General features: G+C 43.0%; 50 protein-coding genes and 1 other annotated feature (2 of these 51 cut by a window edge). Of the genes, 39 read left to right on the top strand and 11 right to left on the bottom strand.

Features of this window, described 5'->3' with window-relative positions:
- Positions 1-78 carry the start of a hypothetical protein gene (locus LDK34_RS10110; protein WP_017261656.1) on the bottom strand. The gene continues 243 nt to the left of window position 1, outside the view, so the window shows 78 of its 321 coding nt (coding positions 1-78); it begins with the start codon at positions 76-78; its stop codon lies off the left edge, out of view.
- Positions 71-1,384: a Y-family DNA polymerase gene (locus LDK34_RS10115; protein WP_236941810.1), complete on the bottom strand. Its 1,314-nt coding sequence runs from the start codon at positions 1,382-1,384 to the stop codon at positions 71-73. Before LDK34_RS10115 ends, LDK34_RS10110 begins: the two co-directional genes overlap by 8 nt.
- Before the next feature lie 314 nt (positions 1,385-1,698).
- Here LDK34_RS10115 and LDK34_RS10120 point away from each other — a divergent pair, with 314 nt between their 5' ends.
- From LDK34_RS10120 to LDK34_RS10180, 13 genes are all read left to right on the top strand, one after another.
- Positions 1,699-3,102, top strand: a complete 1,404-nt coding sequence (locus LDK34_RS10120; protein WP_178942669.1) for an NAD-dependent succinate-semialdehyde dehydrogenase — start codon at positions 1,699-1,701, stop codon at positions 3,100-3,102.
- A 292-nt stretch (positions 3,103-3,394) separates the two neighbouring features.
- Positions 3,395-4,132, top strand: a complete 738-nt coding sequence (locus tag LDK34_RS10125; RefSeq protein ID WP_178942668.1) for a VIT1/CCC1 transporter family protein — start codon at positions 3,395-3,397, stop codon at positions 4,130-4,132.
- A 52-nt stretch (positions 4,133-4,184) separates the two neighbouring features.
- Entirely contained in the window at positions 4,185-4,886 is a 702-nt protein-coding gene (locus tag LDK34_RS10130; protein ID WP_178942667.1) for a VIT1/CCC1 transporter family protein, read from the top strand.
- A gap of 680 nt (positions 4,887-5,566) precedes the next feature.
- Positions 5,567-6,097 carry an isochorismatase family protein gene (locus LDK34_RS10135; protein WP_178942666.1) on the top strand — a complete coding sequence of 177 codons (531 nt, stop codon included), beginning with the start codon at positions 5,567-5,569 and terminating at the stop codon, positions 6,095-6,097.
- Positions 6,097-6,639 (top strand): P-loop NTPase family protein, encoded by a 543-nt coding sequence (locus LDK34_RS10140; protein ID WP_178942665.1) that lies wholly within the window; start codon positions 6,097-6,099, stop codon positions 6,637-6,639. Before LDK34_RS10135 ends, LDK34_RS10140 begins: the two co-directional genes overlap by 1 nt.
- Positions 6,620-7,066 carry a GNAT family N-acetyltransferase gene (locus LDK34_RS10145; RefSeq protein ID WP_225439096.1) on the top strand — a complete coding sequence of 149 codons (447 nt, stop codon included), beginning with the start codon at positions 6,620-6,622 and terminating at the stop codon, positions 7,064-7,066. The genes LDK34_RS10140 and LDK34_RS10145 overlap by 20 nt, the downstream gene beginning before the upstream one ends.
- A gap of 342 nt (positions 7,067-7,408) precedes the next feature.
- Entirely contained in the window at positions 7,409-9,100 is a 1,692-nt protein-coding gene (gene argS / locus LDK34_RS10150) for an arginine--tRNA ligase (RefSeq protein WP_178942663.1), read from the top strand.
- A 14-nt stretch (positions 9,101-9,114) separates the two neighbouring features.
- Complete coding sequence (locus LDK34_RS10155) at positions 9,115-9,567, top strand: arginine repressor (protein WP_178942662.1); 453 nt, start codon at positions 9,115-9,117, stop codon at positions 9,565-9,567.
- A 298-nt stretch (positions 9,568-9,865) separates the two neighbouring features.
- Positions 9,866-11,998 (top strand): PBP1A family penicillin-binding protein, encoded by a 2,133-nt coding sequence (locus LDK34_RS10160; protein ID WP_420871576.1) that lies wholly within the window; start codon positions 9,866-9,868, stop codon positions 11,996-11,998.
- A gap of 115 nt (positions 11,999-12,113) precedes the next feature.
- Entirely contained in the window at positions 12,114-12,458 is a 345-nt protein-coding gene (locus LDK34_RS10165; protein ID WP_017261667.1) for a YlbF family regulator, read from the top strand.
- A 120-nt stretch (positions 12,459-12,578) separates the two neighbouring features.
- On the top strand, positions 12,579-13,817 hold the full coding sequence (locus tag LDK34_RS10170; RefSeq protein WP_178942660.1) for a metallophosphoesterase family protein: 1,239 nt from the start codon (positions 12,579-12,581) through the stop codon (positions 13,815-13,817).
- A gap of 3 nt (positions 13,818-13,820) precedes the next feature.
- Positions 13,821-16,331, top strand: a complete 2,511-nt coding sequence (locus LDK34_RS10175; protein ID WP_178942659.1) for an ATP-binding protein — start codon at positions 13,821-13,823, stop codon at positions 16,329-16,331.
- A gap of 59 nt (positions 16,332-16,390) precedes the next feature.
- Entirely contained in the window at positions 16,391-17,365 is a 975-nt protein-coding gene (locus LDK34_RS10180) for a 3'-5' exoribonuclease YhaM family protein (RefSeq protein ID WP_236941811.1), read from the top strand.
- A 139-nt stretch (positions 17,366-17,504) separates the two neighbouring features.
- On the opposite strand, the gene LDK34_RS10185 is transcribed toward LDK34_RS10180, so the two are convergent.
- From LDK34_RS10185 to LDK34_RS10195, 3 genes are all read right to left on the bottom strand, one after another.
- Positions 17,505-18,416 (bottom strand): peptidylprolyl isomerase, encoded by a 912-nt coding sequence (locus LDK34_RS10185; RefSeq protein ID WP_178942657.1) that lies wholly within the window; start codon positions 18,414-18,416, stop codon positions 17,505-17,507.
- Between the two features lie 205 nt (positions 18,417-18,621).
- Positions 18,622-18,882, bottom strand: a complete 261-nt coding sequence (locus LDK34_RS10190; protein WP_017261672.1) for a hypothetical protein — start codon at positions 18,880-18,882, stop codon at positions 18,622-18,624.
- A 3-nt stretch (positions 18,883-18,885) separates the two neighbouring features.
- Entirely contained in the window at positions 18,886-19,320 is a 435-nt protein-coding gene (locus tag LDK34_RS10195; RefSeq protein ID WP_178942656.1) for an HIT family protein, read from the bottom strand.
- Between the two features lie 363 nt (positions 19,321-19,683).
- Between LDK34_RS10195 and LDK34_RS10200 the strand changes: the two genes are divergently transcribed.
- The 5 genes from LDK34_RS10200 to LDK34_RS10220 all read left to right on the top strand — a co-directional run bounded on the left by LDK34_RS10200 (position 19,684) and on the right by LDK34_RS10220 (position 25,049).
- Entirely contained in the window at positions 19,684-20,421 is a 738-nt protein-coding gene (locus tag LDK34_RS10200; protein WP_161003320.1) for an ABC transporter ATP-binding protein, read from the top strand.
- Positions 20,414-21,634, top strand: coding sequence for an ABC transporter permease (locus LDK34_RS10205; protein ID WP_178942655.1), 1,221 nt, complete (start codon positions 20,414-20,416; stop codon positions 21,632-21,634). The genes LDK34_RS10200 and LDK34_RS10205 overlap by 8 nt, the downstream gene beginning before the upstream one ends.
- Positions 21,635-21,778: 144 nt before the next feature.
- The gene (gene trmB, locus LDK34_RS10210) at positions 21,779-22,444 is read left to right on the top strand and encodes a tRNA (guanosine(46)-N7)-methyltransferase TrmB (RefSeq protein ID WP_178942654.1); all 666 of its coding nucleotides are present in this window, start codon (positions 21,779-21,781) and stop codon (positions 22,442-22,444) included.
- 279 nt (positions 22,445-22,723) lie between these two features.
- The gene (locus LDK34_RS10215) at positions 22,724-24,076 is read left to right on the top strand and encodes a PTS sugar transporter subunit IIC (RefSeq protein ID WP_178942653.1); all 1,353 of its coding nucleotides are present in this window, start codon (positions 22,724-22,726) and stop codon (positions 24,074-24,076) included.
- Positions 24,066-25,049 carry an alpha/beta hydrolase gene (locus tag LDK34_RS10220; RefSeq protein WP_236941812.1) on the top strand — a complete coding sequence of 328 codons (984 nt, stop codon included), beginning with the start codon at positions 24,066-24,068 and terminating at the stop codon, positions 25,047-25,049. Before LDK34_RS10215 ends, LDK34_RS10220 begins: the two co-directional genes overlap by 11 nt.
- Positions 25,050-25,189: 140 nt before the next feature.
- Here the strand turns inward: LDK34_RS10220 and LDK34_RS10225 are convergent, their stop codons facing one another.
- Positions 25,190-25,531, bottom strand: a complete 342-nt coding sequence (locus LDK34_RS10225) for a hypothetical protein (protein WP_017261679.1) — start codon at positions 25,529-25,531, stop codon at positions 25,190-25,192.
- A 142-nt stretch (positions 25,532-25,673) separates the two neighbouring features.
- Between LDK34_RS10225 and ytpR the strand changes: the two genes are divergently transcribed.
- From ytpR to murC, 3 genes are all read left to right on the top strand, one after another.
- The gene (gene ytpR, locus LDK34_RS10230) at positions 25,674-26,315 is read left to right on the top strand and encodes a YtpR family tRNA-binding protein (protein ID WP_178942651.1); all 642 of its coding nucleotides are present in this window, start codon (positions 25,674-25,676) and stop codon (positions 26,313-26,315) included.
- A 242-nt stretch (positions 26,316-26,557) separates the two neighbouring features.
- Entirely contained in the window at positions 26,558-29,023 is a 2,466-nt protein-coding gene (locus LDK34_RS10235) for a DNA translocase FtsK (RefSeq protein ID WP_178942650.1), read from the top strand.
- A 104-nt stretch (positions 29,024-29,127) separates the two neighbouring features.
- Positions 29,128-30,462, top strand: coding sequence for a UDP-N-acetylmuramate--L-alanine ligase (gene murC, locus LDK34_RS10240; RefSeq protein ID WP_017261682.1), 1,335 nt, complete (start codon positions 29,128-29,130; stop codon positions 30,460-30,462).
- An 87-nt stretch (positions 30,463-30,549) separates the two neighbouring features.
- On the opposite strand, the gene LDK34_RS10245 is transcribed toward murC, so the two are convergent.
- A complete protein-coding gene (locus LDK34_RS10245) occupies positions 30,550-31,746 on the bottom strand; it encodes a multidrug effflux MFS transporter (RefSeq protein ID WP_236941813.1) in 1,197 nt (398 codons plus the stop codon).
- Positions 31,747-31,979: 233 nt separating this feature from the next.
- Here LDK34_RS10245 and LDK34_RS10250 point away from each other — a divergent pair, with 233 nt between their 5' ends.
- The 16 genes from LDK34_RS10250 to guaA all read left to right on the top strand — a co-directional run bounded on the left by LDK34_RS10250 (position 31,980) and on the right by guaA (position 52,035).
- Positions 31,980-32,699: a Bax inhibitor-1/YccA family protein gene (locus LDK34_RS10250; protein WP_178942648.1), complete on the top strand. Its 720-nt coding sequence runs from the start codon at positions 31,980-31,982 to the stop codon at positions 32,697-32,699.
- 290 nt (positions 32,700-32,989) lie between these two features.
- Positions 32,990-35,692 (top strand): DNA polymerase I, encoded by a 2,703-nt coding sequence (polA, locus tag LDK34_RS10255; RefSeq protein WP_178942647.1) that lies wholly within the window; start codon positions 32,990-32,992, stop codon positions 35,690-35,692.
- Positions 35,693-35,734: 42 nt separating this feature from the next.
- A complete protein-coding gene (mutM, locus tag LDK34_RS10260; RefSeq protein ID WP_178943471.1) occupies positions 35,735-36,619 on the top strand; it encodes a DNA-formamidopyrimidine glycosylase in 885 nt (294 codons plus the stop codon).
- Positions 36,616-37,221 carry a dephospho-CoA kinase gene (gene coaE / locus LDK34_RS10265; RefSeq protein ID WP_178942646.1) on the top strand — a complete coding sequence of 202 codons (606 nt, stop codon included), beginning with the start codon at positions 36,616-36,618 and terminating at the stop codon, positions 37,219-37,221. The genes mutM and coaE overlap by 4 nt, the downstream gene beginning before the upstream one ends.
- 37 nt (positions 37,222-37,258) lie before the next feature.
- Entirely contained in the window at positions 37,259-37,732 is a 474-nt protein-coding gene (gene nrdR, locus LDK34_RS10270) for a transcriptional regulator NrdR (RefSeq protein WP_017261688.1), read from the top strand.
- A 29-nt stretch (positions 37,733-37,761) separates the two neighbouring features.
- Entirely contained in the window at positions 37,762-39,141 is a 1,380-nt protein-coding gene (locus tag LDK34_RS10275) for a DnaD domain protein (protein WP_178942645.1), read from the top strand.
- A 2-nt stretch (positions 39,142-39,143) separates the two neighbouring features.
- Positions 39,144-40,079: a primosomal protein DnaI gene (dnaI, locus tag LDK34_RS10280; protein WP_178942644.1), complete on the top strand. Its 936-nt coding sequence runs from the start codon at positions 39,144-39,146 to the stop codon at positions 40,077-40,079.
- Between the two features lie 475 nt (positions 40,080-40,554).
- Positions 40,555-41,844, top strand: a complete 1,290-nt coding sequence (locus tag LDK34_RS10285; protein WP_284144517.1) for an NCS2 family permease — start codon at positions 40,555-40,557, stop codon at positions 41,842-41,844.
- A gap of 375 nt (positions 41,845-42,219) precedes the next feature.
- Complete coding sequence (gene thrS, locus LDK34_RS10290) at positions 42,220-44,169, top strand: threonine--tRNA ligase (protein WP_017261692.1); 1,950 nt, start codon at positions 42,220-42,222, stop codon at positions 44,167-44,169.
- A 357-nt stretch (positions 44,170-44,526) separates the two neighbouring features.
- Positions 44,527-46,176 carry an ABC transporter transmembrane domain-containing protein gene (locus LDK34_RS10295; protein WP_178942643.1) on the top strand — a complete coding sequence of 550 codons (1,650 nt, stop codon included), beginning with the start codon at positions 44,527-44,529 and terminating at the stop codon, positions 46,174-46,176.
- A 247-nt stretch (positions 46,177-46,423) separates the two neighbouring features.
- Positions 46,424-47,731 carry a uracil-xanthine permease family protein gene (locus tag LDK34_RS10300; protein ID WP_178942642.1) on the top strand — a complete coding sequence of 436 codons (1,308 nt, stop codon included), beginning with the start codon at positions 46,424-46,426 and terminating at the stop codon, positions 47,729-47,731.
- A gap of 22 nt (positions 47,732-47,753) precedes the next feature.
- Positions 47,754-47,877: a sequence feature (ribosomal protein L20 leader region), on the top strand.
- Between the two features lie 32 nt (positions 47,878-47,909).
- Entirely contained in the window at positions 47,910-48,440 is a 531-nt protein-coding gene (infC, locus tag LDK34_RS10305) for a translation initiation factor IF-3 (protein ID WP_081495841.1), read from the top strand.
- A gap of 26 nt (positions 48,441-48,466) precedes the next feature.
- A complete protein-coding gene (gene rpmI, locus LDK34_RS10310; RefSeq protein WP_017261696.1) occupies positions 48,467-48,664 on the top strand; it encodes a 50S ribosomal protein L35 in 198 nt (65 codons plus the stop codon).
- A 51-nt stretch (positions 48,665-48,715) separates the two neighbouring features.
- Complete coding sequence (rplT, locus tag LDK34_RS10315) at positions 48,716-49,069, top strand: 50S ribosomal protein L20 (protein ID WP_017261697.1); 354 nt, start codon at positions 48,716-48,718, stop codon at positions 49,067-49,069.
- A 226-nt stretch (positions 49,070-49,295) separates the two neighbouring features.
- On the top strand, positions 49,296-50,444 hold the full coding sequence (guaB, locus tag LDK34_RS10320; RefSeq protein ID WP_178942641.1) for an IMP dehydrogenase: 1,149 nt from the start codon (positions 49,296-49,298) through the stop codon (positions 50,442-50,444).
- Positions 50,445-50,475: 31 nt separating this feature from the next.
- Positions 50,476-52,035 carry a glutamine-hydrolyzing GMP synthase gene (gene guaA, locus LDK34_RS10325; RefSeq protein ID WP_236941814.1) on the top strand — a complete coding sequence of 520 codons (1,560 nt, stop codon included), beginning with the start codon at positions 50,476-50,478 and terminating at the stop codon, positions 52,033-52,035.
- A gap of 454 nt (positions 52,036-52,489) precedes the next feature.
- Here the strand turns inward: guaA and LDK34_RS10330 are convergent, their stop codons facing one another.
- Entirely contained in the window at positions 52,490-52,669 is a 180-nt protein-coding gene (locus LDK34_RS10330; protein WP_404825466.1) for a hypothetical protein, read from the bottom strand.
- 253 nt (positions 52,670-52,922) lie between these two features.
- Here LDK34_RS10330 and LDK34_RS10335 point away from each other — a divergent pair, with 253 nt between their 5' ends.
- Positions 52,923-53,399: a nucleoside 2-deoxyribosyltransferase gene (locus LDK34_RS10335; protein WP_178942639.1), complete on the top strand. Its 477-nt coding sequence runs from the start codon at positions 52,923-52,925 to the stop codon at positions 53,397-53,399.
- 226 nt (positions 53,400-53,625) lie between these two features.
- Here LDK34_RS10335 and LDK34_RS10340 read toward each other — a convergent pair whose 3' ends face one another.
- Positions 53,626-54,309 carry a YoaK family protein gene (locus tag LDK34_RS10340; RefSeq protein WP_178942638.1) on the bottom strand — a complete coding sequence of 228 codons (684 nt, stop codon included), beginning with the start codon at positions 54,307-54,309 and terminating at the stop codon, positions 53,626-53,628.
- Between the two features lie 263 nt (positions 54,310-54,572).
- Here LDK34_RS10340 and LDK34_RS10345 point away from each other — a divergent pair, with 263 nt between their 5' ends.
- Positions 54,573-54,794: a DUF5960 family protein gene (locus tag LDK34_RS10345; protein ID WP_017261707.1), complete on the top strand. Its 222-nt coding sequence runs from the start codon at positions 54,573-54,575 to the stop codon at positions 54,792-54,794.
- A 91-nt stretch (positions 54,795-54,885) separates the two neighbouring features.
- Here LDK34_RS10345 and LDK34_RS10350 read toward each other — a convergent pair whose 3' ends face one another.
- A complete protein-coding gene (locus LDK34_RS10350; RefSeq protein WP_236446177.1) occupies positions 54,886-57,474 on the bottom strand; it encodes a YfhO family protein in 2,589 nt (862 codons plus the stop codon).
- Positions 57,475-57,523: 49 nt separating this feature from the next.
- On the bottom strand, positions 57,524-57,671 hold the end of the coding sequence (locus tag LDK34_RS10355) for a glycosyltransferase family 2 protein (RefSeq protein ID WP_178942636.1). Its footprint extends 800 nt past the window's final position; 148 of the gene's 948 nt are visible here — the last part of the coding sequence; the start codon falls outside the window, past its right edge; its stop codon occupies positions 57,524-57,526.

The raw sequence follows: 57,671 nt of genomic DNA on the forward strand, positions 1-57,671 counted from the left end.
CAGCCAATAGCGGGTATTATACTGCCGTAGAAATAGCTCATCGATGCGTTGGCAAATTAAATCTAAATCTTTATTCATAGGCATTTCCTCCGTTATGTCCTCCCACCAGTGAGGCACGGTTAATAGCTGTGCCGCCGTGAATAATACTTCGAGCAAAGACGATGGCACGAAAACCGTAACGGTCACGAATAGCGTCAACAATGGCCTCAAAGCGGGCGTTCTTAATTTGTCGTTGAAGGTCTGAAAATAAATCAAGTTGCTGACCAGTATTAGGGGATAACCGTGATGTATAAACAGCAATGTTACGAATGGTTTGACCCTGCCACTGGTTGCGAAACATATTGGTTAGGTGGCTCACAATGATTTTGTTGCTGTCAGTTGGATCAATGCGGATCGATTGATGAAAACCGCCGCGGCCATCTTGTTCGCCAGCAGCATAGGAAAAACCAATGGAGAGAGAAAGACAGCCAGCTAGTTTGTGATGGTGACGCAAACGAGCTGTAACCTGTTCGCCAATCTCTTTAATAACTGTTTCAATTTCAAATTGATCATTATAATCACGTGGTAATACTTGTGAATTTCCTAGACTAGCTTCACGAACTTTGACACGTTTACGTATTTGACTACGATCAATACCCCATGCTAAAGCAAATAATTGGGCACCAATAATCCCCATTTCAGCGGTCAAATCGTAGGGATTATGGTGGGCCAAATCGTTCATCGTGTGAATTCCCATTCGTTCTAAATGAGCAGCTGTTCGATGACCGATGCTCCAAACAGAGTCCAGCTGAGAAATCGTCCAGATTTGACTTGGAACAGTATCGTAGCGGATTTCACCGATTAAATCTGGGGCGTGTTTAGCGTATACGTCCAAAGCGATTTTAGCTTGCACAGGATTTTCACCGATACCAATTGTGACGTACAGGCCTAACTCTCTACGAATTGTGTGTTGAATGAGCTTGGCAACTTCTTGTGGTTGTTGTCCAAATAATTTATAAGAATGAGTCATGTCTAAGATGGATTCATCAATTGAATAGGGCCATAAATCTTCATCTGCAACAAAACGGCGAAAAATATCGTTAATTTGCAAGTTTTTCTTAATGTATAAATTCATTCGTGGCGGCACAACAATGAGTTTTTCGTCTTGGGGCAAGTCACGCTGGCGAGACACATTAGCTGTGAGATGGTACTTCTTCTTAGCATCAGGTGAAGTCGCCAGAATGAGACCACCATTGGTGTTTTTTTGTTCACTCATAACAACCAGTAATTCTTTTAGGGGATTGAGACCGCGTTGGACTGCCTCGACACTGGCATAGAAGGACTTGTTATCAATAAGAAAGTAAACGCCGTGTGGTTCCTTTGAAGCATCGTAATCATAGGGCATTAAGATCACCTCGAACATCCGTTTGCTATGAATAAATGATACAAACAAACGTTCGTAACGTCAAGCGAAACTTTATGCTTTTTTAGCGTGATTGTGTACTAAGGCACACTCTTATTAAATTGTAATTAAACCCATTACAGTTTAGACTCTGACAATCCCATTTTTAAGGGAGATTAAGCTTATAAAGAGGAATGTGAAAATAAATGTTTGTGAAAATCCGTCGCCATTAATTGCTAAGAAAGCCTTTTAAAAACTATAATGAAAGCGAATTCAAAGATGGTGAATAATCATTAATCCGCTTGGAGGTAAATAGTATGGCATATCAAACAGTTAATCCGTATACAAACGAAGTTGTTAAAACATATCCTGATGCCACCAGTGATCAAATTGAATCTGCGTTGGCAAGTGGCGATAAACTTTATCATGAATGGCGACACACCGATATTCAGTCCCGTGCAGAGACCTTACATCGGATTGCAGCTTTAATGCGTAAGCACGAAGACAGCTTAGCTAAAACAATGGTTATTGATATGGGAAAGCTCTTAAGGGAAGCTAAGGGTGAAGTTGAGTTATGTGCGATTATCGCGGATTACTTTGCTGATCATGGTGCTGACATGCTCAAGCCAACCCCAATTAAATCTGGCGCTGGTGATGCGTGGGTAGAAAAACACGCGACTGGGGTTGTCTTGATGGTTGAACCATGGAACTTTCCTTACTATCAAATTATGCGTGTCTTTGCGCCAAACTTTATCGTGGGTAACCCGATGATTTTAAAGCATGCCGCTAACACACCCGGGTCAGCAGTGGCATTTGAACAGCTTGTTAAAGAAGCGGGAGCACCTGAGGGTAGTTTGATCAACCTATTCTTGAATTATGATCAAGTTGGCACTGTGATTGCAGATCCTCGTGTCCAAGGTGTTGCGTTGACTGGTTCTGAGCGCGGTGGTCGCGCTGTTGCAGCCGCGGCCGGTGAAAACTTGAAGAAATCGACGATGGAACTTGGTGGGATGGATTCATTCATCGTATTACCAGATGCCAACATGGACGAGGTCATGAAAGTTACCCGTCAGGTTCGTTTGTACAATGCAGGGCAGGTTTGTACCTCATCTAAGCGATTCATTGTTGCAGAAAATTTGTACGACGAATTTTTGAAACGATTGGGGCAGGAGTTTGCCAGCGTAAAGCCTGGTGATCCGCTTGACGATGCTACGACATTGGCACCAATGTCATCTGCTAAAGCTAAACACAAATTGCAACAGCAAGTCGATGAAGCAATTGAAAATGGGGCAAACTTGTATCAAGGTAATCAACCAATCGATTTACCTGGGCAATTCTTTGAACCGACGATCTTGACAGATATTAAACCAGACAATCCAGCTTATTCTACGGAAATGTTTGGGCCAGTAGCACAAGTTTACAAAGTGGCTACTGAACAAGAGGCGATTGATTTGGCTAACGATTCACAGTTTGGACTTGGCGGTATTGTGTTTGCTGGCAGCAAAGAGCATGGCGCTAAGGTGGCTAGTCAAGTTGAAACGGGGATGGAATTTGTCAATACATTCATGTACACATTGCCTGAATTGCCATTTGGTGGTGTGAAGAAGTCCGGTTATGGACGCGAAATGAGTACGTTAGGCCTCGAAGCATTTGTTAATGAAGAATTGATTGTAGCTAAAGATCATCCTGAACTGGATAATTTAGCCGGTGCCTTATTCTAAAAATTGAATTGATTAATGAAACAGGTCCGTTTGAGACAGGTGATTGCCTGAATCAAACGAACCTGTTTTAAGTTGCATGGGTTAAGAAAATGAATCTTTAAAGTTAGGGTACCCATATAAAAATATGAAAAGTGTTGAAAAAACATCAAAATAGCCTATTGTTAAAGGTGATTGAAAAAAGATGAAAAAAGGCACACTGATTACTTGCAGATTCTAATCAGTGTGCTAATATATAAATGCATGTTAGAATGATTCTAAATAGAGAGAACGTACCAATCGTCATTTATTATAAATGGTGATTCTGGTATTGAAAAGGGGCAATCACGTGGAAACGACACAACCGCAAAAAAGTAAAAAAGGTGCATCGCTTGCCCAGCGGATAAACATCATGCGGGCGAGCGTCATGGGTGCCAACGATGGTATTTTGTCCGTTGCCGGTATCGTTATTGGGGTGGCTGGTGCAACCAATAGTCCTCGGGCAATTTTCCTAGCAGGGATTGCTGGTATGCTGGCTGGTACAATCTCAATGGCAATGGGGGAATGGGTCTCCGTTAGTACGCAACGTGATTCTGAAAAGCGTGCGATTCAACGTGAGACAAGTGCAGTTGACAATCACGTGGATACAGAAATTGATTTTATTAAAGATAAGTATATGGCACAGGGTATTTCGGAACAGTTATCCAATCGCGCTGCTCATGAAATGATGTCTGGCGATCCGCTATATACTGGTGTACGTGAACGTTATGGGTTTGATCCAAAGGTTAAAACTAGTGCCATTGGCGCAGCGATTGCTTCTATGATTTCATTTCCGACAGGATCAATTTTACCGCTGGTCGCCATTACGTTCTTTCCAGCACGAATTCGGGTGCTGGCAACCGTGATTTCCGTGATTATTGCATTATCGGTAACGGGTTACATCGCTGCCTCATTGGGACACGCCAACCGTGGCAAAGCAACCATGAGAAACGTCATTTCAGGCTTATTAACCATGGCGGTTACATACGCCATCGGGTTGTTATTTGCCCATTAGTCATGTGTTGAAGAATGACATTTGAAGAGATAGAGAAAAGGGGTAGTGTTTCATGCAAGCAAGTCCAACTAAACCAAAGAAACGAACTAAAATGACCATGGCTGAGCGTTTAAATACGTTACGTGCCGGTGTTTTGGGATCTAACGATGGTATTTTAACCGTTGTCGGGGTGTTATTTTCTGTCGCCGTCGCAACGACAAATCAATTTACAATTTTTATTGCCGGATTGTCCGATTTATTAGCTTGTGCTTTTTCTATGGCATCTGGCGAATATGCCTCAGTTAGTTCACAAAAAGATACTGAGCGGGCTGCGGTTGCACAGGAAAGTGAATTGTTAAAGACGCAACCTGATCAAGAAGCTGCGATTGTCCGTGATTATTACGTTAGTCGGGGTGTCACCCAACAAACGGCGCAGGAAATCACTGACGAGTTGATGACAAAAAATCCGCTGGGAACGCTGGCGCGAATTAAGTATGACCTTGAATTAGGTCACTACATGAATCCATGGAACGCCGCTTTTTCCTCACTGATTGCGGCATCGACAGGTGGCATTTTCCCATTATTTGCCATGACATTCTCACCGGTCAGTATCCAGTGGCCAATGACCATCTTGGCCGTTACACTATCGGTTGCTTTGACTGGTTATTTGAGTGCCAAACTAGGGGATGGTTTGACTAAAACGGCGATTATTAGAAACGTGATTGTCGGTTTGATTACGATGTTTATTCACTACCGTGTTGGGTTACTGCTCTAATTGAATTAGTTAGATCCCGAAAACTGTTATGGTTTTCGGGATTTTTTTATGAGTGCAAACTGAAAGGTAGCGCATTTTTGAATGGCGTCTACGGTTGGGCAACATTGATACGCTCACCGTGGGGCCGGTTCAAGCCGCCTGGAAACCAGCGTCTTTCACCTCGCCGCAAAGCTTCGTGGGGAGCCGAGTCTTTGCGACCATCCGTAACCTAAGTTCGAGCAAACCACTCGAATTAACGTTACCTTCATGGTTTGGTATCAATGTTGCCGCTCTCCAGCTGAAATTGTGGCAAGCTGCCTGTCATGGTCATCTAGCAGTAGCTATCAGAAAATTTAGTCATTTACCATAACCGTTTACTATAGGAGTGGAGCTGACTGGAAACAGAGTTCCGTGTCGGCAACACTTGCGGCAGGAATTTGGCCGCTTAGTGGTGCGGGATGACTTATGAGACGTGTACTTCGGCTCATAATCAAGGTAGAAGACTCCGGGCTTCAGGAGGCTGAGACCGATCCCCATGGAACGGCGTTTCGGGTCAGCGTAACGGCATGAAGGTTGTCTCCAAAAAAAATTACTAGCGGTACACGTATGTGAGTTGTTTAGGCCGCTTCAAACTTTCACTATTTTGCGGTAAAACTAGTGGTAATATAGTTAACAAATTTAACGTTAGGAAGTGGCCCAGCATGTTACAAGATGCGTTATTAGTGATCGATGCTCAAAAGGGAATGGTCAATGCAGCCAATTATGAGCAAGTCATTGATCAAATTAATGATCGGATTGATGCCTATCGTGCGGAAAATAAACCACTATTATTCATTCAACATACGGATGATGAATTTGTTTATGGTTCTGACCCGTGGATGTTGGCACCGCAACTACATCGCCAACAAACGGATCGAGTTATGTTGAAGTACCACTCAGATTCTTTTTATGAAACGGGGTTGGCATCATTGTTACACCATCGGGCCGTTCGATTTGTTGAAATCTGCGGTTTTCAAACGGAATATTGTGTTGATACCGCTATGCGAGTTGGTCATGACCAAGGATTCGACATGTCAATCATGCAAGGATTGTCGTCGACGATGGCTAGTAACGGATTGACGGCTGCTCAAATCATTAATCATCATGAACAGATTTGGCAAGGGACATTTGGCCACGTCATGCCAAATCCGACAGTTCAATCTGAAACAACGACTGACGACGCGGCGCATTAATGAAAATTTATTTATGTGGATCAGTTGGTAGTGGTAAGTCAACAATTGCTCGAAAATTGGCTAGTCAGACCGGGTGGCCCGCGTGGTCGCTGGATGATATCACCTGGGTTCGTGGAACGGTTGCTCAAAAACGGCCAGAAGAAGAACGAATTGCAATGGTGAATAAAATCTGTCAACGACAGAATTTTATCATTGAAGGTGCTCAACTAGGTTGGATTGGCAAGACGACAATATTCGAGCGTGCAGACTTATGTATATTACTCGAACCGAGTATCAAAAAAGTTCGTTGGCAGATTGACTCACGTTTTGTAAAGCAGTTGTTGCATTTAGAACACGCAGACTATCAACCGACTTGGCAAGGATTAAAAGATATGCATCGGTGGCAGCGTCAATATAACCAAAATGATCGACAAAAGGTTTGTTTGCTCATTGCTCAGGCCGCAAAAACGCCAACAATTTGTGCTGATTTTGCGGAGGTGCAACAGGCAGTTTCACGTTTTTCAGAAAAGGGTGGTCAGGAACATGATGATAAAAGAATTTAAGGCGTTAACAACACGGGAATTATTTGAAATTTATCGTGCACGAACGGATGTCTTTGTCGTCGAACAAGCTTGTGCCTATCCTGAAGTGGACACCGTCGACTTAAATGCCCAGCATGTATTTTCAACGACTGCAGACGGGCATGTGCAAGCGTACTGCCGAATTTACCGTGATGAGTCGCAAACAGACCATTGGCATATTGGGCGCGTTCTGGTTGCTAAGCCGGACCGTGGTCGCGGATTGGCACGTGAACTGGTGCAAACAGCGATAGACTGGATTAAAAAGCAACCGGAGGCCAAGGTTATTGATATTGAGGCACAAGTTTATTTATCTGCCTTTTATCAACAAATGGGATTTGAAATTATGAGTAAACCGTTTGATGATTTTGGTATTGCGCATCAGGAAATGTCACAAACTTTAGTAAATTAATTGACTTATAGACTGGCTATGCCAGCAGGACAGTAAAACGCGGTTTCGCTCAAGCAAATAATATTGTGTTTCACAGCCGTAGTTGGTATAATAGCTTGCGTTCACGTTTGAAGAAGTAGTCTGTATTGGTATTGTTAAGCGAGTCGCGTTGGTGGAAGGCGATCAAGAGAGCAGACGAAGCGTGTCAAACGGTTAAAGTTAAATATTAAATGAGTGGATTGGGTAATTACCTGATCAAAAAGAGTGGTACCGCGGAAAATCGCCTCTTACATACACATGTAAGGGACGTTTTTTTGTTTTTTAACACGACATTTAGAATTTGAACCATGAAAGGGAGATTTAATGAATAATCGCGAACAAGTTGCGCAAGCCATCAGTGAAGCGTTAGATGGTCAATTAACAGCTGAGGATATTGTTGTCAAAATTGAACAGCCGAAAACTTCTGACCTTGGTGACCTAGCATTTCCAACGTTTGTATTAGCCAAGACACTTCATAAAGCACCTAATTTAATTGCCGCTGATTTGGCAGACAAAATTGACCAAACGGCCTTTGAAAAGGTTCAAGCGGTTGGCCCTTATGTTAACTTCTTCCTAAAGAAGGGCAGCTTTGCTGCAACTACGTTGGCTGCCATCTTAACTGATAAGGATCAATACGGTGCTCAAAACCTTGGTAATGGTGGTAATGTGCCCATCGACATGTCGTCACCGAACATTGCTAAACCAATGTCGATGGGCCACTTGCGGTCCACAGTGATTGGTAATGCGATTGCCAATATTTTATCTAAAACTGGGTATCATCCAATTAAAATCAACCATTTAGGTGACTGGGGCACACAGTTTGGTAAGTTAATGCAAGCTTATAAAATGTGGGGGACTGAAGCCGAAGTGAAGGCAGATCCCATCAATAAGTTGCTTGAATACTACGTTCGTTTCCATAAAGAAGCAAAAGAACATCCGGAAATGGACGAAGACGCCCGAGAATGGTTTAAAAAGCTTGAAGATGGTGATGAAGAAGCAACTCGTCTATGGAAGTGGTTCCGTTCAGAATCACTTAAATCCTTTATGCGGATTTATGATGAATTAGGCGTGAAGTTTGATTCTTACAATGGTGAAGCTTTCTACAACGACAAGATGGACGAAGTTGTCCAAATTCTTGAAGATAAGCATCTTTTACATGAAAGTAAGGGTGCGGAAGTTGTTGATCTTGACAAGTACGACTTAAACCCAGCGCTAATTAAAAAATCAGATGGTGCAACACTGTACATCACACGTGATTTGGCTGCTGCTATTTATCGGAAACGTGAATACAAGTTTGTCCAATCTCTTTACGTTGTGGGCGCTGAACAAGTTAACCATTTCAAACAATTAAAGGCAGTGTTGACGGAAATGGGCTTCGACTGGGCCGACCAGATTCACCACATTCCGTTTGGTCTCATTACCTTGAATGGTCAAAAATTATCCACTCGTTCTGGGCGGGTTGTCTTACTGGAAGACGTATTAAAAGATTCCATTGATTTGGCCATGAAGCAAATCGAAGCAAAGAACCCATCATTAGCTAACAAGACTGAGGTCGCTCATGAAGTTGGTGTGGGGGCCGTAATTTTCCACGACTTGAAGAACGAACGGCTGAACAGTTTCGACTTTAATCTTGAAGAAGTGGTTCGCTTTGAAGGTGATACTGGTCCGTACGTTCAATATGCACGGGCGCGGGCTGAAAGTATGTTACGGAAAGCCAACAAGACGACGTTTGATTTAGATGACATTAGCATTGATGATCCAGCGGCTTGGAACACGATCAAGGCGTTGAGTGAGTTTGGTGATGTTATCAAACGGGCAGCTACAGAGTACGAACCATCCGTTGTGGCAAAATACGCAATCAATTTGGCGCGTGAATTTAACAAGTATTACGCTAATTCGAAAGTCTTGGTTGAAGATGATGGCTTAAATGCCCGTCTAGCACTTGTTAAGAGTGTCAGCATCGTGTTGAAGGAAAGCTTACGGTTGCTTGGCGTTGAATCACCAGACGAAATGTAGGGCGGTGGTCACGCATGCAAAAGCAACAACGGCAAGCGGTAATTGTAAAGTTGATTGAATCAGCTAACATTACTAACCAAGATGCGTTGCAAAAAGCGTTGGTTGCACAGAATGTGCACGTAACACTGGCCACACTCTCACGTGATTTGAAGGAATTGCATATTGTCAAAGAACCTAATGCGGAAGGACACGCAGTCTACCGGGCTTTAAAAACGACCAGTGGCGTGTCGAACAATCGTTTTGAACAACGCTTTGGTGAAGTGGTGATTGATTTCACTCAAGTTGAGTTTATGAATGTTGTTAAAACGACGCCCAGTGATGGTAACGCATTAGCGGCGTTGATTGATGACATGGATGACGATGCTATAACGGGCACGTTGGCTGGTCATGATACGATTTTAGTTATCAGTCCTAACCGTGAGGCAGCGAGCAGGTTGCATGACCGTTGGGCAGCATATCAGCATTAAAAGCAGGATATTAGGTGATTAATGCTTTCTTAATTGTTAGCAAAATTAAAGGTGATGTTTGAGAACGTTTGCGACGTTTTTGAATATCACCTTTTTATCATCCATACGGATAAAATGCGTGTTTGTCAGGTTACATTCATAAACGGACTAATAAAAATTGTTAAAACTGCCGATTTCAACGCTGACGCCAGGGTTTAGTGTGGTACGATACACTGGATTAATTTAGACAGAAGGGTACAAATTTATGAAGCGCAATCAGCATCCGGATTCCGGTCAGTCTTGGCGGGATTCCGCCTTTATGCAGGGCCTAAAACAATTTAAAAACTCTGCATTTATGCAGTGGTTAGGACGTTTGTGGCATGCCATGTGGCGTCACATCCGTCATTTCTGGCGTCGCTTTCAACTCACACGGTGGGTTATTGTGGCTATCTTAAGCGTTATTTTCGTGATGAGCGCTTACTTTACGTTTGAGGCAAAGACGGCCCATGTTGGTAATTTAAAAGCAGCATTGTCGCAGCCAACGGTAATTTACGACCGGAAGAGTCAAAAAGCCGGGGAGCTGTACTCACAAAAAGGGACTTACGTTTCATTAGATAAGATTTCACCTAACATTCAAAACGCGGTGTTATCAACAGAAGATCGCAATTTTTATCACGAACACGGGTATTCGATTAAAGGGTTGGCACGGGCCTTCTTTCTGTTAGCTCGAAATAAGCTCCTTCACCGAGATTACATTAGTGGTGGTGGATCAACGTTGACTCAACAATTGGTTAAGAACGCTTACCTGTCACAGGAACAAACAGTGACACGTAAGGCACGTGAAATCTTCCTGTCCATTGAAGTTGAAAACGTTTATTCCAAACAGGACATTCTGGCAATGTATCTCAACAATGCTTATTTCGGACATGGTGTTTGGGGCGTTGAGGATGCATCTGAGCGATATTTTGGTAAGCATGCGACTCAGTTAACTGTTCCGGAATCGGCAGTATTGGCAGGGATGTTAACGTCCCCAAGCGGTTATAATCCAGTTGATCAGCCAGCCGCTTCGAAAGCGCGGCGAAACGTCGTGCTCGGTTTGATGGCAGACAACAAAAAGATTTCATCGGCTGACGCGACTGCTTATCAAAAAACAGCCTTAGTGACGACAGATAATTATGCGCCGGACAGTTCTTACCGGTACCCTTATTTCTTTGATGCAGTGATTGATGAGGCCATTTCTAAATATGGTCTAACAGAAGCTGACATCATGAATCATGGGTACAAGATCTACACAACCTTGGATCAAACGCAGCAAACAACCATGCAGAACTTGTTTAAGAACTCCGCCAACTTCCCAGCTAACGCTAGCGATGGCACAATGGTTCAGGCAGCAAGCATTGCAATGGATCCTGATAACGGGGGCGTGTCTGCTGTTATGGGAGGCCGTGGTGAACACGTCTTCCGTGGCTTTAACCGAGCAACACAATCATTGCGTTCACCGGGCTCAACGATAAAGCCGTTTGCTGTTTATACGCCGGCACTTCAAAATGGTTACTATTATGATTCTGAGTTGCAGGATAAGAAACAATCCTATGGCGCTAATCATTATTCACCAAGTAACTATGGCGATACTTATCGTGGTGAGGTGCCGATGTATCAAGCGCTTCAAAACAGTTACAATGCGCCAGCGGTTTGGCTGTTGAACAAGATTGGTGTTCAAAAGGGTTATGACTCTGTTCAACGATTTGGAATTAACTTGGATAAATCCGATAATAACCTGGCAATGGTGCTTGGTGGTATTAAGAAAGGTGTGTCACCTGAGACGATGGCACAAGCGTTTACGACGTTTGCCAACGGTGGTAAGCTAACTCAGGCTCACTTTATTACTAAGATTGTGGATGCTTCCGGAAAAGTCATCGTAGATAATGACTACGATCAGCCAAAACGGATTATCAGCAAGAATGTCGCTAACGAAATGACCAGTATGATGTTGGGGACATTTACCCATGGTACCGGTGTCTACGCCAAACCAGCGGGTTATCAAGTGGCTGGGAAGACCGGTACCACCGAAGCGGACGGTGTTGGTGACACTACTGGAACCACGGATATGTGGGTTGACGGCTACACGCCGGACCTAGTCATGGTTAACTGGGAAGGCTTTGACCAGACTAATAAGGGGAATCATCTAGATGTTCCCCAGGGGTTAGCTGTTAGTCAGCTCTACAAGGCCGAAATGACGAGCATGTTGCCGAATACCAAACAAACGGCGTTTACCGTTAAAGATGCCAATACGTTGGCAGCAACTGAAAGTTCAGCGGAAAGTGGCAACGTTTGGGATGAGGTGCAACAAGGCGCTGGTAAAGTCGGCAAATCAATTGGTAAGGGCGCCGATTCGTTGCTTCAAAAAGCTGGCGATCTTTGGAACCAGTTCACCGGTGTTCTAGGACGTTAAACGATAAGGCACTGACTGATTGAAAATTTGATGAGATTTTCAAAGCGAACAGCTGTTTCCTTTTGAAGGAAATGGTACACTAATAAGGAATTAAAAAATGAGGAGGCTACCGTTTATGGCAGCAGATATTTTGGCCGACGCAAAGTCCATGGCCACGACCCTAGAAGCAAGCGACGAATTTCAAGCACTGAGTGATGCCTACGATAAAATGAAGCAAAACGATGAGGCTTATAAAACTTTTCAAGAATTTCAGTCAACTCAATTGAGTTTGCAACAAAAGCAGATGCAAGGTCAAAATCTGAGCGAAGACGAAATGAACAACGCCCGTGAGTTAGCCACGAAGGTTGGTAACTTCGAAGAGATCAAAACATTGATGCAAAAGGAAGAGGCTGTTAACAACTTGTTGAACGAACTCAACAATGTGATTACTAAGCCAATTCAGGATTTATACAGAAAATAATTAAGTTCGATATCGCAGTCTGGTAGTAACGGTTAGTCCCGTGACTGCCAGACTGTTTTTAGTAAGCGATAGGCGAGTATTGCGTTAAACAAAAAGTACCGAGGTAAAGGAGACATCAGCATGAAGTTCATTCATACGGCTGACCTACATTTAGACAGTCCATTTTTGGGTCTTAAAGATTTGCCGGATGTTTTGTGGCAAAGAATTTATGAATCGCCTCTAATGGCCTTTAAACGGTTGGTTAGCGACGCCATTGACACACAGGTCGATTTTGTTTTAATTACCGGTGACATTTATGATCGTCAGGAACGTGCGATTAACGCTCAGGCAGCCTTTTTAACCGAGATGGAGCGATTGAATCAGGCACAGATCCCAGTGTATTTAAGTTATGGCAATCATGATTATCTGGATGCGGCAACGGATGGTCTACAACTGCCGGCCAACGTTCATTCGTTTGGTGAAGAAATTTCTAGTTTTAAACTGACGACGCGGGATCAAACAAAAGTTGAAATAGTCGGTTTTTCGTATCCGACTCGAGTTGTTACCACAGATATGGCGGCCACATTTCCTGATCGCGATCCGCAAGCGGACGTTCAAATTGGCATGTTGCATGGCTCAATTGCTGGCAAACCAGGACCACATGACACCGATGCACCGTTTACTGTTGATGAGCTTATGAGCAAGCATTACGATTACTGGGCGCTTGGCCACATTCACAAACGGCAGGTCTTGCATGAGGAACGACCGTGGATTATTTATCCAGGCAATATTCAAGGACGCCACATAAACGAAACTGGTGAAAAGGGGTACGTGCTGGTGCAACAGGAACAAAGTCGTTTGGTGCCAACTTTTCATGCGGTTGCCCCCGTCGTGTGGAACAGGCAAACGGTGGACTGTGCCAGCATCACCGCCACAAGTGATCTGCAACAAACAATTGCCAAACAGTTAAGTCAGTTAGCTGACCGAGTGAAGACACATTCCACTAAACAGTCTTTAGAAATGTTGAATCTTAAACTAATCCATACAGATCAATTGGCCGCTGAAACTAAGCAACGGTTGACTAATGGGAGTCTGTTAAGTTTACTTCAATCCCAAGAAATGGCCCGATTAGCTGAAGCTAACCAACTGGTTGTGGATCTGCAACTGGCAGATGAAGACAGTGAATCGACACACTTTACACAATTGGATCAACATTATTGGAATCAAGCTGCGGATTCGGTTTTTGCGGCAGAAAACATTGCTAAAACTGCTGATCAACTTTTTGCTGAGCCGACAATTGCAAGCGCGTTGGCTCATAGTGGCGAAAATCTGAAACAGGCTGTCATTCGACAAGTCAACGCGGCTGGAAGGAATGAGTAATCGATGAATATTACAGAAATCAATATCGACGGTTTCGGTAAATGGCAAAACAAAACTTTTCCGGTCAATCCTCAGCTACAAGTTTTTTATGGCGAAAACGAAGCAGGAAAGACAACGATTCAAAAATTCGTTAGCAGTGTGTTATTCGGCTTTGCGACGGCCAAACATCCGGCTGAACAGTACTTACCGAAAACGGGTGCCGGCTATGGTGGGAGCTTAACGTTTACGGTGGATGATGCCCAGCAAACACAATATCGTCTGCGTCGTACTTCGGGTAAGAATGGTGGCGACATTCAGCTGACAAATTTGACCACTAATCAAGTGATGCCGCCCGAGCTATTGGACCAATTGCTAGGACCGGTTGATCGAACATTGAACGATGCTACGTTTAATTTTGATCTGAGTGGTTTACAACTCTTGACCACTGTGACGCAACCCGAGTTGATGGCAAATGTTCAACGTGTTGGGGCAGTCGGAAGTACATCGTGGATTGAGCTGGCTGAGCAATTTGATAAAGATGCGGACGATTTATACCGTCCTAGAGGTCAAAAGCCCGCCTTAAATCAGCAGCTAACAACTTATCATGATTTGCAGGCGCAACTTAAAGCGGCAGAAGCGAGCTATCCCGATTTCGTCAAACGTCAACACGACATTCTATCTGGTAAACAGAGGGTTGCTCAACTCGGTGACCACATTAAAGAATTAACGAGTAAACGGGACGAGTTAGCAAGAATTAAGCAGTTGTGGCCGGTCTTTGAAAAGTACCGGGACATGTCAGATGGTCTGCCGGATGTGAATGAAAAACTGATTACGGCAGAAGATTATGCCGACTTTTTAAAACTGCAGACACAGCGTGAACAGCTGATGCAAACGTCAGTCCGTCAGGTGGCTCAACTAAAGGATCAGACGGCAGAAACGCCTCACGACGTTCAATTCTATATTGATCATCAAAGTGCCTTTAAGTCGCAGGCTGCGTCGTTTGATCAGATTGAAACGGCAATTCATGAGCGTCAGTATAGTCGACAGCAAGTTTCTGAGCAAAGTGATGAACGGGATCAAATCGTAGCAAAGCATCGATTTAATGCGCCGTGGCCGACACCACTAAATGATTCGGAATATGAGCAAGTTAGTCGACTTACTCAAGCTGGACAGCAACGGGCCACAAATGGTTCAAAGACACGTGAACAGTGGTTAATGATGGGCGTCGGTCTTGTCCTTTTGTTGCTTGGACTGATAATGAGTAGCGGTGTGAAATGGTTGTTTGTACTATTGGGTATCGCTGGCATAGCTGGTGGCTGGTTCAACGTTTTGGACTGGTTTCGGGGTCAACAGGCTCATGGAACGGCGGCAACAAAAGAAAGTAGCCTATCCGAGCTAACCCAGCAACATCATATGGCTGGCCTTCCGGTGGACACATGGTTAGCCTTACAATTGGACATTCAACGATTAAATCAGTTAACGGATCAAATTGATTTATTAAAAAGTAAAATTCAACAGTTGAACGCTGATATCAACCACTTCTTTGAAGGGTATCAGTTTGCTGAGACACAATTGCCGCTAACAAATTTGTCAGCAGCAGATGCGTTATTAAAGGCACGACAGTATACATCGGCAAAGGAACTAGCCGTTGCAACTGTGCAGGGACAATCACAGCAGCGCTTGCAACTTATCCGTGAAAATAGTGACTTACAGTCCAGATTAAGTGAGGTAACGACATCATTACAACAAGTGATGCAACGTTATCATGTACAAACGCCAAATGATTTTGAAAATTTATATCAAAAGCAACTTCAGTTAGCTGATCAAACAGCGGAACGTCGGGCACTTGGCAATCAATTGACACCGGAGTGGCTAGCCAAACTAACTTCATATCAGGATCTATCAGCCGTTGACCAACGCCACATGGAAGTAACAGCAGATTTACAAAGCGATATTGAGCAACGTGATCAGGTACAAGAAGACATTGCAAATCAACAGGCGCTGTTTGCTCGTCAAAGTGAGGATGACACCATGCCAGTACTGCGGCAACGTTTGGCAAACATGGAAACTAAACTGGTCGAAACTGCGCAACGATGGTTGGTTGACCGACTAAGTGCACAGTGGATCGACGGGGCACTTAATGCTGCGTCTGCTGACCGTTTGCCAGCAATTGTAAAGCGCGCGCAAACATATTTTGCGACGTTAACACTGTCGCACTATACTAAGATTGAGTTTATTAACGAGGCGTTAACAGTAACAACGTCTCAAGGAACCGTTTTCGACGTTACTGAATTATCTCGTGGTACGGCCGAGCAACTCTATATCGCGCTTCGACTTGGATTTGCCAGTGTCATGGCAGACAGGACGGCAATGCCATTGATTATTGATGATGCGTTCGTTGACTTTGATTGTCATCGTAAACAGGCAATGTTTAACTTGATGAAAGAGCTCGCTCAACAGGTTCAGGTGATTTACTTTACTGCGGATGCAGGGGCACTAACTACGTTTGATGACAATCAGATTACTGAGCTTTAGCGAATGCATGACTGATAGTGTGTCTCGGAGTGACAAAATAAACGTAAGGAGTCGTGAATATGGCGGAAAAACAATTGCTGTCATTTCAGGTAGATGAACAATTTGATTTGTTCTTGTTACTGAAAGGGGCAGATGTAAGAACGGCTAAAAACGGAAAACAATTTATTCGGATGACGTTTGAGGACCCTTCTGGCGAATTGTCCGGTAATTTTTGGGATGCAACAGATCAAGATATTGCTACGTTTGAACCGGGAAAAGTGGTCTTGGTTAGAGGCAAGAAGGAACTTTATCAGGGAAATCCGCAACTCAAAATTATGAATCTGCGGTTAGCTAATACCAGTGAACCCAACGATCCGTCCCAGTACGTCGCCCACGGGACGATGACGCGGGCTGAAATGGAAGAATCCGTTTCAAATATTATTTTTGAAATCACTGAGCCTACGTGGAATCGGGTAGTTCGAACATTACTTCAGCGCCATGCAGATGATTTCTATAATTTTCCGGCTGCTAAGAAAAACCATCATGCATTTGCAGGTGGGTTAGCTTATCACACGATCTCAATTGTGAGACTAGCCAAGACTGTTGCTGATTTGCATCCAAATATTGATCGCTCGCTGCTGTACTCCGGAGCACTTCTACATGATTTGGGCAAAACCATTGAATTGTCGGGCCCCATTTCAACAACCTATACATTGGCCGGTAATTTGATTGGCCACATTGTCCTGATTGATGAAGAAATTGTGAATGTCTGTCAGGAACTGCATTTTGATCCCGAAAGTGAAGAAATGCTGTTATTACGGCACATGATTCTGGCACATCACGGTTTATTGGAATACGGTTCGCCAGTGCGACCACATTTGTTAGAAGCGGAAGTTCTTCATGATTTGGATGAACTAGATGCTTCGATTCAAATGATGAGTACGGCAGTTGAACATACTGAACCTGGTGATTTCTCTGAGCGAATTTTTGGGTTAGATGGCCGTAATTTTTACAGACCCACAGCACTCAAAACTAGTCAATCGGAGGATAATTAGTGCTTCATTATTGAATATTAAAACGCGTTCATCATGAGCCATGCTTCACTCGATGGCAAACTTCAATGCACGATAAAAGGCAACCCCATAAATGAGGTTGCCTTTTATCGTGCATGAACTAATTCAATGATTGAATTGCTTAGTTTGCTGAAGATGATGAGGTGGAAGTGTACTGTGAAAGCACATCCTTCAAGTCATTATCCTTAATGTTAACGTTACCCTTCTTCAATTCCTTAGCAATAACGGATTGAAGGACAGTACCACCATTGTTGGTATCCATGTCTTGGCTCCAAATTTGTTCCTTTAGAGCTTGTTTGTGTTGTGTCCAAGTACCCTTGGCAGGCTTGTTCAACATTTTGATAACGTAGTAACTCTTTGCCCCAGTTTGTGAGTTCGTGTCTGTGACAGGAGTCTTCGTGTACTCACCATTGTTCAGTTTGAAGGCAGCCGTTTTAATACTGTCATCAACTGAAGTGGAGGCGTTGTCAAACGTTCCGACTTTGCCACCTTTATTCTTCGTACTGGTGTCTTCAGAATATTTCTTAGCAACCTTAGCAAATGAGGTACCAGAATTCAATTCATCAATAGCCTTGGTAGCAGTGTCTTTCTTGCTAGTTACGATAACAGCCGTCGACACCTTAGGTTCCCAACTCTTGAATTGTTTCTTCAAGTCAGAGTCGGTAATCTTAACGTCGTTCTTTACGGCTTCTTTTAGCAACAGGTTCATGCGAAGGGTGTCTTTTAAGCTGGAGGCTGTCATCCCTTGTTGGGTCAACATGCTGTTGAAGCTTGAACCGTACTGTTTCTTAACCGTGTCATATTGCTTGTTAACTTTACTGCTTGAAACCTTGCTACCGTAATTCTTTTCAAGCACTTTTTTGATGATCATTTGTTGCAGGACTTGCTTGCCCTGACTAGTGGTCTTCATACTTGAGTAGTATTGGTCCTGGGTGATTTTACCACCATTGGTCGTTGCCACAGTTTTGTTTCCACACGCAGCAAGTGAAAAGGCCATCACTAAACCGGCTGGAACAAGAAGCCATTTTTTCATAAAAAATATTCACATCCATTTCGATTTTTGTTTGCCATGTCAACATGGCGAAACGTACAAAAGCTATATTAACATAGATTAATGCCGATGTAGAAACAAGCTGCCGCCTTAACGGAAACTTTTACTTGCGTTAAGGTGCCGTTAAGCTACTGAATAAAAAATGCACTAAGGCCAAAGTAGCAGGCATCAGTGCATGTAAACAACATTATTTTTTATCCTTGTGACGATTAATGGCGGCTAAGTCATCATTCAACTTGTCCAAGTTTTCTTGAATGACTTTTTCGTGAGCTGCTGTTTTGAACTGAAATTGTTCAACAGATTTCTGAATATCATTAACCGTTTCTTGTGCTTTAGCTGCTGTTTCAGACAATTGCGAAACACTATTTTGCAAGCGATGCAGTGCGGTGGTGAAGCCTTGAACTGAAGCAACGAGTTCTCGAATAGGCGCAGTTAGTTTAGCAAACATGGATTACGCCTCCATATGTGCCATGATGTCTTGCTGAATTTTGCGGTAGGCCGCATCATCATAGTTATCACTGTTATCTTTAAAAATCATTTTGAAATCATCGTCATCGCTATAGCGAGGAACAATGTGAAAGTGTGAGTGGAACACAGACTGATAAGCGACCTTGCCGTTGTTGTTGACAATGTTCATGGCAACAATATTAGGGTTTGATGCACGGACGGCACGGGCAATTTTGGGAATCCTGGCAAACACACGTTGTGCCAAATCTTCGTCATAAGCAAAAATATCTGGTACATGTGTCTTAGGAATGACCAAAGTGTGGCCTGGCGTGCCTTGTGAGATATCTAAAAACGCTTTAACTTCGTCATCTTCATATACCGTGTAGCTTGGAATTTCGCCTTTAATAATCTTACAAAAAATGCAGTTATCGTCTAGCATTACAGTTCCTCCTCATTTACGTAAAGGTGCAAATGTTTCGTTTGATTTAGCAATCCGTGATTTGACTCATATGCACCTATACATCTTTTCACTTATCTTGATTATACACATCTGTCTTGACTGCGGAAAGGATTGTGAGACGTAAGTGTGTTAATCACTTGCACCGCGCAATCCGTCTTTGAGGAGGATATATGCTATAATCAGGGACAGCATTTTTAAACATAAGCGCCAATACCAATGAAAATAGTGTTGTAACAGTTTAACGTTTATTCGCGCCGAGACTTGGTCTAAACATGGCACGATGATCGGAACAGAATAACAGAGTAATATGAATGTAGATAAAATAATTGAAAGGATATAACTATGGGAATTGAAGTTGAACATTTAGTGGGCGGTTATTCGCAGGTTCCAGTACTAAAAGATGTCAGTTTTTCCGTTGCAGACGGCGAAGTGGTCGGCCTCATTGGCTTAAACGGAGCCGGCAAGTCGACGACAATTAATCATATTATTGGTTTGTTAACGCCAATTCGAGGACATATCCAATTAGGCGGGGTGGATCTCAAAACAGATCCGTCCGCGTACAAACAGCAAATTGCGTATATTCCAGAATTACCAGTGTTATACGATGAGCTAACCCTTCAAGAAACACTCACGTTGACCATGATGGCTTATGGTTTAGATGTTGAGAAAACATGGATTCGGGCACATGAATTATTAAAAACATTCCGTTTAGATAATAAGTTGAACTGGTTTCCTGCCAATTTTTCTAAGGGAATGAGACAAAAGGTTATGATTGTGAATGCATTTATGACCAATGCGAAAGTTTTTATTATTGATGAACCGTTTTTAGGCTTAGATCCGGTTGCTGTGCATGACTTGCTTCAATTGATTGAGGAAGCACGTGGCCGTGGGGCGGCCGTCCTCATGTCGACACACGTGCTTGCAAACGCTGAAAAATATTGTGACCGATTCATCTTGCTAAACCAGGGTGAAGTGAAGGTTTCTGGGACGTTAGATCAGTTACGGGCCGCTTTCCCAGACGTAGGTGGTTCTCTGGATGATATTTATTTGGCACTAGCAAATGGTGAACGTAATGACTGATTTGCAGAAACTGTTTTCCCAACGTTTATCACGCCATGCCGGTCAGCTATTGAAATATTTACGGCTGGTCTTTACTGATCACTTTGTCATTGCGTTGTTTTTCTTCTTTGGGGCATTGGGATTTGCCTACCAGAATGAATTAAAAACGTTAACACTAGGTGTCTGGTGGGGACCATGGTTAACCATGCTGATCTTAGTTATTACACTACAAATGGGAAGATTAGCAACATTGTTGGAACCTGCTGACGCCGTCTTTTTGCTATCTGCAGAAACAACTCTTCATCAGTATTTAAAGCATGCCCGCAATTATAGCTTGTTAATGGCAAGTTTCATTCAAATTGCGGTTGGCGTGGTTTTATTACCATTTTTAGCTCGTGGTGACCAGATGACGTTGCTTGAAGCCGCCATCCTTATTATGACTCAGTTAATTACTAAGGCAGCATGGATGAATTGGCAGCTACAACAAGGCGTCCAACAGGAAAAACATTCGATTGCACAAGTTCGATTGGTAAACTGGTTGGGCGCAATTGTTATTTTTGGCCTCAGTTTGTTTGTGTCTGTCTGGGTTGGTTTGATCGCAGCTTTGCTAGCTTTGAGCGCTTCGATTGCTGATTTAGGAAAGCGTTGGCAACTTGGTCAGTTGGCTTGGCAGTCGCTAATTACAAATGAAAATGGACGCATGATGGTTTTGTATCGTTTCTTTAACCTATTTACAGATGTTCCACAGGTTAAGGCAACGGTTAGAAGACGACGCTATTTAGACCCATTGTGGAAGCTCGTTATCGGTCATTCGACCAATCCGTATTTGTTCCTATTTACGCGAGGGCTTGGCCGTGATAGCGATACGTTTGGACTCATCACACGATTGACAGTTATGGGAATGATCATCTTAATCTTTTTGACTAATCAATGGGCCAGCCTTGTTGTGATGCTGCTGGCGATCTATTTGATTGGTTTTCAATTGTTGCCTTTCTATCGCGAGTATGAGGGAAAGGTATTTACTCATCTGTTTCCAGTTACTAAAGGACAACAGTTGTCAGCTTTCAAAACAGTTTTAACTGACGTTTTGACAATTTGCGCCGTTTTATTTGTCATCGTTGATGTTGCGGTCAACTGGTCATGGCTGCGGCTTCTGATTGATGTCGTTGCGATGGCGGCTGAATTGATTATCTTTATTGGCTGGTATAGCGGTTGGCGGTTGAGAAAAAGCTAGGCTTAAGCTACTGATAAAGTAAAAAAACTAGATTCAAAGCGCCATTCACAATGCAAAATGCAGGACAGTTTGGTGTGCTCAACAAGCAACTCATTATCCGAAAATCACATAATTATTAAACACAGTACAAGGAGAACCTTTTATATGCGAGTAAGAAACAAACCATGGGCGGACGATCTTATTGCTGAAAACCCTGAAGCCATTGTATTAGATCCTGCTGCTCACCGAGGTCATTGGCAAGATCGTTTTAAACAGCGACAGCCGTTACAAGTAGAGATTGGCACCGGTAAGGGTCAGTTTCTGATTGGCATGGCAAAAGCCCATCCAGAAATTAATTTTGTCGGTATTGAATTACAAAAGTCAGTCTTGGCAGCGGCCTTAAAGACGTCTTTGCCAGAAGCGTTAGATAATTTACAGTGGGTTTTGGCAGATGGCGATGGTGTTGAAACTTTCTTTGAGCCAGGTGAAGTTGATCAACTCTACTTAAATTTTTCTGATCCATGGCCGAAAACCCGGCATGAAAAGCGCCGTTTGACGTACAAAACTTTCCTTGCCAGTTACAAGGCTGTCCTGCGTGACAATGGTAAGATTCAATTTAAAACTGATAATCGCCATCTATTTGAGTATTCACTCATGAGCATGACGACATTTGGGTTGCGACTAACTGAAGTTTCATTGGATCTACATGCAGACATTGCGGCTAGTGATGGTAAGCTGGAAAACATTGAGACAGAATACGAACAAAAATTTTCGGCGAAGGGCCAACCCATTTATCGACTCGTCGTTGAAATGCCAGACAAGGCTAAATAACCAGTTAGTCGAATTAGAAATCAAAAGAAGTTGCGACATCAGTTTATTTGGAACGAATAATGTGAGCAATATCGCGCTCCAAAGTCCTGAGAATTCCGCTTAGCCCAAAACTGACCCATTCCCCAAGTTCGGGAATAGGTCAGTTTTTCGTTAATGCTTGTTCTCAAGTCGGACTTATGTCGCAGCTCGTTTTTGATTATCACGAAAAACGGTTACCGCTTGCACGTCGACAGAGCAAGCGGTATAAAGAACGTGACACATTATGAGGACGTGACTGTAATGATGAAACAACTTGGAAAAGATTTTCATATACGTAACGCAGAAGTAGCTTTATTTTTGCGAGACAGACCAATGACTTCTGTTATTCGGCACTCGTTAACCATTTTGTTTCCGTTTGTTTTAATGGACGTCTTACTGAGTTGGATCGATGAGGCGTGGTTGCGGCCTGATGGTTTTTACTATCAAATTTTTCAATTCAAACGTGCTGGTAGTGCATTAATTGAGGTCGGTTACTCGCTGAGTGATTTAGTCATCATGCTAAATGTGGTTGTCAGTATTTGCGCAGCCTATCTTGTGGGTTATTACTATGCAGAGTTTTTTCACAAAGACAAAATGACGACTGGACTCGCCAGTGGTGCAGCGTACATTATTCTAAATTATGATTATCGAAGTCCGGATAACTTATTCTTATTTGATAATTTTGGCTTGCGTGGTCTGTTCTTGGCGTTTGTGACTGGCATCATTGTGGGCTTAATATTCCGAATTCCTTTCAGCAATCACTTTTCCAGTCATCAGGTTGTAACAGAGGATGACCGACTTTTTTCGCGTTCTCAACGCATGTTTTTTCCGTTGGCAATCGTAATTATTTTGTTTGTGGGCATCGGCTTTAGCTTAAGTTTGATAACTGCGGCTGGTCCGCTTGGCATCCTCAATGAGGGAATTGCGACCCTTACTTTGGGCAAGGCGACAACGCATGTTTTTGCTATTCTGGCATCGGCTGTAATTAGTAATTTGTTAATGTTTTTTGGCCTGGCTAGTCCAATCGCGCAACCGCGATTAACTGGTTTTACGACATACTCCGGTGCAAATTATCAATTTTCACAAGCGCATCATACATCGTTTGGTGCACCGTACCCAATTACCTTACATACTCTGTATGATGTGTTCGGCAATATTAGTGGCGTGGGTGGCATGTTGGCCTTGATGATTGCGATTTTACTGGTTGGAATCGTCCATCGTGAACGACGAGTCGCTTATCGTGGACTTCTGCCAACGTTATCCAATATGTCGGGGATTGGGCTGGTTGGTCTGCCAATGATTTTTAATTCAATTTATTTGCTGCCGATGCTGATTGTTCCTGTATTCAATATGTTGGTTGGGGCGGTGTTGATTAAATCGCGTATTATTCCACCAGCAGTTTATCGAATTCCGTGGACGACTCCGGGGATTCTTCAGGGATATGCGGGCACGGGTGGTGATATTGCCACATTAGTTGTGGCGATTATTCTCTTTTTCTTGGACATTATTTTCTTTATACCGTTTGTTAAAAACGGGAATCGCCTGCAGGCATTATTAATAACGCGTGAGCGGAGTCATAAGACAGAGACGGGACGTGATCAAAATGACCAATAAAATCAAACGATGGTTATTTGTCGGCGGCCTGTTTGTATTTGTCATTGTAGTGACTTGTTTCACGATTCCGTGGGTCAAGAGCTCAGTCACTAAGCCGCGAGCCATTCGACAATCCCAAATGTCGCCAGTTATTTTTATTCCTGGATCGTCGGCTGGACAAAACCGTTTTGATGATTTGTTTAAAACAATCAATTCAGGTCAGGGTGTGGCCAAAAATGTTCAGGGTGGTCAAAAGTCGACGCCAGTTCAACACAGCATTGTTAAAATTACGGTTAAGGAAAACGATACCCTCCAAGTCACGGGGCAAGTTCGGGCCGGTGACAACACGCCGTTTTTCGTCGTTGCGTTTGAAAATAATCATGATGGTTATACAAACATTAAAAAGCAGGCCAGATGGTTTAACATTGCTTTTAACTATTTAGCCAAAAAGTACAATTTTAACAACTTTTCTGGGTTTGGTCATTCTAACGGTGGGCTGATATACACATTGTTTTTAGAAAACTATTTCAATCAGTCTAAGTTTAAAATGCACGAATTGATGATGCTGGGATCACCGTTTAATCTCGAAGAAAAAGATCAGAGCAAACGGGTCGCTATGTTAGATGACATGGTCGATAACCGTAATAAATTGCCATCTTCATTAAATGTATATTTGGTTGCTGGTACGGAAAACTACACAAATGACGGAATCGTGCCCGTTGATAGTGTGTACGCCGGTAAATATGTCTATCAAGATCAAGTCGCGCATTTTACAGAACTCACGGTAACAGGCAGTGACGCGGAACATTCTGATTTGCCACAAAACAAACAGATCGTGTCATTAATGTCGCAAAACCTGCTACAATTCCAAGAGCGACAACCACGCATGAATAACGGAACGACTAATCAAAAATCGAAGAACAATTATAATAATCCTGACAATAATCAACCATCTTCAAGTCAATCAAGCAGTGGTAGCAGTAAGAAAAAATAGAATTGCTATGGTATGTAAGACTAGGTTGAGGTATTCGTAGATGAAGCACGATAGCGAAGAAGCCACCGAGATTGTGATTAATCTCGGTGGCTTCTTCGCTATCTTATGCGGTTAATTTTTCATGCTATTAAAAATCATGATTATGATTGGAGTTGTGAAGTTACCTTCCAAACATCGACCACTTTGCCGGTTTTAGTATCGGCTAAAAACTCGTAAGCTACAGGCTGACCATCCTCATGTTTGATGACACCGCCACGATAGACGAGTGTTTGAGCAGCAAAGCGTTTAAAGGGTACAGGATGATGTTCAATCCAAGCACCATCAAGAGCGCCTGATTTACGGAAGGAAGTTTTAACCTCCGTTAAAATTCGATCCGGACGCTTTAGATGTAGATCCTGAATAAGCGCACCAAGAGCAAGACCGGCCGATATTCCCAGTCCTGCTAAGATGGCTAATTGGCTAAAATGCTGATTGTTTGTCAAGGCAATCCCTCCAGTTGTGGTCAAAATGAATTGCTCATAGTGTACACCATTTTAGGAAAACAGGAAAATGTTGTCTGAACGATTGACCACGTAGGTGCAAGAGGCTAAACTTTAATAACGACATTATATTCGGAGGAAGAACATGTTAATTGCAAGTATGAACCAGCAAGCATCCCCAGATGTACTGGTGGTCATTTTGGCTCCCAATGTGGCGGAGCAATCTGTGGAAACCAACCAGAACATTGCGCGTATCTATGATCCTAAAACCGATACAACCTTGGGTTTTAACTTTATTGGTGTTAGCCATATTGACAAGAGTATCGCCGGTAATGGACCAATTGAATTGTCGGATGATCAAATCAATGCCTTAAAGGCAGCAGTTGAACAAGCTGGGTTTGACGCTACAGTTTTAGTTGCTGACCGCACGCCAAAGTTTGTGGTTGGTTATGTAGAATCAACAACGAAGCATCCTGATTCTGATCACTTGTTAGTAACAAAAACTCGTGTTGACAATGATGAAACGCTGCAAATCGTGAGTGGATCGCCAAACATGCAGGAACATATTTATGTTGTTGTTGCCAAAGTTGGTGCAGTGATGCCAAACGGTGAAATCATTTGGCCTGGCGAATTGCGGGGCGTTTCCTCAAATGGTATGATTACTAGTGGTCGTGAGCTTCATTTGCAGAATGCACCTCAGGAAAAAGGGGCACTGATTCTACCAGACGATTTTGCAAAAGTCGGTGATCGGTTTGACTTTAAACGCGGCAATAAGCTTTTTGTGTAATGCATTTAATTATTAGTTAGTCCTTTTTCATGTTTTAGAAGTTTGAATTGCATGATAAGGGTGCGAGGGGGCAGAGGCCTCCTCTTTTGCTAGTTCAAATTTTTAAATTCAAGTTAGGTTCATGAACCGTTGTTACACGAATAGTGATGACGTTAACTTAGAATCCGATTTGATTTGAAATTAGTGGATTGCAGAGATGGCTGTTTGAAAACGATACTCAATAATTTGACTTAGGTGATTCAATGAAACATTACGATGGTCCGGCGTTTCTCCGGCAACATCCAGAAGAATTAACAAGAATAAAACAGCATCGGCATCATGTTCTACACGCACCTAGTGGTACTGACCGGCAAAGTGGCGGTAGTCAGCGCGTGTCTGAGGATCGACAGGAGACGTCTTCTGCCAACGGTAGTCAAGACAGAACACCAACTAGTGCGCCAGTTCGTTTCGGTAATGATGAGGTTCAAATAGATCGTGCAACTGCAAGCATGTATGCTTCCCAGCAGGCGCGAGCTCTTGAACAGACAATTCGTCCTCGTCGACGCCCATGGCAACCCAAGCCTAAGTCGGCTGCTCCTGATACGCAGTACGTATCTGCACTGAATAAACCATTTGCGCCAGCATCCGCAGCATATTCTGCAACCCCTGATAAGGCAACCAGCAGTTGGGGTAAAGATGACTGGTCACACAAAACAGAGGATGCATCGACAAGTTCAGATTTGGCGACAACATCACCGAAACGTGAACCAAGCAATAGTGCTTCAAGCACTGAGGTAGTTGCTCATCAGGATTCTGGTCAGTCGTTAACTAGTGCCGCTTCGGCTCATTCTGCCGTTTCTGAAATAGTAGTGCAGGTAACGAATGCGGTAAGTTCGACACAAACTAGCCATCAAGATGACAGTTATGAGACGAAAAGTATTCAACATTCGGATAACTCCGCTGCTCTGCAGGAATCCGTCGCAAGTAGTAAGGAGCATTCAGCGCAGAGCATGGCCAATGTTACTTCTCATGCAACTGACAGTGATACGGTCGCAACAAGTTCACCAGTTGCACGTTCGCAAACAGCCCTTGGTCATGGATTAGCTGATATTTTGAATGAAGAGCAAAATGGTCAGAAAGACTTGGCTTTGTTTAATCATGATCATGCTGATTCTGATAAGACGACGGAAGGGTTGGATCAACGACCTGTTCCAGAAAGTGCTCAAGCGAATAATAGCACGCAGACCGTTGGGCAAACGGTTGCGCAGCTTTCTGGTCGGACGTACGCATCTGAAAGTGATAAGGGCTTAATGACGTATCATTTTCCGAGTTTGGACTTACTTAAGCCGCCAGTACTGCGTGACGAAGCTAAGTTGGATGCCTGGATTGAGAAACAAATTGATGTGCTGAACAGTACCTTGTCCGCCTTTAACGTGGATGGGGAAGTGGTTGATTACACGGTTGGCCCAACTGTTACCCAATTTCAGGTTAGCCTTGGTCCTGGGGTTCGGGTAAACAAGATCACTAATTTACAAGATGACCTTAAACTGGCTTTGGCAGCTAAAGATATTCGAATTGAAGCGCCAATTCCCGGTCAATCAACGGTTGGAATTGAAATTCCTGATCTGAAATCTCGGCCAGTTATGCTGTCTGAGGTTTTGCGTTCTGATGTGTTCCAGAACAGTTTGTCACCACTGACAGTAGCGTTGGGTGTTGATTTATTTGGTAAGCCTCAGGTAACTGATTTGCGCAGCATGCCACATGGGTTAATTGCCGGAGCAACGGGTTCTGGTAAGTCCGTGTTCATCAACAGTTTGCTGATGTCAATTATGTACAAGGCAACGCCACAGGAAGTTAAGCTGATTTTAATTGATCCTAAGGCTGTGGAAATGGCACCATACAATGGGATTCCGCATTTATTATCACCAGTAGTTTCCGAACCACAAGCAGCAGCAGCCGCTTTGAAATGGGCTGTTAATGAAATGGAAGAACGTTACCAGAAGCTTGCTGCTGGTGGTGCCCGTAACATTGAACAATTTAACGAGAAGGCCATGGCAAGTGGTCATCCCGAACAGAAGATGCCCTATATCGTGATTATCATTGACGAATTGGCTGACCTGATGATGGTCGCCGCCTCAGAGGTGCAAGACTACATCGCCAGAATTACTCAAAAGGCGCGTGCTGCTGGATTACACTTACTGGTCGCCACTCAGCGGCCATCCGTGGATGTTGTTACTGGAACGATTAAAAACAATATTCCGACACGGGTAGCCTTTATGGTATCTAGTCAGGTTGATTCACGAACAATTTTAGATACAGCCGGTGCTGAACGTTTGCTGGGACGAGGAGATATGCTGTACCTCGGTAATGGCAAGAGTCAACCAATCCGACTACAGGGTACCTTTGTTGATGATGAAATTGACACCGTAACTGATTTTGTCCGCGAGCAGATGGCGCCACATTATGCCTTCGAACCGAAACAATTGTTAGCAACAGAAATTGCCGCTGAGGATCAAGACGATTTATGGCCCGATGTTCTGAGTTACGTTGCGAATGAGAAGACGGTCTCTACTTCCAAACTGCAACGCGTCTTTTCTATTGGTTATAACCGTGCAGCAAACCTGGTTGACCAATTAGAAAGTCACAGTTATGTGTCCGCTCAACAAGGTTCTAAACCCCGAGAAGTTTTCCTGACACCGGATAAGTTAAAAAAGAGTGATGAAGATTAGCTTAAACCTGTAAAGAACCTTGATTGTTAACGATTAATGTTGTTACATTAGATTTGTTCATTACAAAATATAGATAGTTTGTAATATTAAGGAGCCCATTATTCATGGATAACACAGACACAACTTATTACTTTGTTGGTATTAAAGGGTCAGGAATGGCCTCGTTGGCATTAATCTTACATGATCGTGGGGACCGTGTTGAAGGCTCTGACATTGAGCAGTACACCTTTACACAACGACCTTTGGAACAGGCTGGCATTAAGATTTATGGATTTAATCCAGACAATTTGCATGCCGGTTTAACCGTTATCGCTGGGAATGCTTTCCCTGATACTCATCCGGAAATTGTTCGTGCCAAAGAATTGGGATTGACCGTGGTTCGTTATCACGAATTTTTAGGCCAATTGATGAAGGGTTACACAAGTATTGGGATTGCCGGCGCACACGGTAAGACCAGCACAACTGGTTTACTTTCACATGTTTTGAGTGGCATTGCACCAACCAGTTATTTGATTGGTGACGGTACAGGTAAAGGTACGCCTAACTCACGTTTCTTTGTCTTTGAAGCTGATGAATACCGTCGTCATTTCTTGGCTTACCACCCAGATTATGCCATCATGACGAATATTGACTTTGATCACCCAGATTATTACAAGGGCATCGACGATGTTTACAGTGCCTTTGAAACATTTGCTGGTCAAGTTGGTAAGGCAATCTTCGCATGGGGTGATGATCCAGAACTGCGCAAGCTTACGGCTAAAGTCCCAGTTTATTACTACGGGGTTAACGATACAGATGACATTCAGGCCCGTAATGTTAAACGCACTACGAAGGGTTCAAACTTTGATGTTTATATCCATGATGAATTTATCGGAAACTTTGAAATTCAGTTATTTGGTGAACACAATGTGCTGAACAGTTTGGCAGTTATCGCCGTTGCTCACTTTGAAAAAGTGGATATGGACGATTTACGTAAGGAATTGCTTTCCTTCCAGGGTGTCAAACGGCGTTTCTCAGAACGTAAAGTTGCCGATATGACAATCATCGACGATTACGCTCATCATCCGTCAGAAATCAAGGCAACAATCGATGCTGCCCGTCAAAAGTATCCTGATAAGGAATTAATTGCTGTCTTCCAGCCGCATACGTTTACGCGGACAATCGCGTTGATGGATGATTTTGCCAAGAGCCTTAATTTGGCAGATAAAGTTTACCTAACGAATATTTTTGGCTCTGCCCGTGAAAAGACTGGGGATGTCTCCAGTGCTGATTTAGGTGCTAAAATTACCAAGGGTGGCGAAGTGCTGACGTTGAATAATATGTCACCTTTACTGGACTATCATGACGCTGTGGCCATCTTTATGGGGGCTGGTGACGTTCAGAAGTATGAACGTGAGTACGAAACGCTTCTGAGTAACACGAGCTTGAATAATGGTTAATGTTGATTAAATACGATTCTTAGACATAAACAAAAATACCATCGCGAAGTTAAATTCGTAACGGTATTTTTATTTGTCCATGTTTTTTTATAGATCCTTGTTGCTAGTTGTTGAGTGACTAAAGTGTAGCAAGATTAATCCTAAGGCTTCAAAAATTGAGATAAGAATAATCATTGGGTAAGCAGTGTGGGAGCCAAATAAACCGACTAGCGGCGAAGCTACACCACCGACTAATTGAGACAGAGTACCTAAGATTGCTGAGGCTGTGCCAATGTTTTTAGTTGTGCTTTCCATAGCAATAGCAGTGGTGATAGTGCTATTGAAACCAACTGATGAAACGACAAACCACAAAGCGACTGCGAACAGCCAGAGCTGATTGATTGTTAATGCATTGACGATTAGGATGGCACACCCGATCAGAGGGACTAGGAAACCAACTTGGGCAATTTGATGCTCGTTTAGGAATTCAGAAACACGGCCGACAATTTTACTTCCCAGTGCGATTCCTAGACCATTAATAGCGTAGATAATACTGAAAGCAGTTGTGCTCAGATGATAGTCTTGCTGAAAGATAAACGAAGAATCTGCAATGTATGTAAACAAAGCACCATACACAAGTGCTAACAGACTTGCATTGAGCATAAAGCGTCCGTTTGAAAAAACGCTCTTGAAATCGAGCTTTTCAACAGGCCCGCCGATGCTAGTAGCTGTCTCTGGCAGACCGAAGGCACTGGCAATGACGAGTAAGATGCCAACAATTGTTAATGTTACAAATACTGATTCCCACGGGAAGAAACTTACTAGAACAGCTCCTAAAATGGGAGCGATAACTGGGAAAATTCCGTTGATGGACATTAACGTGGCGTAGAAAGTAGTTAATCGGTGCCCGGAGAAAAGATCTCTGGCTACTGCTCGCGATAGCACCTGACCAGCTGCACCAGCAAGGCCTTGAATAACACGAAGAACTAGAAAGACCACAATATTATGGACAAAGATAAGTGCCGCCGAAGTGAGTGTGAAGACAACCAACCCAATCAATAAGGGTTTCCGTCGCCCAACCCGGTCACTCCACGGGCCAATAATTAACTGACCAACAGCCATGCCAATGAGGCAGGCACTGATACTTGCTTGAACCGCTGCTGAACTGGTGTGAAAACTAGCTTGCAGTTGGGGCAGTGCAGGCAGATACATATCTAGGGATAATGGGCCAAACGCAGATAGCGTGCCCAATAAAAGTGTTAAGAACAGACTGGGTTTTACAGTCTGTTGTTTTTCGACTGGCATAATGGCTCCTTACACTAAATAGTTTATAAAACAAGGTAGACATAATTTTAAGCGTCTTGTGGTCAAAAAACTAGAGGGGATGGACAGTTATCTATAAGGAATTCTAAAGTTGCGTATTGCACAGGTAAAACGCTTGCGTGTTTGGGTAAATCTGTTAAAATACATCTTGAACATGAATTAGTCAGTATTTGTCAAACGACAATTAGTTAATTAATAAGAAATGAGGGATTTTTGTGAATAACAATGAATATCAACAACCTCGCCGAGAGGTGAACTCACAGGCTTCTGGTTTATCAGCCTTCATGAGTAAGGTCTTCGGTTATATGGGTGGTGCGGTACTGATTTCTGCAATCGTTGCTGTGCTTGCCGGCGTTGTCTTCCAACAGCAATACTTTAATTTTATTGCTGCTAACCGCTGGTTCCCAATTGTTCTAGTGGTGGCTGAATTTGGACTCGTAATTGGCACTAGCTTTAAGGCCAACCGGAGTGCGGCAGCAGGACTGACGATGTTGTTTGGATTTGCGGCGATCAACGGGTTGATGCTGTCTAGCATTTTCCTACAATACGCGAGTGCGACGATCTTCTCTGCGTTCTTTGCCTCAGCCGCTATCTTTGGTGGAATGGCCTTTTATGGCTCAACCACCCATCGCGATTTGACTAAGATTGGTACGCAGGCGATGTTTGCACTGATTGGGATTCTCATCGTTAGTTTGATTAATATCTTCTTACGCTCATCCTTTATCAGTTTCATCTTTAGTTTTGTTATCGTAGCTGTCTTTGTTGTTTTGACCGCTTGGGATACACAACGGATGCGTAAAATTTATGAACAGTACGGCAATCAGATTTCGTTGAGTGGCCTAGCCGTTCAGGGTGCCTTCCAGTTGTACCTGGACTTCATCAACATTTTCATCTACATTCTGCAGATTTTTGGCTACGGTAGCAACCGCAACTAATCAAACCTGAATGACTAAAATCATGCTATGAGCAGGGCTTTAATTTTTTGAATAAGATGCTCGAATAAATCATAACTAGAAACCGTGTTGACATTGTTGTCGGCACGGCTTTTTGTTTGTCAGTGTTTTTTGAACAGGGGGCGCGACTACGCCAGCAAAATCAGAGTCAGTCGATAATTATCAGCATCGAGCTCACTTAAAAATTCAATTACGCTTCTGCCTCAAATTGGTGCGAGAGCGCTTAATTTGTTAAAATGGAATCATTAAAATCAAAGAAAGCGACGGCCTTTATGAGCGAACAATTAACGTTATCAACAAAGAAAAAACTATTACTGATTGACGGCAACAGTGTGGCCTTTCGTGCCTTCTTTGCACTGCATCAACAATTGGATCGATTTACTAACCATGATGGCTTACATACGAACGCTATTTACGCGTTCAAGACGATGTTGGATAAAGTAGTTAAGGCTGTTCAACCAGATAAGGCATTAGTGGCATTTGACGCCGGGAAAACAACTTTTAGAACTGGTAAATTTTCTGACTACAAAGGTGGCCGATCTAAAACACCGGAAGAATTATCAGAGCAAATGCCTTACTTACGAGATCTTTTGACCGGTTACGGCATCAAGAGTTATGAACTCAAGGATTGGGAGGCCGACGACATTATCGGCACCATGGCCCGTGAAGGTGAAACAGCCGGGTATCAAGTGATTATCGTAACTGGGGACCGAGATCTGACTCAGCTAGCAACAGATCAAACAACGGTGGCAATCACGCAAAAAGGTGTTAGTGAAATCGAATATTACACACCTGCTCACGTTCAGGATAAGTATGGCTTAGAACCCAAACAAATCATTGATATGAAAGGGCTCACGGGTGACACTTCCGATAATTATCCGGGTGTTACCAAAGTTGGTGAGAAGACGGCGATTAAGTTGCTGACGCAGTTTGATTCCGTTGAGGGTGTCTACGAGCATCTAGATGATATTAAACAGAGCAAGATGAAAGATCACTTGATTGAGGATCATGATCAAGCCTTGATGAGCAAGGATTTGGCGACGATTCGCACCAATGCGCCATTGGCAATTCATTTGGATGATATCGATTATAACGGCCCTGATATCGACAAATTGATTGCCTTCTATCAACAAATGGACTTTAACAATTTCCTGAAACAGTTGCAGAATGCCGGCCTTTCTTTGGATTTAGGCGACGATGAAACAAGCACAGCTTTAAAGACTGTCAGTTGGACTGAATTAACCAAAGATAATCTAGACTTGGTTGATAATTTTACCGATGAAGTTAGTTTTATTTTGGAAATGCCTGATGAAAATTATCATCTCAGTGCATTTGCTGGTTTTGTGATGACCGATGGCAAACAAACATTGGTTAGTCGAGAAGTCGATCTGCTTCAATCTGCACAAATTAAGAAATTGATGGAAAATGGCAATATTGAAAAGAACGTTTTTAATGCTAAAGCTCAGTATGTCGGTCTACACCGTCTCGGAGTCAAACTTGTTGGTGTTGATTTCGATTTGTTACTCGTGTCTTACTTGCTGGATACGAATGATAATTCAAATGATTTGGGTAGCTTGGCTCAGCAGCATGGTTACGACCAGGTTGAAACAGATGAAGCCGTTTACGGCAAGGGTGCCAAACGGGCGATTCCTGACGATGATGAACAATTTTTCGACCATTTGTCGCGGAAGGCATTGGCCATTCAAAATCTCCATGAAGAGCTGTTTAAAGAACTTGATCAAAATGAGCAGCGGGATTTATACGTCAACATTGAATTGCCGTTAACGTTTGTACTGGCGGACATGGAAATCGCCGGTGTTTACGTGGATACTGACCAATTGACCAATATGCGAGAAAAGTTCAAGGAACAATTGTCATCGCTGAAACAAACCATTTATAACGAAGCCGGAGAAGAGTTTAACATCAATTCGACCAAGCAATTGGGCCAAATTTTGTTTAAAAAAATGAAATTGCCAGTGATCAAAAAGACTAAGACGGGTTATTCAACTTCAGTTGATGTTTTAGAACAATTGGCGCCTCAAGCGCCTATTGTGGAGAATATCTTGGCTTACCGTGGCTTGTCTAAGTTGCAGTCGACCTATATTGAGGGGCTGTTAAAAGTCGTCCACAGCCATGATCACAAGGTGCACACGCGCTATTTACAAACTCTGACACAGACAGGTCGCTTATCTTCAGTTGACCCGAATTTACAAAACATTCCGATTCAAACCCAGCAAGGACGTGAAATTCGGAAGGCGTTTGTGCCAAGTCATGATGGTTGGGAAATCTTTTCTTCAGACTATTCACAAGTTGAATTACGTGTGTTGGCTCACATTACAGGGGATGCAAACTTGCAAGAGGCCTTCCGTGAAGACGAGGATATTCATGCGGCAACAGCTCGCAGAATCTTTGGGTTAACTTCTAATGATGAAGTGACGCCATTAATGCGGCGGCAGGCCAAGGCAACAAACTTTGGAATTGTTTACGGAATTAGTGATTATGGATTATCACAAAATCTGGGAATTTCCCGTCCTCAGGCAAAACAATTTATTGATACTTATTTCCGCGAATATCCGGATGTTAAAAAATATACAGAAGACGTTGTTGAACAGGCAAAGAAGCAGGGCTACGTGGAGACAATCACGCATCGCCGCCGGTATTTACCTGATATCAATGCGAAGAGCTTTAACCGCCGTTCATTTGCAGCGCGGACAGCGATGAATACGCCAATTCAGGGATCAGCAGCAGATATTATTAAGATTGCTATGATTCAAATGCAGAAGGCATTAACTGATCACGATTTAAAGGCTACTATGTTGCTGCAGATTCATGATGAGCTGGTCTTTGAAGCACCCAAGGAAGAAATTCCGATTCTTGAAAAATTAGTTCCAAGCATTATGGATTCAGCTGTTAGTTTGGACATTCCGTTGAAAGTTGAAAGTGCTCATGGATCTACTTGGTATGATGCGAAATAACGATTTATCGCAAGCTTGAATTTCAAAATGGAGGCATGAATGATGCCAGAATTACCTGAGGTTGAAACGGTTCGTCGTGGGTTAACGCGGATGGTTGTTGGAAAAACGATTACTGGAATTGACGTTTATTACCCGAAGATGGTGTTAAATGGTGCCGACGCTTTTGTGACGCTGTTGACTGGACGGACAGTTACCCGAGTCGATCGGCGTGGCAAGTATTTGTTGTTTCGCTTCGATGGCGGGCTGACGATGGTTTCTCATTTGCGAATGGAAGGTAAATACTTTGGGGCACCAGCCGACACGCCAAGGGATAAACACACTCATGTTGTTTTTCATTTAAGTGATGGTCAGTTACTGTGTTACAACGATACACGTAAATTTGGGCGCATGGTTGTGATTCATACTGGTGATGAAGACACAGTCGGTGGGCTAAAAACGTTGGGGCCTGAGCCCACACCGGAAACGTTAAGCGTGGCGTATTTAGTTGCTAAAATGGCAAAGAGTCGTAAAGCAATCAAGACCTGGTTGCTGGATCAAAGCAACATTGCAGGGTTGGGCAACATTTACTGTGATGAAGTGCTGTGGCTAAGTAAAATTCATCCCGAACAACCGGCAAATACAGTGACCACTGCGCAAATCAAACGATTACGGTTAAGTATTTTTGATGAATTACAATTGGCAATCGAACATCACGGTACGACAGTGTTCACGTACAGTGCGTTTGGACATGCGGGAGAATTCCAAAACGAACTTCATGCATACGGTCATGGCGGTGAACCTTGCGAACGGTGTGGCACCACAATGGTGAAAATTAAAGTTGGTGAGCGGGGCACCACTTTTTGTCCCAAGGAACAAAAACTGCGTGTTGTGAAGATAGCTGCTTCCAAGGCACATTCTGCAGCAGCGACTAAGGAGACTTCTAAGTGACAACGGTGATTGGACTAACTGGCGGTATTGCCAGTGGCAAATCGACAGTTTCTAAAATGTTTGCAACGGCAGGCATCCCAATTATTGATGCGGATAAAATCGCTCACGAGGTTGTGGCGCCTAATACAACCGCTTTGGCAGATATCATTAGTACGTTTGGGGATACGGTTTTGACAGCAACGGGTCAGTTAGATCGTCATAAATTAGGCAACCTAGTCTTTAATAATGACGACAAGTTAGCTGAGCTTAATTCAATTGTTCAACCCGTTATCCGAAAAGTAATTCGGTCGCGAATTGATCGATTTAGGAGTCGAAACACGCCCGTAGTTGTCTTGGATGCGCCATTGCTCTTAGAACAACATTATGAAAAGGACGTTGACCTGATTGTGGTGGTCAGTGTTCCACTCAAGATTCAACAGGCTCGGTTGATGGCGCGCGATAACTTGTCGTTAGCAGAGGCGAATGAACGAATTGAAAGTCAATTATCCTTGGCTAACAAAGTTGCCAAGGCAGATGTGGTTATCGATAATTCCCAACAACTTGAAGAGACCCGCCTACAAGTGGTAAACTTGCTTGACAAAGTCCGTCAGACTGCGGATTAAAACGATTTAGTATTGATTAAAGGAGCACAGACAGGCTATGCAATGTCCACGGTGTCACCATAACGATACCCGAGTTGTTGATAGTCGTCCGACCGCAGAGGGTCAGGCGATTCGTCGACGACGCGAGTGCGAAAAATGTGGTTTTCGATTTACAACGTTTGAACGGGTTGAAGTAGCCCCATTATTGGTCATTAAAAAAGATGGCACCCGTGAGGAGTTTAGTCGCGAGAAGATTCTTCGCGGAATTATTCGCTCTGCAGAAAAACGACCGGTTACCATGCAGCAAATGAATACCGTAGTTGATAAAGTCGAGTCAAAGGTCCGCGCATTGGGCGAGAACGAAATTTCTAGTCAACTGATTGGTGAGTACGTTATGAACGAGTTGGCTGATGTTGATGAGATTGCATATATTCGATTTGCCAGCGTCTATCGTCAGTTTAAGGACATGAGTGTCTTTTTGGATGAAATGAAAGAAATGGTTGAGCGGGACAAGCGCTCGGATAAACGTTAATTGCTGAATACAAGAAGGGAGTGTCAGTCATGAATGTTGCACCAACTTTAACACCGCGGTCAGGATTTGTGGTTACACTGCCACCTCGTGATGAGCAGCATCTGTTGAGTTGGCAAACGTTGTACGCACCGATATTGGGCGTTACTGCGTTTGGCTTATACACAGGGTTGACTACGTTCGCTAGCCAGCACCCCCAGTTGTCTAATCGTCGTCAACACAGTGAACTGTTGACATGGTTGCGATTGGATTTGGATCATTTTCTGTCTGCCCGTAAGCGATTGGAAGCGGCCGGCTTATTGGATAGTTTTTACCAGCAAGACGCACTAGGGGATGTTTACGCTTATCAACTGCAGTCGCCACTTTCGGCGACTGCGTTTTTTGCTGATGATTTACTCAGTGTCTTGCTTTTACAATCTGTTGGTCAAACACGGTATGATGAACTGTTAGCAAAATTTGAACAGAAAACGGTTAACGTAAGTCAGATGAAAAATGTATCAGCCAATTTTTTATCTGTATTTCATATGAGTGATGCTCAATTGACTAACCGTCCAGCGCAGTTGTCGATTCAGTCCGATAATCATCGCACCGAGCGTGAGTCTAGCTTGGTTCAGGTTGACTTCAAACTGCTAAGCGATTATTTAAAACGAGAGTACGTTGAGTTGGATTCGGTAATGAATCAACGTGATTTAATTGCTACCGAAGCGACGATGTATGGGTTAAATGAGCGAAGTTTAGCCAACTTTATTGTTCAGGCGACAAGCGTGACAACAAATCAGTTTGATGCTAATCGTTTCAAACAAGTCGTTGCTGCTCAATTTCAAGCGACTCAGGCTGTGGACAATCCTGTGAATGCAAGCGATGGTGACTCCCAGAATGTCCAAACACAACCGGTGGCAACAACCGGTGATAATCAGGATCAGGCACAAGTTAAGGCATTGGTGGCGGCCGTTAAGGCATACGCGCCAGCTGATTTTTTGGCCAGTTTAAAGACTGAAAAGAATCAGTATGTTAGTGATGGTGAACAACGCGTTTTGGCTAAATTCATGGATCGACATTTGTTTGCTCCCGCCGTTGTGAACATGCTAATTTACTACCTCATTAGTGATCGCGATAAAAACGTTCTTTACCTTAACGACGTAGATCGAGTCGCTAATGATTGGGCCAAAGCAAAGGTGCAGACGCCAGAGCAAGCAATTGACCACATGCGAAACTACAAGGAAGAACAGGAATCGCAGCGGATTCAACGTCAAAATGGCCGAGCACCCAAGGCACGAGAACAACTGACGGACTGGAACGCGCAGTCACAGACACCAACGTCAGAAGTGGCTGCTTCTGAAGATGACGCTAATGAAATTCAAAAATTACGGCAACGTTTAAATCAGGCTAAAAAGAATCAGGAGGATCAATAATCATGCAGGACTTAGGAAAATCAATGCGCGATTTACTTAATCGCCAGAATCTGAACTCTGATTACCAACGGCTGATTGCAAATGCGATTAATGATCCCGATGTACAAGCGTTCATTAAGGCACATCAAGATGAGTTGGCAGAGGATGTGTTGGAGCGTAATGGATCCAAATTGTACGAATATGTGAGCCAGCGTGATAAATTACGTGCCGGTCACCAAGTTTTTGCACCTGGCTACGAACCGAAATTAGTGGTCAGTGACCATTATGTGGAAGTGACCTACGAACCAACGGAAGACACGTTACTTGCACAAAAACGATCAATGCTTAAGAAGCGCGTTCACGCAGTTTCCATGCCGAAAATGATTGAACAAGCGTCGTTTGGTGATTATAACGTGGATGGTGAAGAGGAGCAGCGTGCAAAAGCCTTGCGGCAAGCGATGCAATTTGTAGCTGACTATTCACAAAGGCCACATGAATTCCATCAAGGCCTGTACTTCTACGGGAATTTTGGAGTCGGTAAAACATTTTTGCTTGGCGCTATTGCCAATGAACTCGCTACATTGGGATATCAGTCAACGTTAGTTCACTTTCCCAGTTTTGCTGTGGAAATGAAAAATTCGATTGGTAAAAATAATGTTGCCGAAAAGGTTGATGCTATTAAACAGGCGCCAATCTTGATGATTGATGATATTGGCGCGGATTCGATGAGCTCATGGGTTCGCGACGAAGTGTTAGGCGTCGTTTTAGAGTATCGAATGCAAGAGGAATTGCCCACTTTCTTCAGTTCAAACTTTTCTATGCAACAGTTGTCAGATCAGCATCTCTCAATTAATCAGCGTGGCGAAAAAGAAGAAGTTAAGGCTGCGCGGTTAATGCAGCGCATTCGTTTCCTAAGCCACGAAGTTGTGATTCAGGGACCAAATCGTCGGCCACAATAAAATATTTATGGGTAGCTGTGACAGAAGTCCGACTTGAAAACGGGCATTAACATAAAACTGACCTATTCCTGAACTTTGGGAATAGGTCAGTTTTGAGCTAAGCGGAATTCTCAGGACTTTGGAGCGCAATATGGCTCACATTATTCGTTTCAAATAAACTTATGCCACAGCTTTTTTTGTTTGCAACAGTCATAAATAACGGTTAAAAGAGGTTCACTTTAGGAATTTGCCGCGATTTCAAGTCAAAATTATAAGAAAGTTCAGCTTTTAATGGAATTCATGACATGTTTTGCAGATAAAGTTCGACTTTAAATGAAATATGTTCGTGTTTTACATTTAATAATAAAAATGATACGATATTACTCGTTCTTCAATGAATCATATCCGAACAATCACTAACGGCCGTTACGTGAATTTTAGGAATAATTATCTAAGGGAGCTTGTACTCGTGATTGAAAAATTGAATCATTATTTTATGTTGGATGAATTGCACACGACTGTTCCTCGAGAAATGCTGGCAGGATTCACAACTTTTATTTCAATGGCATACATCATGTTTGTGAACCCGAGCGTTTTAGGAGCCGCGGGTGTGGATAAAGGGGCCGTGTTTACGGCAACGGCATTGGCTAGTGCCATCGGCTGTATTCTGATGGGAGTTCTAGCACGTTATCCAATTGCGACCGCTCCGGCACTAGGCATTAATGCATTTTTTGCTTACTCGGTTGTTATCGGAATGAAAGTTCCGTGGCAGACGGCAATGGCTGGAGTGTTTGTAGCTTCGCTGATTTTCTTGGTAATTACAATCTTTAAGCTTCGTGAAATGATTATTAATGCGATTCCATCGGATCTAAAGTATGCGATTTCGAGTGGTATTGGTTTGTTTATTGCTTTTATTGGGCTACACGATGGTGGCTTGATTGCCGCCAACAAATCAACTGTGGTGGGCTTAGGCTCATTTTCAACAGCGACAACTTGGCTAACGATTTTTGGTCTTATCCTAACGTCGATTTTAATGGTCATGCGCGTCCCTGGTGGTATTTTTATCGGGATGGCGGCCACTGCAATTGTTGGACTCGTAACGAAACTGATTCCGATGCCACATCAGTTGGTTGCTGGTGCGCCGAGTTTAGCACCAACATTTGGTGTTGGCATTAAGCACATTGGTGATATTAATTCCGTTCAAATGTGGGTGGTTGTATTGACGTTCCTGTTAGTAACCTTCTTTGATACGGCGGGGACGTTGGTGGGACTTGCCCAGCAGGCGGGCTTTATGAAAAACAACGAAATGCCACGAGTTGGTAAAGCGTTGATGTCTGATTCTACAGCGATGCTGGCAGGCTCTGTGTTAGGTACATCACCGGTTGGTGCTTACGTTGAATCATCAGCCGGGATTGCTGTTGGTGGACGAAGTGGTCTAACTGCCATCACAACTGGTATTTTGTTTGTCCTTGGGATGTTCTTTTCGCCACTTTTGACGGTTGTGACTAGTCAGGTGACAGCACCGGCGCTCATTATCGTCGGTGTACTGATGGCGCAGTCATTGGCGCGGATCAATTGGACAAAGATGGAAATTGCGATTCCTTCGTTTTTAATTGTCTTGGGCATGCCGTTGACGTACAGTATTTCAGACGGATTAGCGCTGGGTGTCATCACTTATCCAATTACAATGATTGCTGCCAAACGTGGTCGTGAAGTTCATCCGTTAATGTACGTTTTGTTCTTTGTCTTCATCGGCTTCATGTGGATTCTAAACGTCAATCATTAATTCTTATTGTTGATTTTTGTCAGTCATTTTATCGTCTAGTGATTGACAAGCGATTATTTTGTGGTTTAATAAGTTTTGTAAACCAATCAGATATGATGTCAGTTAACAAACCTCTTAGAGAGCATTCGGTGGTGAAAGGGTGCAGGTGTTAAGTGGTGTTACCCCTGATTCAAGCGTCCGGTGATCAAGCTGGACCGATTGACCGCGTTATTGGTCACTAGAGGCAGTTATTGAGCGCGATATGCTCTAACTGTGAATTTTGGGTGGAACAACGTTAATGACGTCCCTGACCGCGATTGCGGTTAGGGACGTTTTTTTGTTTCATGTCATAAACAAGCAGAACTGCAAGGTGTAATTTCAAGGAGGAAAAGCAGAATGGCAGATATTAAGATTACGTTTCCAGACGGCGCTGTTAAGCCGTTTGCCAATGGCTCAACGACGGCAGATGTTGCTAAGTCAATCAGCATTAGCCTTGCTAAAAAGGCTGTAGCCGGAAAGTTTAACGGCGAGTTAGTTGATTACGAGGCACCGTTAACAGAAGATGGCAAGATCGAAATTGTCACGAAAGATACACCAGAAGGTTTGACTGTACTTCGCCATACTGCATCTCAAGTATTAGCTAACGCACTTCACCAGCTTTATCCAGAAATGCATTTTGGTCAGGGTGAGGCCAGTGATGACGGTTTTTCGTTTGATACGGACAATGCCGATCACCAAGTTAGTTCTGATGACTTGCCAGCCATTGAAGCCAAAATGAAGGAAATTGTGAAGGCCAACTTGCCAATTTCCCGTGAAGTATTGGCTGAGGCTGACGCGCTTAAATTGGTTGATGGGGACCCTTACCAAACACAATTAGTTAAACAAGCGGCCGCCGCCAATGATGGTCAGGTTGCTGTTTACCGTCAGGGTGATTTCGTTGATTTAAGCGATGGTGTTCAAATGCCATCAACTGGTGATGTCAAGATCTTTAAGCTGCTGTCTGTTGCCGGCGCGTACTGGGAAGGTAAGTCATCTAACCCAATGTTGCAACGGGTTTACGGAACGGCCTTCTTCAATCAAAAAGACATGGACGCCGATGATGTTCGCCGTAAGGAAGCTCGTGAACGCGATCACCGTGTGATTGGTAACGACTTGGATTTGTTCTTTGTTGATCCTAAAGTCGGTGCCGGTCTGCCATACTGGATGCCAAATGGTGCAACGATTCGTCGTACCATTGAACGTTACATTATTGACAAGGAAATTCAGCATGGCTATGAACATGTTTACACGCCAGTTCTCATGAACTTGGATGCTTATAAGACATCTGGTCACTGGGAACACTATCGTGAGGACATGTTCCCACCAATGGACATGGGTGATGGTGAAATGTTGGAACTGCGTCCAATGAACTGCCCAAGCCATATTCAAATTTACAAACATCACATTCGTTCTTATCGTGAATTACCATTGCGGATTGCTGAATTAGGCATGATGCACCGTTATGAAAAGTCCGGTGCGTTATCTGGTTTGCAACGTGTCCGTGAAATGACATTGAACGATGGTCACACATTCGTTGCTCCTGATCAAATTCAGGATGAATTCAAACGTATTTTGAACTTAATGGTTGAAGTATATGCAGACTTTGACATTAAGGATTACTCATTCCGTTTGAGCTACCGTGACCCTAAGAACACCGAAAAGTACTTTGCTAACGACGAAATGTGGGAAAAGGCTCAGAAAATGTTGAAGGGTGCCATGGATGATCTTGGCCTTGACTACGTTGAAGCTGAAGGCGAAGCAGCCTTCTATGGTCCTAAGTTGGATGTACAAACTAAGACGGCCTTGGGCAATGAAGAGACATTGTCTACCATTCAGTTAGACTTCATGTTGCCTGATCGTTTTGACCTTCATTATGTCGGTGCTGATGGTGAAGAACATCAACCTGTTATGATTCACCGCGGATTAGTTTCAACGATGGAACGTTTCACCGCCTACTTAACAGAAATGTACAAGGGTGCTTTCCCAACTTGGTTAGCACCTCATCAGGTTTCTATCATTCCAGTTAGTGAAGAACATCAAGGCGATTACGCTGAAAAGCTACGTAAACAATTAGCAGCTGCCGGTGTACGCGTAACGGTCGATGATCGTAATGAAAAGATGAACTTTAAGATTCGTGATGCCCAAACGCATAAGATTCCTTACACGTTAGTTGTTGGTGACAAGGAAAAGCAAGACGACACGGTTTCTGTTCGTCGTTACGGTCATGATGAATCTACAAGTGAAGCAAGTAAGGACTTCCTGAGTGATGTTCTGAACGATATCGCTTCGTATTCTCGTGAAAATTAATTGCAGTTAAGTTTCAATAAGTGTCGCCATGTTAATCTGGCGGCACTTATTTTTGTGATTTGAACATTTTATATTGTTTTACTTATTATTTTGTAATATTCTAATACTATTCTAATGTTTCGCTAAACGAATTGCATGCAAGACAGTCTGTTTAGCGAAGATACACATGTTAAGGAAGCGAAAGCCTAAATGTAAGTTTCTCCTTTAATAAATGGACAAAATTCGGCTGTGTGATGATGAATGGCCACAGAAACGAATGAATCTATAATTTAATTTTTTTGACCATTTGACGCAGCTAAATTTCGCCATTTAATCTCTGAATGAATTCACAGATGATTTTTATAGGGAGGAATTGAAATGTGGCAAGTATTGGTTAAACCTCAAAAAAAGTTATTTAGTCTCTTTTTCTTAGTGACGATAATACATGCGATTGTGACAACGGCTTACACGTTAATTATTGCTTTTTTAACGGCTTATATGACGCGTAAAATCAATATGTCCTTTGGTCAGGTTGTGACGATCACTTTATTATGTACGGCGTTTATTGCATTAGTAAACGTAATTGGTGGTTATCTTAAGGGTAAGGTTACCAATGGTGCAATGTGTCATTTAAGACGGCAGATATTTGAACGATTGATGTTAACGGTGGATTTTGGTGATCGGCGCAAGGTTGGCGAAAAAGTGGCTCTACTGACGAGTAAGCTAGACGTCGTTGAGCAGAGCTACGTCAATAATTTTCTGCTTGGTTTATCGTTAGTCATGCAGTTTGTTTTGGGCATATTGCTCGGCGTGATAGTGGATGTGCGGTTGACATTGATTGTCATTAGTCTCGATGTTCCGGCAATATTATTACCACTTATAACACAGCGACAATTAAAATGCGCTAAACTGCCGGTGCTAAACAACCTAGATCGTTATACCAGTGCGATTACAAACTGGTTTTCAGGTTTAACAACAATTAAGAATTTTGGCCGTGAGCACACCTTTATCAACATGCACGCGTCCATATCAACGGATGTAAAGGTTAGCGAGAATCACGATATTTTAGTTCGCAAGATTGTCAGCGGTATTTCACAGTTTTGTGGAGATTTAGTTTACTTTGGTACTTGGGTCGTTGGTGGTTACTTTATTTTGGATCACAGTCTAACGCTAGCGGCGTTTATGACTTTTACGCAGTTATCGGTTCAAATTTCATTTCCATTGGAAACGGCGGCAGATGTTTTTTCTGATTTTTTTGGTGGTCAACGGGCTTATCAACAACTACGTTTGGTTATTGAAGCGGTACCCCAAAATAATGAAAGACTTGCTCAGTTGTCAGCGCTGGACGACGTGTTCATTGCTTATGTTCACGCTACGATTGGCGGGGCAGATAAAGGTACAAGGCCACTACTGAAAGACGTTAACTTACAGATCAATCAATCAGATAAGGTCATCATTATTGGTGATAGTGGATCCGGGAAATCTACGTTAATTAACGCTCTGTTTGGCTACCGACCATTGTTGGCTGGCTCGATTTTTGTTGATGGCCGCCCGCCAATCGTTGGTCGGTCCGCGGATATTGCTAAGATGATTGGTTATCAGAACCAGCAAACGTTCATTTTTGATGGTACAGTTAGGGATAATTTAACGATGTTTAGTGATCAATACACTGATCAAGAGCTTATCGATGCGTTAAACAGGGCTGAGCTGCAAACGGCTGATGGACACGCTCACACTAATGCTTGGTTGAGTCTGGTTCTTCATACCCAAGGTGGACCGTTGTCCGGCGGTGAAAGACAACGTATCGGTTTAGCTCGCAATTTATTAACGCACAAACGGTTTATGATTTTTGACGAATTGTCTAGTGGGCTAGATCATAAAACAGCTGAAGCAATCGAGAAGCGTCTATTCAGGTTGAACATTGGTTTTATTTACATTACGCATAGTTATAACAGGTCATTATTGAAAGCAGCCGATAAAGTTTTCAAAGTGCACGACAAACGTGTTACGGCGGTATCACTAGACTAATTTACTTGACCGATCGATTGAAGTTGTTTATGATTTACTCGGCATGATGAACCTTTAATGTAGTCCTGTGAGGCTAACAAGGGAACGGCTGTTGTGACGTTTAGAATAGCGCAATTTGTGCAATTCTAGTACATCTTCACACGTAAACCAGACCACTTGCCTTCCGGGTGAGTGGTCTTTTTTATTTGGATGATCAAACGTTTAGGCCGGGACGGGTTCGCGTGAAGTGAGGAAGGGAGCGTTTTAAATGACGCAAAAAGAATTTCACGATGACGCTGCAGTGTTGGATATCCATGATCGGCCTAAATTCTGGCCATGGGTGGGTTTATCGATTCAACACATGTTTTCAATGTTTGGCTCAACTGTTATTGTGCCGCTACTGGTTGGCCTTAGTCCAAGCATTGCTTTATTTTCATCTGGGGTAGGTACGCTGTTACATATTATGATCACCCAGCGAAAGATTCCGGCCTATATGGGATCGAGCTTTGCGTTTATTACACCAATGCTCGCCCTAATGAAGACAACGGGGTATCCAGGCATTGGGCAAGGTGTTGTGGCGGTCGGAGCTGTGTATCTCATTGTCGCATTGCTGATCGGCATGATTGGTTCTGATTGGGTTGATAAGGTACTACCACCAATTGTTGTTGGACCGATCGTCATGGTCATTGGCCTTTCTTTGGCGGGCAGTGCCGCGACAGATGCAATGATGAAAGACGGTCATTATAATTTGGAATACTTTGCAATTGCGATGACCACATTATTGTTGGCAATTTTCTTTAACATGTTTTTAAAGGGATCGTTAGGCTTAATTCCTGTATTGTTGGCGATTGTGTGTGGTTACTTGATTAGTGTATTTGCTGGCATCGTTGATCTACATACGATTGCTGTGGCGCCATGGTTTAAGTTGCCTAAATTTCAGGTGCCTGGATTAACCTATCATTTTCATTTGGAATGGGGCGCGATTGTGACCATTGCACCCATTGCGTTTGTTACAATGACGGAGCATATGGGTCACATTATGGTTCTGGATAATCTTACACACCGAAATTTCTTCAAGGATCCCGGTCTAAACAGAACGCTTGCTGGGGATGGCACGGCTTCTGTCGTTGCGGGACTGATTGGTGGACCGGCAGTTACCAGCTACGGTGAAAATATTGGCGTGATGGCAATTACTAAAGTACACAGTGTTTATGTGTTGATGGGTGCTGCCATGTTTGCAATTATTTTCGCCTTCGTTAACAAACTGAATGTTTTGATTATGGCCATGCCGCTGCCAGTGATTGGTGGCATCAGCTTCTTGCTATTTGGTACGATTGCAACAAGTGGCGTTTCTGTGATGATTGATCATCATGTAGATCTGGGCAAAAAACGGAATTTGATGATTGCATCGTCCGTGATGGTCATTGGAATTGGTAATGCCTATCTGCAATTAGGCAATTTTCAGTTCACTGGATTAGCGTTTGCGACGATTTTAGGAATTGTGTTAAACTTAGTTCTACCACAGGAAGCTGCTAGTGAAAGAGCAGACTCGAATACGCTTGACAAAGCCAAGTAGCTCCTGTAAACTTATTAACTGTTGAGAAAAGCAGAAGCACCCGCTTCTCGCCTTGGTAATTTTGTTGCCGGGCTAAAGATGAGTTGAACCGTACTGTTTCAGTGCGGACAGCGGGTGGCGATGGCCATCCGCTATTTTTCTGTTTAAATCTCACCATTGTTGATTCGTTTAGAATTTTATGGAGGTGAATACCATAGCTCAAGATACTTTGGTAAATAATGCAATCCGCGCCCGCGAGGTTCGGTTGATTGCCGCTAATGGTGACCAGCTCGGGGTTAAGCAGACCAGAGAAGCACAACAGCTTGCGGATGATGCAAACTTAGATTTGGTTCTGGTTGCCCCTAAGGCAAAGCCACCAGTTGCCAGAATCATGGATTATGGAAAGTACCGCTTCGAGTTACAAAAGAAGCAGCGTGAAGCTCGTAAGAATCAAAAGACGGTCGAAATGAAAGAAATTCGTCTTAGTCCGACGATTGACGAGAATGACTTCAACACTAAATTGAAGAATGCAGAAAAGTTCCTGTCAAAGGGTAACAAAGTGCGTGTCTCAATTCGGTTTAGAGGTCGTGCAATCACGCATAAAGAAATCGGCCGCGACGTGTTGAACAAGATGGCAGCTGCAACTAAAGAAGTAGCTGACGTTCAACAACAAGCTAAGATGGATGGTAGAAGTATGTTCTTAGTACTGTCACCAAAACCAGAAAAATAGTTATCAATATTTAGGAGGACATTCTTATGCCAAAGCAAAAGACAAACCGTGCCGCTGCTAAGCGGTTCAAACAATCTGCAAAGGGCGGCTTCATTGGTGCCAACGCTTACACAAGTCACCGTTTCCACGGTAAGACAAAGAAGCAACGTCGCCAATTACGTGGAACTAAGATGATGGACGCAACTACGGTTAAGACATACAAGAAGTTATTGTTGACCAAGTAGTTTTTAAACAGGAATCTGACCAGACTTGGTCAATTATTGGAGGATGCAATTATGCGTGTTAAAGGTGGAAGTGTTACACGGCAACGTCGCCGTAAGATGATCAAATTAGCTAAGGGTTACCGTGGCCCAAAGCATATTCAATTTAAGGTTGCTAAGCAACAAGTTTGGAAGTCATGGCAATATGCTTACCGTGACCGTAAGAACACGAAGCGTAACTTCCGTAAGCTCTGGATCGCTCGGATCAATGCCGCTGCTCGTCAAAATGACATGAGCTACAGCAAGTTGATGCATGGCTTAAAGGAAGCTAACGTTGAAATGAACCGTAAGATGTTAGCCGACTTGGCCGTTAACGACCCACGTGCGTTCACTTCTTTAACTAAAGAAGCTGCTAAAGCACTTAAGTAATTCATAAAAAAGCACTCATTCTTGAAAAATATTCAGGAATGAGTGCTTTTTTATACGGAAATCACGTTCAAGTCCTGCCTCAGAAAGCCTGGTTTATCAGTTTGACGAACGTCTCTTGACGATTCACAGCAAAATATAATCTATCGTTCGGGTCTGGCTGTTGACGACAATAGGCTGAACCTGATAAATTAGTAACAATTTATTTCATTAGGAGGAATTGTTCACCATGACCAACTGGAACGAGAAATTTGCCAAACAGGGATTAACGTTTGATGATGTACTGCTGATTCCTGCAGCAAGTGATGTTTTACCAAATCAGGTTGAATTGCATACACAACTTGGAAAAAACTTGAAGCTGAATATCCCAATTTTAAGTGCCAGTATGGATACGGTGACCGAAGCGCGCCTTGCAACAGTGATGGCACAACAGGGTGGTTTAGGTGTTATTCATAAAAACATGAGTAAAGATGCCCAAGCTGCCGAAGTTAGCAAAGTTAAAGCGACAACAGTTGATACTGCTGTTACACCTGAAGCCGCTGTTGATGCTCAAGGTCGTTTGCTGGTCGCAGCCGCTGTTGGTGTTACAGCCGATACGTTTGAACGCGCAGAAGCGCTGTTTAGCGCTGGTGCTGACGCAATTATCATCGACACAGCACATGGTCATTCAAAAGGTGTGCTGGACAAGATTGCCCAAATCCGTGAGCAATATCCAGATCAAACATTAATTGCCGGGAACGTTGCGACGGCTGCCGGTACCCGAGCTTTGTTTGACGCTGGTGTTGACGTGGTTAAAGTCGGTATTGGACCAGGTTCGATTTGTACAACACGGGTTGTTGCTGGTGTGGGCGTTCCTCAAATTACTGCCATTTTCGATGCCGCTCAAGTTGCTGCTGAATACGGCAAACAAATTATCGCTGACGGCGGCATCAAGTACTCTGGTGACATCGTTAAGGCGTTGGCTGCCGGTGGCAACGCAGTTATGCTAGGTAGCATGTTGGCTGGTACCGATGAAGCGCCCGGTGAAGTCTTTACAGCTGAAGATGGCAAAAAGTATAAGACGTACCGCGGCATGGGGTCCTTAGCTGCCATGGAACACGGTTCTTCAGACCGATATTTCCAAAGTGGTGTTAAGGAAGAGAAAAAGCTTGTGCCAGAAGGTATTGAAGGTCGAACGGCTTATAAAGGTGCTGTAGCGGATGTTTTGTTCCAGATGATTGGTGGTTTGCGGTCAGGCATGGGCTACACTGGGGCGCATACTGTTGATGATTTGATTGAAAACGCTCAGTTTGTTCAGATCACTAATGCCGGATTGATTGAATCACATCCACACGATATTCAAATCACAAAGGTTGCACCAAACTACAAGCGTAATTAGATCAGCTAACTATTTAAAAATGGAGAAAAACATGCAAACAGTGGACCAAACTAAATTTGATCGGGTGATTGTATTAGATTTTGGTAGTCAATATAATCAACTGATTACACGACGAATTCGTGAATTCGGTGTGTATTCAGAATTAAAACCACATACAATTTCAGCCACTGAGCTTGCGGCCATGAATCCTAAGGCTGTAATCTTTTCCGGTGGACCGAATAGTGTTTATGGGGAGGATGCCTTAACGGTTGACCCCGCAATTTATGATATGGGTTTGCCAATTCTCGGTATTTGTTATGGAATGCAGCTAATGGCAAAAGACCTTGCCGGTGGTGTGGTTGCGCCAGCTGAAGATAATGGTGACTACGGTCAGTCAGAAATGCACATCACTAACACCAATTCACCTTTGTTTAAGGGAATGGCAGCAGATCAAGAAGTTTTGATGAGTCATGGTGATTACGTCAAAACTGTGCCAGATGGTTTTGAGCAAATCGGAACCGGTGCCAATTGCCCAACAGCCGCCATGCAGGATGTTAAACGGGGATTTTACGGATTGCAATTTCATCCCGAAGTCCGTTTGACAGAAAACGGTAATGATATTTTACGACATTTTGTTTTCGATGTAGCTGGTGCAAAAGCCAACTGGACCATGCGTAATTTCATTGATCTGCAAATTGCTAGCATTCGCCAAACTGTTGGTGATAAAAAAGTATTGTTGGGTCTTTCAGGTGGTGTTGATTCCAGCGTTGTCGCTGTCCTTTTACATGAGGCTATCGGTGATCAATTAACCGCGGTTTTTGTCGACCATGGTCTATTACGTAAGGATGAAGCGCAACAAGTGCTCGACAGTCTTAACGGTAAGTTTGGCATCAATATTGTTGCCGTGAATGCCAGTGACAGATTCCTGGGAGCTTTAAAAGGCGTTTCCAATCCTGAACGCAAACGTAAAATCATCGGTAAAGAATTTATTGATGTATTTAGTGAAGAGGCCCGTAAGTTAGATGGTGTAGAGTTTTTAGCACAGGGCACGCTTTACACAGATGTCATTGAATCTGGAACCGATACTGCCCAGACAATTAAGTCACACCATAATGTGGGCGGACTACCAGAGGATCTTAAGTTTAAATTGATTGAACCATTGAATAAATTATTCAAAGACGAAGTCCGTGAGTTAGGTGAACAGCTGGGTATGCCACATGACCTTGTATGGCGCCAACCGTTTCCTGGTCCAGGACTTGCTATTCGGACGCTGGGAGAAGTAACGCCCGAAAAGTTGATACTGGTGCGGGAATCCGACGCGATTTTACGTGCAGAATTCGCTAAAGCCGGGTTGGATCAAACCGTTTGGCAATACTTTACTGCACTGCCAGGCATTCACAGTGTTGGTGTCATGGGTGACGGACGTACTTATGATGAAGCAATTGTCATTCGTGCCGTGACTAGTGTTGATGGTATGACTGCTGAGTTTGCAGAAGTTCCTTGGGCCGTGTTAGGTGTGGTATCGACTAAGATCGTCAATGAAGTACCGGGAGTTAACCGCGTACTGTATGACATCACCGGTAAGCCACCTGCCACGATTGAGTACGAATAGCCTAGAAAAAAATCAGTCATTGTCTATGGGTGTCTATCCCTTGATAATGGCTGATTTTGTTGTAGCGAGTGAATTTCAAAAACGGATAGAATTGGACAGTTCGGGACTGTTTTGGGGGATTTTCTGGGAGACCATTTAAAAATGTTTTTTTACCCCGTAACTCATTTTTTTGCCCTGCCATCCATAGATTTTCACCATGTTTAACATGGATAACTCACAGCTTCCATGTCCGCTTAAGTACGTGGTCCGCTATAAATAATGTTTCACAATGCACATGAAGGGGGTATTCGATAATGTTGAAATTTTATCGATATAAAATAGTCTGACTACATCTGAATTAGCAAAAATAAATTGTTTCAGTTTGTGTGTGATTTTTGCTGTGACTAAAGAACCCACCGATTACTGAAGATTCAGTAACTGATGGGTCTTGTTTTCGATTATAAGATTTGTGTAACTAATTGTCGTTGTTGCCACCAAACAAGCCGCCAAGCTTATCCATGATGCCGGAAGCGCCACCGCCAAGCAAGTCTTTAGCTTGGTCATAGTAGTCGCCAAGGTCGTCCTTGTGATCTTCGATAAATGACTTTGCGTCGTCGATATTGCCGCCGCTCACAAGATCTTTAGCCTTGTCCATAATTTCATCTTTATCCATGAAAATCCCTCCACACAATTAGTCAGCTTTTAATGTCGTCAGGGTTGGACAGTTAACTATTTACGATGTTAACAACTAAAGTATAGCATTGTCGAGACAGAGGTAAAGTCATGTTATTGAAAAAATGAAGCCGTTTTCAATTCAGCAATAAAAATGATTCATATTTCATCGTCCATTTTCAAACAGAATCCGGTATAATAGCGTAATATTGCCGTTTAGGAAAGGAAGATTTTTCATGTATAAAAACCGTATTTACCTTGCTAGTCCGTTTTTCACTGATGAACAACGGGATCGTATTGATACTGTGGTGACATCTTTACGTCAAAATAAAACAATTGATGCAGATGGTATTTTTATTCCACAGGAACACCAAGAAGAAAGTCTAGAATTTGGCTCATTTGAATGGCAAGATTCTGTCTTTGCGAGCGACATGCGTCAGGTCAAACGTGCCGATGTCGTTGTTGCGATTTTAGATTATAAATATGAAGAGAAGAATCTTGAACCTGATGCTGGTACCATTTTTGAAATAGGTGCTGCCTGGGCTTGGCATATTCCAGTCATCATGGTTCAATTTCACCCAGAAAATGAGCTTAACCTGATGCTTGTGCGTTCACTGACGGCAATGTATACAGGAGACAAGATTAAACAGGGACTTGCCACATATGACTTTAATAATTTGCCAACAAAATATACAGATATGAAAATTTTTTAAAGAAAGCGAGACACAACACGATTTGGCTTTCTCAGGTGTCATAAAAATGATGTTCATGGGTGATTTCTCCCGTGAACATCATTTTTTATGTTAGATGAGCAAAACGCAGTGTTATGTCTCGCATTTGCGGCAAATTTTTAATTCGTGCCAACCTTGGCAGTTGAAGAAAAATGGCTTGTTGCCGTTGCGCTAAGATTCATGCTGAGGCGTTTTGTTCCAATCTCGTTTATGCAGTCCCACCGCGTTGATCCCAAATCATTAAAATGAGTACAACAATTAGAATCAAGACGCTGCCTAGTAATGCCTGCGGTCCGATAGCATTTGTCAGTTTAGTGGAAATGAAAGCGCCAATGCCAAAACTAGCGGCCACCCAAAAACTATCTCTTAATAAAATCCAGTTAGTGGTTAGTTTGCCGCGGCGGAAGAGCAAATTTAACGATGCTGCACCGACAGTTCGTAAGTTACCAGTGGTCATGGTTGTATTGTATGGATGATTATTCATGACCCGAAATGTATGAACCTGAAAGGCAGCAAATAAGGATAAACCACTAGTAATAAATGAACCGGGGATAAAGCCAATAAACAGATCGATTATTAAAATACCAACTAATTCGGCAATGATACTAAGTTCCTGCCAAATCACGGCTCCAGGACGGTGAAAAAATTGTTCCACCAAGTTAGCTAACCCAGCGCCCAGTGTGAAGCAGAAGATTGGAATAATGTATGTGATTGCTTTAGCAAAATGACCGTTGGCTAAATTTAATCCCAGTAAGATAACATTTCCCGATTGGAGACTGGCGAACACTTCGTTGTGAAGAATATAGGTGTAAGCGTCCAGGTAGCCACCGACACCTGCCAATAAGGTGCCAATTAGGAGAGTTTCGTAAATCGGCTGACGTACGTTTTTCATTTTTACGCCTCTTTATCTTTTTCTAAGTTTAATAGGCATATTGTAGCCAAAATTTGAATTTATTGCTGGTAAAAATACTCGTTTTAAAGCAGGTGTTAGTTAATGAATGGGGTGAAGAGGATTACTTTGCGAACTAAACATATTACTTTGAAATTTGGTTTGACAATAAAAATACAAACTGAGTGATTTAATCAAAATTTTAATGGACATTGACGTGTGAAATCTGTATCCTATTGCCAATGACTAAAAAGGAGCGATTGCACGTGATTACAAATGCAGAAACTTTTTTAACTGAGTTGAAGAACATTTTACGTGGAACCTACACGGATGATCAATATTTGATTGAAGCTGTGGTGAATAGATTGCAAATGTCTACTACGACGCACTATGAAGTGTCGAAATGGCGCGCTAACGATCATCGTGATCATGAGTTCACGTTTAAACAAAATGAAGATCAAACATATACGTACCTTACAACACGTTAATCAGGTTAAAAAATCATCGCTAAGCAAACGCAATTTGTCTGCTTAGCGATGATTTTTTTGATGAATGTCGTTTATTGTGAACTTAACCCTATTATTTGATTGTTTTGACTGAAGCGCTTCTTTTACGAAAACGTAGCCATAAGAATAAGAGGTAGCTGGCAAAACTTAAGAGGCTGATGATGAGCCCTAAGCGAAAACCAGGCGCCCGGTAGGTTAAACGTATGCGATGTACGCCTGGCGTCAACTTTATAGCGCTGAGATTGCCGACAACTTTATCAATTAATACCTGTTTGCCATCCACATAAGCATGCCAACCATTGTCTTTAGGAATGCTCAGAAACAGTAATGGTTTCTTCTTAGTGGCTGTTATCGTGCCTTGAAGGTGATCTGGACGCCAGTCCTGATCAAGTTTGAATGTCGATTTATGAAGGTCAATCAGGGACTGATTAAAGGATTGTTGGTCCAGTGTCTGCAATGATTGTGAAAGATGTGTTAGAGGCGTTTTGCTAGTTAAATTAATATGGACACGTTCGCCTTTTTTGAAATGTCCTAATGATAATACCGCTTGTGTGCTGACATCTAACCGTGTTGTTTTCTTAGTTCCGTTGACGTGAATATTGGCGTTTGCAACGCTAACATTAGGGAAATAGGCATACAACGTACCAGTGGCGGTTGGTCTGATGATTAACTGGTAACGGTACTGTTTGTTTTTATATTCATAGCCCGTGCGCCGGACATTAACTGATTTAAAATAACGTACGTTACGGCCGGTGATGGCCTGCCAAACGTTATTTTGATTTTCTAAGGCCACGCCACCCTTAAGTTTGACGTTCAATAAGTTATCGTTCACGGCAAATCCTAGCGGTAGTGCATGGTCGTGGACAATAAGATCATAGTCATGGGGTGTCATCTGCAACTGGTATTTCACTGCAAATAGTGCATTGGTTAGGTGAGTGCTACCTTCAGAACTGATTCGACGTTCATTTTTACTATAAAAGCCAAGTCGATTTAACATAACCCGCGTTGATTCATTTAACGTTGAACTATATAAATCTATACCATGACTATTGAAGAGCAGCGGGTCGTTGTAATTGTTATACGTCTCTCCAAAGGCGGCATTAATTAATGAGTTGCTGTTGTCGACTCGATAAAAGGCGTGACTAGCTCGTCTGATTTTGTTGAAATAGTTTTTTTCAATCGTGAAATTCTTTTGATAAATGGTTTGATTTCCAAATTGAGCAGGTTTAAGACCGAAATAGAAGTTTGCGGACAACTCAAATACAGTGACAAGAACAATACCAGAAAGGGCTAAACGGTGCCAATGCTGGTTGTTATATAAGATGAGTAAGCCGGCAATACAGATAATAAATCCTGTTGCAATCAACCAGTACCTAGGACTGACATAAAAGTTCGCCAAATCATCCCATCGTCGTACGATCGGTTGCACAATCATGGCTGTCAGATAACCGATGGCTATCAGTACTATCGCAATCAACGCCGCATGCATCACTAACCTAGTTTGTTTGAAAGCGTCTGTTTGCCAAGCTTCGTATGCACTAATCACAACGATAAATGTGAAAAAGTAGGCGTCACGAAAGGGAAATCCGTTCGGTTGTTGCATCATGTGCCAGATAGTGTTAAACAGTGTCAAAAACATACTGAGCCCAAGAAAGGCTAGTAAGGTACCGGTTGTTCGTTTGTGATGGCCGGCAATGGTTTTATTTAGGAAAAATAAAAGTACGAGTAACAGTGCAAAACTGCCGACAAATATGCTGGGATCATGTTCTAATCGTTGTGGATAATCGGTTGCGTTTAGACCAAGCTGTGCGAAAGCATCTAAGCCGAATTGAGGCGTAGGCAGGAAGGCCTGCCACGATAGACTCTGCTTGCTCGTTTTAAGCATGCCCAATAGGGTAGGTATCAGGACGAATAAGGTACTTAAACCACTCAAAACAGAGGTAATCAAAAATCGCTTGATTGCTTGAGTGTTGTGATGCCACCATTGTTTCAATGATTGTTTTTCCGTTTGCTGATCAATTGTAAAGTAAACAAAATAGGTCAATGCGAACAGGCAAGTCATGTAGCCTAAATAATAGTTAGTGACGATTGTCGCCCACAATGCAAAAAAGTAAAGGACAGTGCCTTTGTTGTTAACTAATCGGCGAAGACCTAGAATAACCAGCGGCAATAAAATAAGGGCGTCCAGCCACATGATGTCATAAAAGTAAGTCGCGACAAAACCGCTAAGACTAAAGATTGTTGAAAAAATGAGGTTTTGCCAGTTGGTATTATGGTACACGCGGCGCAAATAATAACTCATACTAAAGCCGATAGTGCCGACTTTTAATAAGATGATGAAAGTTATTGCCAGTGGCACCTGATTGGCTGGGAAGAAGAACAACAGCAGATTAAACGGGCTTAACATGTAATAGGCAACTAACGGAAAAGCATTATCACCCAAAGATAGACTAAACGAATAGAACGAGAATTGACCAGTCGTAATTGCATGTCGAAATTGTGTTAACCAAGCAACATACTGTGTCCCCATGTCGCTTATTAGGAGGTTATGACTGCCGAATGGCGTAACGCCTAGTGCCCAAAATACTAAACCAACAAGTATCATTGGAACGACAAAAGCCGTCATATCGTATTGAAAACGTTGACGGCCATACTGGTTCATAGTTTGAGGGATTTCAGGTTTGGACGATTGCGAATATTGACTTGGAATCTTACTTTTCCTCCTTAACGATGTAGATTGGCCGATGCTTGCTTTCCAAATAGAGTCGACCAACATACTTACCTAAAATTCCTAGGCAGAATAATTGAAGCCCGCCGATCAAAAGGATGATACATACAAGTGATGGCCAACCAGCGGTG

It is taken from the genome of Furfurilactobacillus milii (genome assembly GCF_021654115.1).
GTDB lineage: Bacteria > Bacillota > Bacilli > Lactobacillales > Lactobacillaceae > Furfurilactobacillus > Furfurilactobacillus milii.

What these genes read in the sequence shown, in the direction of transcription:
- rplT (WP_017261697.1), top strand. Translation starts at nt 48,716, where the DNA reads ATGCGTGTTAAAGGTGGAAGTGTTACACGGCAACGTCGCCGTAAGATG.
- LDK34_RS10130 (WP_178942667.1), top strand. Translation starts at nt 4,185, where the DNA reads ATGCAAGCAAGTCCAACTAAACCAAAGAAACGAACTAAAATGACCATG.
- nrdR (WP_017261688.1), top strand. Translation starts at nt 37,259, where the DNA reads ATGCAATGTCCACGGTGTCACCATAACGATACCCGAGTTGTTGATAGT.
- LDK34_RS10295 (WP_178942643.1), top strand. Translation starts at nt 44,527, where the DNA reads ATGTGGCAAGTATTGGTTAAACCTCAAAAAAAGTTATTTAGTCTCTTT.
- LDK34_RS10285 (WP_284144517.1), top strand. Translation starts at nt 40,555, where the DNA reads ATGTTGGATGAATTGCACACGACTGTTCCTCGAGAAATGCTGGCAGGA.
- LDK34_RS10350 (WP_236446177.1), bottom strand. Translation starts at nt 57,474, where the DNA reads ATGAACCAGTATGGCCGTCAACGTTTTCAATACGATATGACGGCTTTT.
- LDK34_RS10165 (WP_017261667.1), top strand. Translation starts at nt 12,114, where the DNA reads ATGGCAGCAGATATTTTGGCCGACGCAAAGTCCATGGCCACGACCCTA.
- LDK34_RS10215 (WP_178942653.1), top strand. Translation starts at nt 22,724, where the DNA reads ATGATGAAACAACTTGGAAAAGATTTTCATATACGTAACGCAGAAGTA.
- LDK34_RS10125 (WP_178942668.1), top strand. Translation starts at nt 3,395, where the DNA reads ATGGTGATTCTGGTATTGAAAAGGGGCAATCACGTGGAAACGACACAA.
- LDK34_RS10220 (WP_236941812.1), top strand. Translation starts at nt 24,066, where the DNA reads ATGACCAATAAAATCAAACGATGGTTATTTGTCGGCGGCCTGTTTGTA.
- LDK34_RS10120 (WP_178942669.1), top strand. Translation starts at nt 1,699, where the DNA reads ATGGCATATCAAACAGTTAATCCGTATACAAACGAAGTTGTTAAAACA.
- LDK34_RS10115 (WP_236941810.1), bottom strand. Translation starts at nt 1,384, where the DNA reads ATGCCCTATGATTACGATGCTTCAAAGGAACCACACGGCGTTTACTTT.
- LDK34_RS10300 (WP_178942642.1), top strand. Translation starts at nt 46,424, where the DNA reads ATGACGCAAAAAGAATTTCACGATGACGCTGCAGTGTTGGATATCCAT.
- dnaI (WP_178942644.1), top strand. Translation starts at nt 39,144, where the DNA reads ATGCAGGACTTAGGAAAATCAATGCGCGATTTACTTAATCGCCAGAAT.
- LDK34_RS10330 (WP_404825466.1), bottom strand. Translation starts at nt 52,669, where the DNA reads ATGGACAAGGCTAAAGATCTTGTGAGCGGCGGCAATATCGACGACGCA.
- LDK34_RS10275 (WP_178942645.1), top strand. Translation starts at nt 37,762, where the DNA reads ATGAATGTTGCACCAACTTTAACACCGCGGTCAGGATTTGTGGTTACA.
- polA (WP_178942647.1), top strand. Translation starts at nt 32,990, where the DNA reads ATGAGCGAACAATTAACGTTATCAACAAAGAAAAAACTATTACTGATT.
- LDK34_RS10145 (WP_225439096.1), top strand. Translation starts at nt 6,620, where the DNA reads ATGATGATAAAAGAATTTAAGGCGTTAACAACACGGGAATTATTTGAA.
- mutM (WP_178943471.1), top strand. Translation starts at nt 35,735, where the DNA reads ATGCCAGAATTACCTGAGGTTGAAACGGTTCGTCGTGGGTTAACGCGG.
- LDK34_RS10245 (WP_236941813.1), bottom strand. Translation starts at nt 31,746, where the DNA reads ATGCCAGTCGAAAAACAACAGACTGTAAAACCCAGTCTGTTCTTAACA.
- LDK34_RS10175 (WP_178942659.1), top strand. Translation starts at nt 13,821, where the DNA reads ATGAATATTACAGAAATCAATATCGACGGTTTCGGTAAATGGCAAAAC.
- rpmI (WP_017261696.1), top strand. Translation starts at nt 48,467, where the DNA reads ATGCCAAAGCAAAAGACAAACCGTGCCGCTGCTAAGCGGTTCAAACAA.
- LDK34_RS10160 (WP_420871576.1), top strand. Translation starts at nt 9,866, where the DNA reads ATGCAGGGCCTAAAACAATTTAAAAACTCTGCATTTATGCAGTGGTTA.
- LDK34_RS10180 (WP_236941811.1), top strand. Translation starts at nt 16,391, where the DNA reads ATGGCGGAAAAACAATTGCTGTCATTTCAGGTAGATGAACAATTTGAT.
- LDK34_RS10155 (WP_178942662.1), top strand. Translation starts at nt 9,115, where the DNA reads ATGCAAAAGCAACAACGGCAAGCGGTAATTGTAAAGTTGATTGAATCA.
- LDK34_RS10195 (WP_178942656.1), bottom strand. Translation starts at nt 19,320, where the DNA reads ATGCTAGACGATAACTGCATTTTTTGTAAGATTATTAAAGGCGAAATT.
- LDK34_RS10235 (WP_178942650.1), top strand. Translation starts at nt 26,558, where the DNA reads ATGAAACATTACGATGGTCCGGCGTTTCTCCGGCAACATCCAGAAGAA.
- LDK34_RS10200 (WP_161003320.1), top strand. Translation starts at nt 19,684, where the DNA reads ATGGGAATTGAAGTTGAACATTTAGTGGGCGGTTATTCGCAGGTTCCA.
- LDK34_RS10340 (WP_178942638.1), bottom strand. Translation starts at nt 54,309, where the DNA reads ATGAAAAACGTACGTCAGCCGATTTACGAAACTCTCCTAATTGGCACC.
- LDK34_RS10190 (WP_017261672.1), bottom strand. Translation starts at nt 18,882, where the DNA reads ATGTTTGCTAAACTAACTGCGCCTATTCGAGAACTCGTTGCTTCAGTT.
- LDK34_RS10205 (WP_178942655.1), top strand. Translation starts at nt 20,414, where the DNA reads ATGACTGATTTGCAGAAACTGTTTTCCCAACGTTTATCACGCCATGCC.
- argS (WP_178942663.1), top strand. Translation starts at nt 7,409, where the DNA reads ATGAATAATCGCGAACAAGTTGCGCAAGCCATCAGTGAAGCGTTAGAT.
- LDK34_RS10185 (WP_178942657.1), bottom strand. Translation starts at nt 18,416, where the DNA reads ATGAAAAAATGGCTTCTTGTTCCAGCCGGTTTAGTGATGGCCTTTTCA.
- LDK34_RS10135 (WP_178942666.1), top strand. Translation starts at nt 5,567, where the DNA reads ATGTTACAAGATGCGTTATTAGTGATCGATGCTCAAAAGGGAATGGTC.
- guaA (WP_236941814.1), top strand. Translation starts at nt 50,476, where the DNA reads ATGCAAACAGTGGACCAAACTAAATTTGATCGGGTGATTGTATTAGAT.
- guaB (WP_178942641.1), top strand. Translation starts at nt 49,296, where the DNA reads ATGACCAACTGGAACGAGAAATTTGCCAAACAGGGATTAACGTTTGAT.
- thrS (WP_017261692.1), top strand. Translation starts at nt 42,220, where the DNA reads ATGGCAGATATTAAGATTACGTTTCCAGACGGCGCTGTTAAGCCGTTT.
- infC (WP_081495841.1), top strand. Translation starts at nt 47,910, where the DNA reads ATGGAGGTGAATACCATAGCTCAAGATACTTTGGTAAATAATGCAATC.
- ytpR (WP_178942651.1), top strand. Translation starts at nt 25,674, where the DNA reads ATGTTAATTGCAAGTATGAACCAGCAAGCATCCCCAGATGTACTGGTG.
- LDK34_RS10335 (WP_178942639.1), top strand. Translation starts at nt 52,923, where the DNA reads ATGTATAAAAACCGTATTTACCTTGCTAGTCCGTTTTTCACTGATGAA.
- LDK34_RS10170 (WP_178942660.1), top strand. Translation starts at nt 12,579, where the DNA reads ATGAAGTTCATTCATACGGCTGACCTACATTTAGACAGTCCATTTTTG.
- LDK34_RS10140 (WP_178942665.1), top strand. Translation starts at nt 6,097, where the DNA reads ATGAAAATTTATTTATGTGGATCAGTTGGTAGTGGTAAGTCAACAATT.
- murC (WP_017261682.1), top strand. Translation starts at nt 29,128, where the DNA reads ATGGATAACACAGACACAACTTATTACTTTGTTGGTATTAAAGGGTCA.
- trmB (WP_178942654.1), top strand. Translation starts at nt 21,779, where the DNA reads ATGCGAGTAAGAAACAAACCATGGGCGGACGATCTTATTGCTGAAAAC.